The sequence below is a fragment of the Botrimarina colliarenosi genome (assembly GCF_007859955.1).
Taxonomy (GTDB): domain Bacteria; phylum Planctomycetota; class Planctomycetia; order Pirellulales; family Lacipirellulaceae; genus Botrimarina; species Botrimarina colliarenosi.
In genome coordinates this window covers 1-57,228 of sequence record NZ_SJPR01000006.1, presented here as the reverse complement: position 1 = coordinate 57,228, position 57,228 = coordinate 1, and the positions used below count along the sequence as shown (strand labels likewise).

Genomic DNA, 57,228 nt, shown 5'->3' with positions numbered 1-57,228 from the left:
GCTGACGCTGCTGAAGCAGGCGCGGGCGTTCGGCTTGGGCGTGGTGTTGGCGACGCAAAACCCGGTTGATCTCGACTACAAGGGCCTCTCGAACGCCGGCACTTGGTTTCTCGGTCGATTGCAGACCGAGCGGGACAAGATGCGCGTTATGGAAGGCCTCGAGGGCGCGTCGGCGCAAGCGGGCAGCACGTTCGACAAGCAGAAGATGGAGCAGACGCTCGCCGGCGTCGGCAACCGCGTCTTCTTGATGAACAACGTATACGAGGACCAGCCGCAAGTGTTCCGCACGCGTTGGGCGATGTCCTACCTGGCGGGGCCGCTGTCGCGCGGGCAGATCAAGACGCTGATGGACCCGGTGCGGGCGGAGTTTGTCGTTGAGAAACCGGCCAAGGCGGAACGACCGAAACTCGAGCCGGCGGTTTGGGTCGATCCCAAGGGTCCGACGGCGACCGAAATCGAGGAGGCCGATCCGCCCGAAGCAGCGGCCAAGGTCCCTATCGACTCGAAGCGCGTCGAGACAGCACGCCGTGAGCTCTCCAAGAGCGAGTCGGAGCTTGTCGCCAGCATCCTGCAGCTGCCTTTCGCTGGGATTGAAATCCTGTATCGGCTGATCGACTTGGTGATCGCGATGGTTAACAAGAAGGCGACGCAGCGCCGCACCAGCTCGGTCTTCGCCGCCGCCGGTCGCGCCCAAGGCAAGCTCGGCAGGCCGGCGAAGGCCTGGACCGATTGGCGGACGGCGTACGCCGACTTCGCCGAAGCAAGCGGGCAGACGCCGGAAGAGGCGACCGCGAGCGTTCCCATCCTGCCGATGACAGCGTGGCTGGTCGTTCTGGTCGAAGTCGGCGTCGCCCTGACGCTGATCGCCGTGGCGACTTGGTTGGTCCTCCGGTTAGTAAACGCCGGGTAGGACCGATCGAACGGCAGCCCCCAGGGTTCCTGCCCCCCGCCTTGGCAACCTAGACTGCTCGTCATGCGCCGCCTCGCCCCCCTGCTTCTGTTGTTCGCCGCGGCCACCACACTCGGGTGTGGCGGTTCGCTTTCCTTGCCGCAGCGGCTAGCCGGAGACTGGGTCGGCCGGCCCGAGTCGGCGGCCGAACGGACGACGCGCGAGTGGCCGACGGGCGACCTCGACCCGGACGACCCCGAAATCGCCGCCGCGGCCGCCGCGACGCCGCCGACCGACCTCGAGGCGTTCGCCGACGTGCGGGTCGAGTTGCGTCTGGGCGATTCGGGCGACGCCCGCCTGACCCTCGCCGGCGGCGAGCCGCTGGTTGGGAAATGGAAAGCGACCTCGGTCGAAGGCCGACGGGCGTTGCTAGAAATCGGCGTCGAGCGCACCGGCGACGAGGAACCAACGCTTGAGAGCCGCCGCTTCGACATCGAGCTGCTCCCGCGGGGCGAGGGGTTCGTGCTCCGCGAGCAGGGCGCCGACCGCCGCTTCGGGCGGCTGCTCTTCCTTCGACCTGGGGCAATCAAGACGGCTGCCGACACGCCTCCTAACAAGTCTGCGATATGACCGACCGCGAACGCTGGATCGTCTACCCGCTGCTCTTCCTCGCCCTGGGGGCGGCGCTGCGGGACAAACTGGCTAAGCAGACGCGGGCCAAGCAGATCGTCTGCGAGCAACTTTACCTCGTCGACTCAGAGGGCCGTCCCGCCGCGGTGCTGACCGGTGAGGAACTGCGGTTTGACCTCGCCGGCGCCGGCAACGGCTTTATCAAGGCGAACACGATCGACGCCCAGGGGTTGTTCCAGCTCGGACGGCCGGTGATGACCGCGACGCCAGGGCAAGGGCTGTCGGTCCAGCAGCTGCTGCAGATGCTGCCGCAGCTCCGTCTGTCGCCGGGATTGCCGCAACCGCAGCTGACGCCGCCGACCCCGCTCCAAGAACTCCGTCCCGACGACGAAGCCACCGGAGAACCCGCCCCCACGGAACCCGCCCCGCCAGAGCCAGCCCCGCCGGCCGAACCGGAGCCCGAGGCGTAGCGTAGTTGGGGGGTTGGGCCACCGATCCGGCTCGCCACGCACCTCAACGCCACCGCGACGATGATTTTCGACGCCTACTACTTCCTGTTCATTGCCCCGGCTTTCTTGCTGGCGCTGTGGGCTCAAGCCAGGACCAAATCGGCCTACGCGGCTGCGTCACAAGAACCGGCCAACCTCACCGGCGCGGCGGCGGCGCGTCATCTGCTTGATTCGGCGGGCCTCCAGAACGTCACGATCGAGCCGATCGCCGGCCAATTGACCGACCATTACGACCCGACCGCCCGGGTGCTCCGCCTCAGCGAGGGCGTCTACGGCGCCCGCAATCTGGCGGCGGTCGGCATCGCCGCCCACGAGGCGGGCCACGCCCTGCAACACGCCAAGGGGTACGCCCCGCTCGCGATCCGCAACGCGGCCGTCCCGGCGGCCAATTTTGGCAGCGGCCTCGGCGGGCTGATAATCCTCGGCGGCTTGCTCTTCCAAAGTAGCCCCCTGCTATGGGCCGGCATCGCCGCGTTCTCGGCCGTCGTCTTCTTCCAGCTGGTGAACCTGCCGGTCGAGTTCGACGCCAGCAACCGGGCGAAGGCGCAGCTCGTCAGCTACGGGATCGTCCCAGAGCAAGAGATGACGCACGTCAATCGCGTGCTGAATGCGGCCGCCTGGACCTACGTCGCCGCGACGCTGCAGTCGATCATGGTCCTGCTGTACTACGTCTGGCGGTTCGCCGGCAGCAGCAACCGCTGAGCCGTCACCCTGCAGGAGGCGTCTCCAGACCTCCACTGTGGGAGGGGTCTCACAGATCATTTGCTGGCGCCGTCGAACCCGTGCTCCGCTTGTTCCGGGCCACCGTCACGGGGTAGGATCGCGAGGGTACTCGCTTCCCTTTGGAGCCCCGCAGGATGAAGGCCTCCCCGAATCTCTGGCTTGTCGCGATCGCTTGCTTGGCGGTCGGCGTCGCCGTCGGCGTGCTCGTCACGCCGAGCCAGCCCGTGCTGTCGCTGCCGCCGATCGAGGCGCACGCGACCGCGACCGCCGCGCACGACAACTTTGTGATCGCCACCGGGTTCATGGAGGACGGCACCGAAGGGCTGTTCTTCCTCGACTTCCTGACGGGCGACCTCAAGGCGACGGTCGTCAACAACCGCGGCCCCGGCTTCAACGCCTACTACCAGTACAACATCGCCAACGACTTCAACCTCGGCGCCGTCCAGAACCCCAAGTACCTGATGGTGACCGGCCTCGCCCGCGACCAGCAGGGCCGTGGCTCTAACCGGCTCGCGCAGTGCATCCTCTATGTCGTCGAGGCGACGAGCGGCCACCTGGTCGCCTACGGCATCCCTTACAGCCGCACGAACCAGACCGCCGGCAAGCCGCAGCTCGGCACGTTCATCCCGCTCGCCAAGGCGAGCCTCCGCAACGAATTCGTCCGCGATCAGTGAAGAACCGTCGCTCGCGCCTATGACCATCCACCTCAACGGCGAGCCCCGCGACGTTCCTGACGGCTTGACGATCGCCGGTCTGCTGGAGCTGCTCGAAGTCCGGATGAAGGGGGTCGCCGTCGAGCGCAACCTCGATGTCGTGCCGCGGGTCGAGCACGCTGCGACGGCGCTTGCCGAAGGCGATCGGGTCGAGGTGGTGACGCTTGTCGGCGGCGGCTGAGTCGATTGCGGATTGGGGATTTCGGAATGCGGATGGTTGCGCTGGAGAACCCGTCCGCCGAGGGACGCTTTCGGCAACGACGGTTCAATGCGAAGATTGACCGCTTCGCAATCCGCAATCCCAATTCCGCAGTCGAAGTTCGATGTCCTCTTTTCGTGTCGGATCGCACACGCTCGCCAGCCGGCTGATTGTCGGCACCGGGAAGTACGCCACTTACGCCCAGATGGCCGAGTCGCTCGACCGGTCGGGCTGTGACTGCATCACGGTCGCCGTCCGGCGGGAGCGGCTCATCGACGCGGAGGGCAACAACCTGCTCGACTTCGTCGATACGTCGCGCTACACCATCCTGCCGAACACGGCGGGCTGCTTCAACGCCGAGGACGCGGTGCGGGTCGCCCGGCTGGGCCGCGAGATTCTGAGTGACCTCGAGAACCCCGGCGCCGACTGGGTGAAGCTCGAGTGCCTCGCCGACAAGCGGACGCTGCTCCCCGACCCGGTCGAGACGATCAAAGCAACCGAGCAACTGGTGGCCGATGGCTTCGACGTGCTCGTCTACACTAGCGACGACCCGGTGATGGCCAAGCGACTCAAGAACGCCGGCGCCGTCAGCGTCATGCCGGCCGGCAGCCCCATCGGCTCGGGTCAGGGCGTGCTCAACACCAACAGCATCAAGATCTGCCTGGAGTACCTCAAGGAAGACGATCCGACCTATCCGGTGATTATCGACGCGGGCGTTGGCTCGGCGAGCGACGTGGCGGCGGCGATGGAACTTGGCGTCGATGGCGTGCTGCTCAACACCGCGATCGCCCACGCCAAGGACCCCGTTCGCATGGCCGGCGCGATGAAGGCCGCGTGCGAAGCGGGCCGCGACAGTTACCTGGCGGGCCGGATTCCGAAGCGGCTCTATGCGACCGCATCGAGCCCCGACGAAGGGGTCATCACTTGGCAGCCGGAATCGTAACCAACCTTCTTTTAGGAGGCGTCTCCAGACTCTGTTGTGGAAGAGTTCTCCAGTTGCTGTTGTGGGAGGGGTCTCACGTTTGCTGTTGTGGGAGGGGTCTCCAGACCCCGATAACGTGCTGCAATACGATACGGCATGGTGCGCGTCATCGGCGTCTGGAGACGCCTCCCACAGATAGGTGATGGACTCTCAACTCGGTGATGGACTCTCAACCACTATCCGCCGCCGACATCCTCGGGCCCGAGGGCGCCATCGCCCGCCGGCTGAAGGACTACGAGGACCGTCCCGAGCAGCTGGCGATGGCCGAGGCGGTCGAGCGCGCTATCCGGGGCAAACGCCACCTCATCGCCGAAGCGGGCACCGGCGTCGGCAAGAGTTTTGCCTACCTCGTCCCCGCGATCCTCGCCGCCACCGACGGGCAAGGCGCACCCGAACGGGCCGAGGACGGTGAGAAAGCGAAGCCGAAGAAGACCCGCCGCGTGGTCATCTCGACCCATACGATCGCCCTCCAAGAACAGCTGATCGCCAAGGACCTGCCGCTGCTCAACGCGGTGATCCCGCGCGAGTTCTCGGCGGTGCTTGTGAAGGGACGCCGCAACTATGTGTCGCTGCGGCGGCTCGATGCGGCGATGGGCCGAGCCGGCACGCTCTTCGACCGCGATGAACAGGTCGGCGAGCTCCGCGCGCTGAAGAAGTGGTCCGAAGAGACGACCGATGGCTCGCTGGCGGACCTTGCGCGAGCGCCCGACCCGGGCGTCTGGGACGAGGTGCAGAGCGACAGCGGCAACTGCCTCGGCCGCCGCTGCCCAACCCACGCCAAGTGCCATTACTACGCCGCCCGCCGGCGGATGCAGCACGCCCAGGTGCTGGTCGTGAACCATGCCCTGCTGTTCAGCGACATCGCCCTCCGGCAGCAAGGCGCGAGCCTGCTGCCCGACTACGACATCGTGGTGCTCGACGAGGCGCATACCGTCGAGTCGGTCGCCGGCGACCACCTGGGCCTCGGCGTGTCGGCCGGCCAAGTCGAGTACCTGCTCAACCGGCTCTACAACGACCGCACCCAGAAGGGCCTGCTCGTCGGGCCGGGCCTCAACGACGCGATGCAGCAAGTCGACAACTGCCGCGGGGCGGCGGACGAGTTTTTTGGCTCGCTTTGGGAATGGGGCGCGCGCAGCGGCCCCGCTAACGGCCGCGTCACCCAGCCGGAGCTCGTCGACGCCTCGTTCGGCGCCGAGCTGCTGCTGCTCGCTCGGAAGCTGAAGCGCGCCGCCGACGGCTTTCAGAACGACGTCGAACGCCAGGACTATATTGCGGCGCACGACCGGCTCAACGGCCTCGCCGGCGCGATCGAGTCGTGGCGCACGCAAGCCGATGACAGCGCCGTTTACTGGATGGACGCCCGTACCAGCCGGCGCGGTCAGCCGCGCGTGTCGCTCGGCGCCGCGCCGCTCGACATCGGCCCGGCGCTGCGCGAGCAGCTGTTCGACACGGTCTCGACGGTCGTGCTCACCAGCGCCACGCTTGCCGTGGGCGGAAAGCAAAACGCGAGCCGGGCCGTCCCGACCCCGGCGCGCCGTGGACCCGCTTCGGCCGGGGTCGGGACGACCCGGCTTTCGGGCGATCCCCGCTTCGAGTTCTTCCAGTCGCGCATCGGGCTCACGCAGTGCGACGCGGTGCAGCTCGGGAGCCCCTTCAACTACGCCGAACAGGCCCGGCTTGTCACCTACGGCGACCTGCCCGACCCGACCGGCGATCGCAACGGCTACGAGCGCGCTTGCGTCGAACGGATCAAGCACCACGTCGCCGAAACCGACGGCCGGGCGTTCGTCCTCTTCACCAGCTACGAGCACCTCCGCCGCACGGCCAGCGCACTAACGCCGTGGCTCGCCGAGTGGAACCTGCGGCTGCTCTCCCAGGCCGACGGCATGCCGCGCAGCCAGATGGTCGAGGAGTTCAAGCAGAACCCCCGCAGCGTGCTGCTCGGGACCGACAGCTTCTGGCAAGGCGTCGACGTGCCGGGCGACGCCCTCCAGCTAGTGATCATCACCAAGCTGCCGTTCAGCGTCCCCGACCGCCCGCTGCTGGAAGCCCGCCTCGAAGCGATCCGCACCGCCGGCGGCAACCCGTTCCGCGACTACCAACTCCCCGAGGCGGTGCTGAAGTTCAAGCAAGGCTTCGGCCGGCTGATCCGCACCAAACGCGACAAGGGAACGGTCGTGGTGCTCGACCCGCGGGTCGAAACGAAGTCATACGGCCGGCTGTTCTTGGAGAGTTTGCCCGAATGCCGCCGGGGCGCAGTGACCAACTCCCCTTACTGACGTGCGGGGCTCGAAATGCTTTGAGCCCCGCACGAAGTAAGGGGAGAGCACTCAGAGCTATCCCTTTTCCTCCAACGTAAGTACGTTTGATTGCATGCTAGCCGCCCGTGTGATCCCTTGCCTCGACGTTGACCGTGGTCGCGTTGTCAAAGGCACCAACTTCGTCAACCTCCGCGATGCGGGGGACCCCGTCGACGTCGCCAAACGTTACGAGGCGGAGGGGGCCGATGAGCTGGTGTTTCTCGACATCACCGCCAGCCACGAGAGCCGCGACATCACGGCCGACATGGTCCGGCATGTCGCGGAAGAGTGCTTTATGCCGTTCACCGTCGGGGGCGGCATCCGCACCCTAGACGACGTCCGGCGGCTGATTCAGGCGGGGGCCGAGAAGGTGAGCATCAACTCGGCCGCGGTTCGAACACCCGAGCTTATCACCGAGGTGTCACGCGCATTCGGCTCGTGTGCGACGGTCGTCAACATTGACCCAAAACGCGTGAAGCAGCCGGACGGTTCGGAGAAGTGGGAGGTGTTCGTCTCCGGCGGCCGCAAGCCGACGGGGCTCGACGCGGTCCCCTGGGCCCAGGAGATGGAGCGTCGCGGCGCCGGCGAGATCGTCCTCACCTGCATGGACGCCGACGGCACCAAGGACGGCTACGACCTCGAGATCACCCGCGCCGTGGCCGAGGCGGTCGGCATCCCGGTGGTCGCCAGCGGCGGCGCCGGCAAGCCGGAGCACCTCGCCGATGCGATTCTTGAAGGCAAAGCATCCGCCGCCCTCGCCGCCAGCATCTTCCACTTTGGCGAGTACTCGATCGCCGAGACGAAACGGATCATGGCCGAACGCGGCGTGCCGGTGCGGTTGTAGTCTCGCGCGGAGACGCGGAGACGCAGAGAAGACTTGGCGGCCGCCTTTGACTCAGTGGATCAACTGACTCTTCAGCCAATAAGGCAGCCGGACCGTGACAAGCGCCGGAGATCCTACGCGTGCTTCAAGCATCAGATAGAACCCGTAGTGAACTTCCCTGACGGGATGAAAGTCGCTCCACGGGATGAAAAGCGGCGGATGGCCGAATCGGAAGGGGGGCAGAACCGATATCGCAAGCCCATCGTCACATGCTTTGAGAATTAGACCCCCGTTGTAATCGACCCATCCGAACTTGCCCGACTGAAAGAGGCGCCCTGATTCGGTTCGGGCATTTTGATCCCTGTAGTGCGACGCCAGCGTCGACCAGCCCCCAGTCATCGAGAGTGCGCAGCAAACTGTAATCCAGAATACGGGGACGAGTAGTGCTAAGCCGGCAGTGATCAGCAGCGGTCCCATATTTAGATCGACGTCTGGCAGGAGCAAATTATCCCCTCTGCGTCTCCGCGTCTCTGCGCGAAACTTCTAAGCGTCCCCTTGCTCCGCCATGGCGGCGTCGAAGGCGACATTGCTGGGGGCGAAGTCGATCTTCTTGACGAATTTGGCCGCGTCGCGGGCGCCGTGGTCGCGGTCCATGCCGCTGTCTTCCCACTCGACCGACAGCGGGCCTTGGTAGCCGACGACGTTCAGCGCGCGGATGATCTCTTCAAAGTTCACGCCGCCGTGGCCGGGTGAGCGGAAGTCCCAGCCGCGGCGGGGGTCGCCGAAGTTCAGATGGCTGGCGAGGATGCCGGTCTTGCCGTTGAGCGTGACGATCGCGTCCTTCACGTGGACGTGGTACATCCGGTCGGGGAACGCACGGATGAACTCGACCGGGTCGACGCCCTGCCAGATGAGGTGGCTGGGGTCGAAGTTGAAGCCGAACGCTTCGCGACGGTTCACCGCCGCGAGCGCCCGCTCGGCCGTGTAGAGGTCGAAGGCGATCTCGGTTGGGTGGACTTCGAGGGCGAACTTCACGCCACACTCGTCGAACACATCCAGAATCGGGTTCCACTGCTCGGCGAAGAAGGCGAAGCCCTCTTCGATCATCGAATCGGGGACCGGCGGGAACGAGTACAGGAACGGCCAGATCGACGAGCCGGTGAAACCGTTCACTACCTTCACGCCAAAGCGCTGCGCCGCGCGGGCCGTCTGCTTCATCTCCTCGATGCAGCGCTGGTTGACGCTGACCGGGTCGCCATCGCCCCACAGCCGCGGCGGCAAGATCGACTGGTGACGGTGGTCGATCTGGTCGCACACCGCCTGGCCGGCGAGGTGGTTGCTGATCGCGTGACACTCGAGGCCGTAGCGCTGGAGCAGGGCCCGCTTTTGGTCGACGTAGCCCGGGTCGGCCATCGCCTTATCGACCTCGAAGTGGTCGCCCCAGCAGGCGAGCTCGAGGCCCTGGTAGCCAAAATCGGCCGCCTTCTGGCAGAGCGTTTCGAGGGGTAGATCGGCCCACTGACCGGTGAAAAGCGTGACGAGACGGGACATGGGGGGGGCTCCTGCGGAGCCGGCTTTCGGCGGTCGGCGGCCAGCGGTCAGCCTCGAAAAGCTGATCGCTGGCCGCTGACCGCAGTCCGCCCGCACTCCGTGCTAGAGTTGCGGTATGAGTTTCCGAAAAGTGCTAATCCTTGCTGCGGCGTGCCACCCCTACGGGCTGGCTGGCGTCGCCGCCGGTCCGCCGGTTGAGCTCGTCAGCCAAGCGGCCCCGCACGGTACCGCGCCCCAACAGTGGCTTCAACGGTTAGCCGAAGCGGGCGCCGGGACGACACGGCTGGTCACCAGCGGTTCGGCCGAGCCGCGGCTCGAGGAACTCGGCGACCTGCGGGGCGGAAAATCACTCGTCAAAGTCTATGGCGTGCTGACGCGTGGCGGCGTGCTGATGCTGCCCGGCGCCGAGGGGGCTGAGCGGTTCGGACTCGGTGATCGCACGAAATTGGCCGCTTATTTCGAACGGCTCGAGTCGCAAGGCGCCGAGGCGGTCACCGTGCCGCGTGGCAAGTACGGCCTCACCGAAGCCGAGTTTACCGACCTCTTCACCCGTCTGCAGACGCCCCTGCCCAAGCTGCCGGAAGGGGCGACGCTCCGCGACGCGGTCGACGTCGCCAAGCGTGCCGCTCGCATCTCGATCAAGACCGACCGGTCGATCGACGCCGTCCTGGCGACCAAGGCCGAGGCGGCCACCTCGGTCGAAGGGCTGGCGACGGGCGCCGCGTTGGCGGCTTTACTGCGGCAAGAAGGGTTGGCGATCGTCGGTGAGCGCGCCGGGCTTCGTGTGGTTACGGCGCATGACGTGAAAGAAGCTTGGCCCGTCGGTTACGATCCCGAAGGGACCCCCACACAAACCGCGCCCGGGCTGATGAAGTTCCTCACCATCGAGGTCGAGGGCTACACGCTCGCCGAGGCCCTCGAGGCGATCGGCCCGCGCGTCTCGTGGCAGGATCGGCCGCTGCCGATTGTCTGGGATCACTTCGCAATGCGTCGCGACGGGATCGATCCGGCGACCGCCGAGGTGAAGTTCCCGCGCCGGCGCACGTTCTACAAGAACCTGCTCGACAAGCTCGCGTCGCAGGGGCGGTTGAAGCTCGACCTGCGTGTCGACGAGGCGGGAACGCCGTTCCTCTGGCTAACGAGGTAGCAAGCGTGTCCCCCTCCCTTTTAGGGAGGGGTTAGGGGAGGGTCGGCGGCTTCCGGTGCGCCCAGCACACTTAGCTCAATCCGCTTCGGGGCTCAATCCGCTTCGGGGCTCAATCCGCTTCGGGGCTCAATCCGCTTCGGGCTCGTCGAGCCTCCAGCACTATCCGTACACGTTCGTTTCGCCGACCGACGCGTCTCACCCTCCCCTAGCCCCTCCCTGGAAGGGAGGGGGACGACGCTGACGACGCTTCGAGAATAGCACGGACTACGCCGGACCTCGTCGCCCGCCACCGAACATGCCACGCATGTCGCGGCCGGACATCTCTTCCTGGCCTCGCGCCTTGAGTTCCTCGTTGACCATGCGGCGGAACTCGCTGAACTGGGCCCGCGTGCCCGGCGGGATGTTGTCGAGCATTTGCTTCCGCATCGAATCGCGTTGCCCCTCGGTCATCGGACCGCGCCCACCGGGACCGCCTCCCGGGGGACCGCCGGGGCCACCGCGTTGGCCGTCATCGGGGTTGTTGCGATTGGCGATGATATCGGCGGCCCGCTGCTTCGCCTCGCGACGGAGCTCTTCGGGGGTCTGATTGAACAACTCGTTCATCCGCTCCGACATGCGGCGCTGCATGTCGGGACGGCCGCGCTCGAAAAGCTGGCGGCGTTGATCCTCGCTCAGTGCATCGACCTGCGTGCGGAACGCCTGACGATCGGCGTCGGTGGCGTCGGGCGAGAAGACTTTGTCCCGCTGGGCTTCGAGCGCCGCCACCGCTGGATCGACGCCATCGCCACGCAGCGCCCATGCCGCTGTGGCGATTAACAAGAGGGCCACCACGCTAATCGCAATTCTCTTGTTCTTGTTCATGTTTGAACGACAGGAGGGAATGAAAGGGATCGCTCAATCCTCGGCGAGGATGATCGCGTCGACGTGCCCGTCGAGGTAAAGGAAGTTGCGGGAGCCGTCCTGGCCCTTTGGGCCGTGGACCGGTTCGTAGTCGTAGACGATCCAGACACGGGTCGAACTGCGCTGCTCGCCGCTGCGGCGGTCGGCCAGCACCTGGGGCCGTGTCTTGTCGCCAAGCCGGTCGCCGGGGTACTCGTAGCTAGTTCCTTCGGTTTCGAAGTAGCCGATGGTGTCCCCCTGTCCGAACAGAGCCGACCAACCCGCGTCGTTCGCGTCGGCGTCGGTCTGTAGGGCCCCCTCCCGGTAGAGGTCGTTCGGACACTTCCACAGCTCGGCCGAGTTCTCGGTGTAGCCGCCGATTACGTCCGGCAGACCCGGCCGCTTCATCGGGTTGACCGTCCCCGGCAGCCGGGGGGCGTCGGGGAACTTGGGGTTGCTCCCTTTGGTCTGCAAGTAGTTCTCAAACGCCAAGCCAACCTGGCGGAGGTTGTTGCGGCACTCGGTACGCCGGGCCGCGTTGCGGGCTGCTTGCACCGCCGGCAGCAGCAGCGCAATCAAGACCCCCACAATAGCGATGACAACCAGCAGTTCGACGAGCGTGAAAGCGTGGCGGCGCATGGCAGGCGAAGGAGAAAACGGGAAAGTCGATAAAACCGACGGGGCGCAACGGTCCCGCTAACTAGCCAAACCCGGCCGGACCGGGACGGCGCCGGAAAAAAATCGCCGTCGCCCCGTTTGTTAGATTGGGCTAAAAGGGGCGGCTCGGCGAAGGCGTTTTTGGACGGCCTGCCATTCACCAGGACGTGTCTCCGCTCTTCCCCCTCGAATCTGCAACCCGCGGTTTCCGAAATGCCTAAACCCGAGCCCCATGTCTGGGGCGATGTCGTTGTCCCGCCCGGGGCCTCTGGTGAGGTCGCCCTCGCCGTCTCCGAGAGTTACTCCGGTCTCACGCTGCCGATCCCGGTGTTCGTCCGCCGTGGGCTGGAGGACGGGCCGGCCGTCTTTGTCACCGCCGCGCTGCACGGCGATGAGCTCAACGGCACCGGCGCCATCCGCCAGTTGATCGGCGACCCCACGCTGCAGCTGAAGCGGGGCACGCTGCTGCTGGCGCCGATCATCAACCTGCTGGGGTTCGACCGCCACAGCCGCTACTTGCCCGACCGCCGGGACCTCAACCGCTGCTTCCCCGGCTCGGCCAAGGGGAGCCACGCCAGCCGGCTCGCACGGATCTTGTTCGACGAGATCGTCGGCCGTTGCGACTGCCTGATCGACCTGCACACCGCCGCGGTGCGCCGGACCAACTTCCCCAACGTGCGTGCCGACCTGACCGACCCCGCGGTGGCGGAACTGGCCCGCGCGTTCGGCGCCGAGATCATCGTCGATGGCCGCGGGCCCGAGGGATCGCTGCGCCGCGAGGCGTGTCTTGCCGGCAAGCCGACGATCATCCTCGAAGGGGGCGAGGTCTGGAAAGTCGAGCCGACCGTCGTCGAGTACGCCGTCCGAGGTGTCAAGAACGTGCTTTCGCACCTCGGGATGATCGACCAGCCGCCGACGCCGCCGGCCTATCAGGTCGAGGTCCGACGCACCGAGTGGGTCCGCGCCGACCACGGCGGCTTCCTCCAGATGCACGTCGGCCCCGGCGACACCGTCCGGGCGGGCGACCCCGTGGCGACTAACACGAGCCTCGTCGGGTCGGTGATTGAAACGCTCTACGCGTCGGCCGATGCGGTTGTGCTCGGCGTGGTGACGATCCCGTCGATCGCACCGGGGGACCCGATCTGCCACCTCGGCCTGCTCGAAGCGAGCCAGCCCGGCCCGGGCGCCCGCGGGATCGATCGCATGCGGGACCGTCTCCACCATAGCCATCCCCACGCGCGGGCCCACGGTGACCTCGCGACGAACCTCATCGTCACCGATGAGCCGCCCGTCGATCTCGAAGACGACCTCGAAACCGACGAAGGCCTGGGCCACGAGGAAGAGGCCTGATGCGGGCGTATGAGTCGGATCACTATCTGAGTTAGTGCTGACCCCGCCCTATCCCCCCACCACCTTCAGCGGAAATGGTCAGGGGAGGGGGACCACGACGCTCAATCGCGGACCCTCGGCGCCGCTGAATCGCCTCGTTTCTCTGCGTCTCCGCGACTCTGCGCGAGACTTTCCCGGGCCCGCGGAAAGAAATCCGTAACACCCCCCACCAGCCGCCGCTTGGCCTTGTAGAGACGAGACCAACCGGCTGCGGCGAGACACGGCAGACTCGACCCCGGCCTTCCCCCATCACCTGCCGCTGGAGACTTTCCGATGTCGCTCAAGACCCTCACGCTCGCTTTCGCTTCGGTCCTCGTGCTGTCCGGTTCGGCCTTCGCCGGCGACCTGATGGACGACCTCTCAGCCGGGATGGACGTCGCTTCGATCAATGACGCCGGCGCCGAGCTCGAAGAGCTCGACCTGGGTGGCCTCGACGTCGATCAGATGGCCCAAGACGCTGGCGAAGAGACCGACGCCATCGAGACCTGCTTCCGCCGCTTCGGCGGGCACCACAGCCGTGGCTGGAACCACTGGGGCGGCTACCGCTCTTACAACTACGGCCACTGCTACAACAACTACAGCTACGCCTGCTACCGCCCGCTGTACTGCTACCGCCCCGTGGTGAGCTGCTACACCCACTGCCTGCCGGTCGTCACCAGCTACTGGGGTTGCTACTGATACTGGGGTTGCTACTGAGCCGCGGCTTACCGCTCTACGAAAACGCCAAGCCCGGCGACGCACCGCAAGTGTGTCGCCGGGCTTTTTTCGTTTCGAGGCCAAGCGACGGCGACGCTTAGCGACGGCGACGCGACACACCGGCAAAGAGCAGCGTCATCAAGCAAGCCGCGGCTGCTGCGGGCTCGGGAACGACAACTACCTTTGCCAGGACGGTTTCCTGCCCCAAGTAGAGGGACGAGAGGCCCAACGTGTAGCCGTACTCAACGATCGCGCCAACAACGGGCAGCGGCGCGCCGATCGAAATCGACATCAGAACGAGTTCGCCCGGTTGGGGCGCAGGCCGTTCGGGCACAGCGAACAGCGAGGCGTCCAAACCGGGTTGGAGCCATTGGTCAAAGTCGAGCTGAAAGCCTCCGAAGCCAGAGATCGTTTGGACCTCTGCTGCAACGTGAGCACCGCCGACGGCAAGCTCGAAGCCGGCGGGGCCGTAGTCGGTCGCCGTAAAGGACGTTCCCGCCGTGAGTCCGATGAAGGATTGCCTCGAGTAAGACGTCAGGTGAGGCAGCCCGGGGCTAGCGACTCGCGATTCACCGAACAGCAACGTGACCCTGCTAGGCGAGTGATAGCTCCGGATGCCAAATTCGTCGGCCGGCCCGAGCATCGGCGGGGCGAGCAGCGACGCGGCGCCCGTGCTGGGGTCGTACGTCAGCTGGGGGCCATCGACGTAGACAGCTTCGCTGTAGGTCGAGTGGACGGGATCGACGAAGAGCGTCCCTTCGGGGACGGGCCCGAGGTCCCAGAAGTAGGGCAGACGCGGGTATTGCGGCGCCAGGGTGAGGGTCGTCTCCTGGGCCTGAAGGCCCGAGATTGCGGTAGCGATTGCACTCTGAAGACCGGCGCTAGCGTCACTTGCGACGCAAGCAGAGGCCAGCGCGACACCGAGCAGGCGGCAAAACATTGACGAGACTCACCAAGACAGGACACGCCCCCCGGCGAACTCTGCTTACCCGTCTCGATCGGCTGGGCGCCACCACTCGGTACAGCAAAAGGCGTCCCAAAGCACCGATTGGCTTCAGAATCTACGGCGCCCTGTCCGAGGGCTCGAACGCCCGCGGGTGGTCGGTCCAGAACATCGCCGACGGATCGACGCCCGCCTCGGCGAGCGTCGGCTGCGACTCGTCAGCGGTGGCAACTGGCGCTTCGCTCACCGCCGGCGGATAGAGCACGCCGAACATCAGCCACGCCATCGCCAGGGTCAGCACTAGATTGAGCGATTGCCCACAGGCGTAGAGCACCAACGGTTTGCCGCTGCGCAGCGGCCCGGCGAGTTGGCGGAAGTTGGTCTCGAGCCCGATCGACGCGAACGCCAGCGCGAAGCACCAGCCGCGGAGCGTCTTGGTGGCGCCGGAGATCGTCGCGCCGACGATCGCCTCGCCTTGCGGGTGCAGTTCGCTGAGGAGTGAGAAGACAATCGAAGCGCCGAGGAACCCCAGGATGAACTTCGGCATCCGCAACCAGATCTCGGCCAGCGCGCCGGCGAGCCCCCGACGCGAGTCGGGGGAGTTCTCCGTGGCGCCCTCCCCCGACTCGCGTTGGGGGCTCGCCTTGGGGTCGATCGCGGTGACCCAGTAGGTCGCCACCGCGAAGGCGACCACGCCGATCAGCACGTTCTGGATCATCTTGATCGTGGTGGCGGTTACGAGCGCGGTGTCGTCGCCATCGCCTGAGAGCAACGCGCCGGCGGCGCCCACCGCGCCGGTCGAGTCGATCGTCCCGCCGATCCACGCGCCGCCGACCGCGGGGGGGAGCCCCATCGCGCGGATCGCCGGGGGCATCACCAACATCATCACGACCGTAAACGCCATCGATAAGCCGATCGCCAGCGACAACTCTTCCTTCTTCGCCCGACAGGCGGCCGCCGTGGCGATCGCCGCCGACACGCCGCAAACCGACATGTCGGCCGACACCACCATGTTGAGCGAAGGGGACTCCATGCGCAGCACGCGTTGGCCGAACCAAAACGTCGAGATGAGCACGACCGGTGTCACGATCCAGGCGACCGCGATCCCCGGCGCGCCAAGAGCAAGCAGTTTGCCAAGCAGCACCTCGGCGCCCAGCAGTACGAGACCAACCTTCATGTAGAGCTCGGTTCGCACGGCCGGCCGCAGCCAGGCGGCGACGCCAATCGTGTTCGAAATCGTGAGGCCGAGCACGATGGCCCAGAGCGGGTAGGCGAGTCCCCAGTACTTGAACAGTTCCCGCTCTTGGCACAGGTACGCGACCAAAGCCAACGCGAAGACCGCTGCGAAAGCGTTGGCGAATCGGGCCGACGACGTTCCGTCGATAAAACGAACGGCGGCGCCGAACGTTGCGAGCAACGTCACCGCCGCGCCAAGGACGCCGAGCGAACGGCCGTCGAACGCCGCGACGGGCGACACGGTCCATTCGGTTGGCGTCGCGAGCCAAGGCTTGAGCGGGTTGGACTCGCCACCCACCGCCACGACGGCCAGGACCGACCCGGTCAGCAAGACAGCGCCGACCAGCACGGCTAGCCAGTCTTCGGTGATACGCGGCATTAAGGGGTCGGGCCTCTATCGAGCGGCGGGCAGAAGCGGTGGGACGTCTACGGAACGAAGCGCCTACAAAAGTAAGCCCCGTCGGTTCCTAGGACCACCCGCGGTGGGGGCTTTGGCCCGAGGTTTGCATCCCTCTGGAACCAATCCAAACCCCAGGAGACGCCATGTCCAAAGAACCCCGCGAACGATTCCAAGACCTGCTCGAGAGCTTCACAACCGGCATGCTCGTCACCCAAGGGCCAGACGGACTCATGACCGGCCGGCCGATGAACATCGCCTCGATCGAGTCCGACGCCGACGTCTGGTTCTGCACCTCGATCAAGTCCGAAAAGGTCGACGATCTCGCCGCCCACCCGCAGGTGCTCGTCACTTTCCAGGATTCGGGACGTCATCTGACGCTCAATGGTGCGGCGGAGCTGGTCAAAAATAAACCCAAGATCGCCGAGCTGTGGAACGAGAGCTGGAAGGTCTGGTTCCCGGACGGCCAAGACGATCCCAACTTGGCCCTCCTGCACGTCAAAGCGTCACACGGCCAGTACTGGGATAATAGCTGGCTCCAAGGCCTGAGCTACGCCATCCGCGCCGGGCAGGCCTATTGGAAGGGTGAGCAACCTGAGATCCCCGAGGACGTGAACGCCAAGGTCACGCTCGGATAAGGGCCGAACCAAAGCTATTTCTCCGTCCGCCACCCCCTAAGCGCAACACTATGTCACCAATCGGTCTTATTCTGCTCATCGTCCTGCTGATGCTCGTCCTCGGCGTCGCCCCGGCATGGCCCCACGCCCGCAACTGGGGCTACGGACCGAGTGGCGGCCTCGGCTTGGTTCTGGTGATTGTCCTTGTTCTCGTCTTGATGGGCCGAATCTAGCGGACCTCTTTGCGGAAGATAGGCGATAGCGATCGTTCACGAGCGCGCAGAGGAGCGGGTTTGAGTGCGCTTTCGAGCGATTGAGTTGGTTTAGGATGTAGCGGCGCGGGCGATTCCCGCGCCGCTACCTCGAACCGCCTCGCCTTCGGACCCTCGCTGTGCTCGATCGAAATCTGTGTACCGCCTTGGGGCTAGGCGTCCTGGCGATGGTGACCCCGTCCGTGGCCGCCGGGGAGCCTGCCGACGAACTCGACCGTTGGATCCGGCAAGGCGATTACGCTCCGGCCGAGGCGTACCTACGGGGGCAAGTCGCCGACCCACAGGCGCCCATCGTCGATGGACCGGCCGCCCAGCTCGAGTTCCTCCGGCGGACGCGGCGTGAGTACTCGCTGACGGAAGCCGAACTGCTCGATCAGCTCCGCGAAAGCCTCCCCGACGTCACGCAGGCAGACATCCAAGCTTGGACCGCGGCGGACGATCTACAGCACCGCGTCATCGACGGCGAGGTGCGTTACTTCCGCCGTGCGGCGAACAACCTGCCTCGACTGAACGCCGACGCGAAACGCCGTCGCGACGCCGCCGCGGCCGAACGCGCCGAAACCACGCCGAAGAAGTTCGATCTGCTCGCGCTCATCCGAGAGGTCTACGCGGCAAGCGAGCGCACCGGCGCGGTCGAGGTTTGTCCGGTGCGACACCACGTGACCTACGCGCTCACCGTGATGGAGTCGTGTGATCGCGTCGTCCCCGGCGCCAAGGTCCGCGCTTGGCTCCCCTTCCCGCAAGAATATCGACAGCAGTCGCAGGTGCGGCTCCTCAGCAGCACGCCCGAAGTGAAGAAGGTTTCGCCGAACGGCTCGCCACACCGCACCGTCTACTTCGAAGAGACGATCGGTGACGACGCGAAGCCGCCGAAGTTCACCGTCGAGTTCGAGTTCGTCACGGCGGCCTACTGCCCCGACCTCGATCCCGCCGACGTGAAGCCCTACGACACCGACAGCGATTTTTACCGCGAGTTCACCGCCGAACGGCTGCCGCACATCGCCCTCACGTCCGACGTCCGCGAGCTCGCCGCCGAGATCGTTGGCGACGAGACCAACCCGCTGCGCAAGGCGCTGCGGCTCTTCACCTGGGTGTCGAAGAACATCACCTGGATCGGCGAGATGGAGTATGGCGCGGTGCCGAGCCTGTCGCTCAAGGGGCTCACGATGCGTTGCGGCGATTGCGGCGTGCAGAACATCTCGTTCGTCACGCTGTGCCGCACGGTCGGCGTGCCGGCGCGGTGGCAGTCGGGCTTCGGCACCAAGCCCGGCGAAGAAAACATGCACGACTGGGCCGAGTTCTATGTCGAGCCCTGGGGCAGGCTCCCCGTCGATGCGTCCTACGGCCTACAAAAGTCGGACGACCCCAAGGTCCGCGACTTCTTCTGCGGCCGCATGGACCCGTACCGCCTGATCGTGAACCTCGACTACGGACGGCCGCTCATCCCGCCGAAGACCAGCCTCCGCAGCGAACCCACCGACTTCCAGCGCGGCGAGATCGAGATCGACGGGCGGAACCTCTACTTCGACGACTGGTCGTACGACTTCGATGTGGAGTCAACACCGGAAAAATGACGTACGAGCGGACCAGCGTTTAATCAGGACCACAACATCACCGCTGTCTCGCCGCTGGCCCAATTGAGGTAGAGACGGATCCGCAGGATGTATCGCCGTCCCTTGATCAGTCGAACGCTGATCTTGGCGTTGGTCGACTCGCCGCTGTCGTCGTCTCCGGCGAGGAACACATCCTCGCCGTCGATCTCCTCAAAAAGCACCATCACGCTGTCGGAACGACCGAAGGTTTGGATAGTGAAGTCGTCGGTCTTCTCGGGCTCGATGTAGAAGTCCCGCTGCTCTCCCGGCGTGAGTGGCAGTCGCTCCAATTCGAAAGGCTGGAGCTTCTTGTAACGGCGTTTGTCGAGCGGCGGGTAGAACTTCCGGACTTCCTCTTTGTCGGTTTCAGTGAGCCCGTCAGTGGGGTTGAGCCCGTTCCGAAACTGAGCGGGTTCGACGATCAAGCCCGCGCCGAAGCTGTAGTGCATGATCGAATTCGGGTCCCAGTTGGACCCCTCGACTTCGGCTTGGTCCAGCTTGCGGAGCACGTTGTGGAACGTCTGTTCGCGGCTCCATCGGTTGGGCGGCATGCCGAACTCGCGGTACACGGCTTCTTCGTCCCAAACGATCCCCGAGAACGGATTTTGATGCTCGTGGGGGAAGCCCAGCGTGTGGCCGATCTCGTGGATTGGCGTGTCGACACCGCCGCCACGCGGGTCTTGGCGTAGATCCCAACCGAAGTTCATCGTGCGTTCGTGCTGGCCGGGGATGTCGATCACGTCCCGCCCGACGTACGACCACGCCCCGTCGCCGCGCCGAAACCCGATGCGGACCTCGGCCTCGTCGATGTTGTCGACCTCCTCGAAGCGGATGCCGATCCCAACGTCTTCCCAAGCGGCGAAACCCTCCCGCACGAGGTCCAGATTACTCGGGTCACCCTGATCGTGACCGTCCTCAAAGAAGTAGTAATGTAGCTTGGTGCCGTTCACCCACTTCTTGCCCATGTAGCGTAGGAGCCCTTCCCGGTAGGACGAGACCTCCGAGGAAAAGATCCGCTCGGGAACCTTCGGCAGCGAGCAACTTCCGAGCCCCATGTCTCCTGTGGACGCGGCCCTGGACGGCTTGGTGTCGCCGTAAGCCCCGGGTCCACTCCTTACGGATTGCTCGAGCTTCTCAATCCGGCGGCTCAGTTGTTCGAACTGCTTGCTAACATCGATCGTCTTGTCGGCCATGATTTCGCGTGGATGAAGACAAGTGGAGCGTCTCCGGTGGAGTGCGCCACACGGCGAGAGAATCAAACACGGCAGCAATCGAAGCGTGCTCAGCCTATCGGAACGTGTGGATTCCGATCAAGTATTTTCTTGTATCTTCACATACACACGACCTACAGAACTGCCTAGGAGTTGCGTACTTTAGTCGCCTTGCATGTGAGTTAAATATACTAGCTGACGTTACAATACCGAGAAAGCAAAAAAGGCGGGCCGACAATCTGCCGGCCCGCCCTTCGCGTTTCTTAGCGTTTCTCCGCGTCGCCGCGGTTACTTGTTGATCCGAGCCACGAACTTCGGCCCGCCGTACAGGGCGCTGCCGCCGAGTTGCTCTTCGATCCGCAGCAGCTGGTTGTACTTCGCCATCCGGTCGCTGCGGCTCGCCGAGCCGGTCTTGATCTGGCCGGTCGCCATCGCCACGGCGAGGTCGGCGATCGTGCTGTCCTCGGTCTCGCCCGAGCGGTGCGACGAGATCGACGTGTAGCCGTTGTCGTGGGCCAGGTTGATCGCGTCGATCGTCTCGGTCAGCGTGCCGATCTGGTTGACCTTGATGAGGATGCTGTTTCCGATCCCCTCGTCGATGCCGCGCTGCAGCCGCTCGACGTTGGTGACGAACAGGTCGTCGCCGACCAGCTGGCACTTGTCGCCGATCTTGTCGGAAAGGAGCTTCCAGCCCTCCCAGTCGTCTTCGCTGCAGCCGTCTTCGATCGAGCAGATCGGGTGCTTGTCGACCCACGAGCTGAGCAAGTCGACCATGCCGGCCGGGTCGAGCTCCTTGCCGTCGATCGTGTAGACGCCCTTCTTCGTGTCGAAGAACTCGGTGGCGGCGCAGTCCATGGCGAACCAGACCTGTTCACCCGGCTTATAACCGGCCTTCTCGATGGCGGTGAGGATAATGTCGAACGCCTCGGCGTTGGCGCCCAGGTTCGGAGCGAAGCCCCCCTCGTCACCAACACTGGTCGACAAGCCCTTGTCGCTGAGAACCTTCTTCAGGTGATGAAAAATCTCGGCGCCACAGCGGAGCGCTTCGCTGAAGTTGTCGAAGCCGAGCGGCATCACCATGAACTCTTGGATGTCGACCGAGTTGTCGGCGTGCTCACCGCCGTTGAGGATGTTCATCATCGGCGCGGGCAGCAGCCGGGCGTTCGAGCCGCCCAGGTAGCGGAACAGCGGCAGGTCGCAGTAGTTGGCCGCGGCGCGGGCCGTGGCGAGCGACACGCTGAGGATGGCGTTGGCGCCGAGCTTCGACTTGTTGGCGGTGCCGTCGATCTCGAGCATCCGGTGATCGAGGCCGACCTGGTCGAGACCGTCCAGGCCGATCAGCTCGTCGGCGAGGACCTCGTTGACGTTATCGACCGCCTTGAGGACGCCCTTGCCGAGGTAGACCGACTTGTCGCCGTCACGGAGCTCGTTGGCTTCGTGGGCGCCGGTGCTGGCGCCCGAGGGGACGGCCGCGGTGCCCTGCGAGCCGTCGGAGAGCGTCACGTCGCACTCGACGGTCGGATTCCCGCGGCTGTCGAGGATCTGGCGGGCGTGGATGTCGACGATTGTGCTCATAAGAGGCTGCGGGCGGGGGCTAGAGGCGGGGAGAAAACGGACCTAACAGGCTGGCTCGTTGTGCGAGCCCGCCTGGGGAACGCCCATTCTAGGGGGGCGGCCCCGCCTGTCGAGCGGCCCGCCCGCGCCGATTGGAGGGATAAATCGGGGGCTTCGTGGACGAACTCACCCCTGTCGGCCCCGCCGGCACAAATTACCCACGACGCCGAGGCCCGCGTTTGCGAAAATGGGGCTTTGACGCCCGCCGTGGCGTCTGGCGCCAACTGGAACGACCCGCTTGCACCGCACCGACCGCCAATTCGTCCGCCCCCTACGGCTAGCCGCCGTCGCCCTGGCGATTGCCGGATCGACGTCCGCATACGGTTTCGTCCCGGCGGGCGGCACCGACGACGCCTCGCGTTGGCAGCTCACCGCCGCCGGCACCACCGGCCAGTCGGGCGACCCGGTCCGGCTGACCTGGAGTTTCGTCCCCGATGGCACGCTGGTCCGGCGGCCCGAGAACACCGCCAACACCGCTCCCAGCGACTTTATCGCGACGTTCGACGCCACCTTCGGCGCCGGACCCGGTGGTTCGGACCTGACGCAGCGCCCTTGGTTCACCTACTTCCAGCAGGCGTTCGATCGGTGGAGCGCGTTGTCCGGAGTCACTTACACCTACGAGTCGCATGACAGCACGTTGACCCACGGCGCGGGAGTCGGACTCACGAATATCCGCGGCGACGTACGGATCGGCGGGATCGGGATGGACGGCATCGGCGGCACGCTCGCCTACAACTATTTCGCCACCGACGGCGGCGACATGGCGATCGACACCGACGACCTTGCCGGCCTGCTCGCCGATTCGAGCAACAACTACCGCGGGCTCCGCAACGTGATCATGCACGAAGCGGGGCACGGCCTCGGCCTCGACCACTCGTCCAGCGGTGACGCCAACTTCTTGCTAGAAGCGTCGATCGACACCTCGTTCGACGGCCCCCAGCACGACGACCTCCGCGGCATCCACTGGCTCTATGGCGACGTTTTCGAGAAGGCTCCAGCCGGCCGCAACGAGACGGCCGCTCTCGCCACGCCGCTCGGGGCATTGCAAGCCGGCTCGATGTTGGCGATCGGCACGTCGGGTAGCGGCTCGGCGATCGGCCCCAACGAGACCGACTTCGTCAGCATCAGCAACGAGAGCGACCTCGATTTCTTCTCCTTCACGGTGAACACGCCGGTGAGTCTCGACCTGTCGCTGACCCCCCGCGGGGCCAGTTACAACCAGGGCGGGACGCCCTTCAACACGTTGACGACCAGCGACCTGTCACTCGCCCTGTTCGCCAGCGACGGCGTGACGCTGCTCGCCGACTCGGCCAGCAATCCGGCGGGCGTCGTCGAGTCGATCACCGACTTCGCGTTGACCCAGCCGGGGACTTACTACGCCCGCGTCCGGGGGCCGGTGACGACCGCCGAGCAGGTCGTGCAGTTCTACCGGCTCGACCTGGCGGCGACCGACTTGATACCGGCGCTGTTGGGCGATTTCAACGCCGACGGCGTCGTCGACGCCGGCGACTACACGTTGTGGCGCGACGAGAGTGGTTCGAGTGTCTCGCCGTACAGCGGCGCCGACCACACGGGCGACGGCCAGGTGACAGCCGCCGACTACTCCCTCTGGCAGGCCCACTACGGCGAGACGCTCGGCGGGGGCGCGGCATCGGTCCCCGAGCCCGCGGCCGCTTGGTTGCTTGCCACCTTGGCGATCGGCTGCGGTCGATTGCGTCGCTAGCGGCGCCCGCTACGGCAGCGCTCTTGGCCTGGGCGCCGCGTTGCCGCTAGCCTCCCGGCGGAAAACCGAAAACTCCCGGGCCGCCGCCATGGACCACGACAACTCGACGCGCCACATCCTTCAGGGACGCGAGCTGATCGACTATCTCGTCGAGAAGGCCTCAGGCGCAACGAACGCCGAGCTGTTGGTTCGCGAAGAACGCCGCAACCGGCGGATGGCGGCTCTGTTGTCGGTGCTGACGTTCTTCGGGATCGGCGCCATCGTCGGGGCGATCAAGATGTTCGTCCAGAACGAGATTGAGGTCTCCGAGGTCCGCGTCCGCGAGGAGGTCACCGAGGCCCTGACCCTGGAGTTCGTCCAACGCCACGACGAGTTCCAACAGTCGGTCGCCGCGTCGATCGCCGAGCGAGTCGATAACGAGGTCGGCGCCGTCCGGGCCGAGCTGCAGAACTACAAACTCTACCAAGAGCTGATCGCCCACTCCGAGGGGGTCGCCACCAACGCGGCCGACGGCAAGATCGCCGAGAAGTCGCTCGGCCATGCGATGGACGCCATCGCCGCGCTCGCCGATGTTCCGACGATCCGCGGGCAGCCACGTTTTTTAGAAGCGGTCAACGTCGTTGTCGATGTCTTGGTCCGCACCGACCGCGAGTCAGCGATCGAGAAGTTTGAGACGCTGCTGGGCGACGTCATGGCGACCCACAAAGACACCGCCCTCGACCTGGTCGATCACTACGGCGAGCTGATCATCTCGTCCCCCTACCCGATCGAACGGCTCACGACCGAGGCCGCCGCCCTGGCCCGTTACGCCGCCGCGGCGCGCGAGCACAGCTACCCCGAGCGCGCCCTCATGTGGGAGCTCTTCGTCGCCTACAAGTCGAACGGCTACAGCCCGAACCGCACGACTGAGAGTCTGGTGGAGATGACGCACGACCTGAGCGACACGGACCTCAACGAGCTGTGCTACCAGCTGTTCTTGCACAGCCACCCCCTGCACTGGATGAACACGCCCGACCACGAAGGGCGTGAAATGGCGCGGCTGGTCAACGGCCTCATGAACGATCACCCGACGCTCCGCAAAATCCTCGAAGCCCGGGCCGAAGACCCGCAACTCGCGACGCGGCTAGCGGGCTTGGTGCAACGCCGCCGCGAACGGTCGGGCGAAACGACGCCCAGCGAGACGCCCCCGGCGGAGCCGGCCGAGAGCCCCACCGAGGTGGCCGAGGCGCCACCGGGGCCTAACAACACGCTGCGCCGCTAATCGTTTACCAGCCCAACCGACGGCGCAACACCGGCTCGATCTCGTCGGCGATCAAGACGTGCTCATTCGCAACCGGGTGGGGGTCCACCGGCCGGCCACGCCGCCACTGGAGAGAGACCCGCTCGATTCGATCGTCGTCGAGACCCGCGACGACCCGATCTAAGTAGCGCCGCATGGCGTCCCCCTTCTCGCCGGGTCCATACATCGGTGAGTCGAGCACAAAAGCCCGAGCCTGCGGGGCGTCGGCGCGAACCCGGCGGAGCAGGTTCTGGTAAGCAGTGACAAACTCCTCCTCGTCGGGGATGCCGAGGTTGAAGTCGTTGGTCCCCAGGCAAACGCCGACCGCGTCGGGGACATAGCGCGCGGCGTCCCACGCCGACGTGGCGTCGTCGGGCAGCGCCCGGCCATAGAGCTGGGGGGCGTTGATTTCTTCGGGCCAGCGCTTGCCCTCCCAAGTCCGGACGATCCCCCGCCCGCCGTAGCTGACAAGATGCGCCTGGGCGCCGAGCCGACGCGCTAAGAGCCAACCAAACGCGTGTCGTCCGCTGGAGTTCTGCGCCCCCTGCGGCGGGTCTTCGGGCCGCACGTCGGCGCCCGCACCACAGGTGATTGAATCTCCAATGAACAACAACCGTCGGTCGGATCGTGGCGGCGGATCGAGGAAACGGCCGTCTCCGGCGTCGAACGAATCGACGACCAACTCCCCCTGCCAACTCTCGGTCCGTTTGACGACTTCGATGTTGTGCTCCCCCGCCTCGCCATCGAACAGCACCAACTCGTTCTCACCCTTCGAGAGGCGTTGCCGCTCGTACTCACCGCCGTCAATCGCCACGTCGAGGTAGACGTCGTCACTCGACGCCCGGCAGTGCAGGACGAGCTTCGGTCCGTCAATGCGTAGACGAAGCGTCACGCCGGGATACGCGATACGGAGAGCGCCCTCGGTCCCCTGCGCCGTGCGGCCCTCCACCGCAACGTGGTTGCGATAATTGGCCGAAGGCACAACCTCCGCTCGCGTCGCCGTGGAGGCGCTAAGCAAGGCCGTCAATAGCAGCAAGCGAGTCGGTGGGCTCATGGCGAAAGCGTCCGTCGTCGGTTGAGTGGGTGGTTCTGCCGGCAAGATTCGGCCCCCCGGCCGCGAGGCGTCGCCGCCGACCGGCTCACCCACCTTCGCGCGGCGCCAATCATGATGGGTGAACCCGCCGGTTGAGAGCGTGGCGATCGCCACGCCTGATCGCCGGCGGAACCTCCCATCCTACAGGCTGACCATCGACCTCTTCAGCCCGATGCCGCCGCTCCGGCGCCGGGTCAACGGCTGGTGAAGCGCACCTATTTGCGACGCCAGTACGGCAAACAAGCCGCGGCGAGCCAGGCGCCAGGCCTGTGAGGCGCTAGCCGCGGATAGCGCCACGATTGTTCATGAAGGTATAGCGTTTGCATCGACACGGGGTTGGCCGAGTCCGTCACTCGGGCTTCACCTCAGGCAACGCGACGACTCCAAAATGAACGCGACAACAAAGACTATCCTCGCGGCGGCTGGTCTCGGAGCCGCCACGGTGATCGCCGCGCGAGCACTCGTGCGACGCAGCCGTCGCATCGACATGGCGGGTCGGACCGCAATCGTCACCGGCGGTTCACGGGGGCTGGGCCTCGTACTGGCGCGTGAACTCGTTGACGAGGGCGTCCGCGTCGCGCTGCTTGCCCGTACCGAAGCCGATCTCCAGAGCGCGAAGGCCGATCTCGAAAGCCGTGGCGGCGTCGCCGAGTATTTCGTCTGCGACGTCAGTAATCGTCAGCGAGTGAATGACGCCGTCCGTCAGGCGGAGACGAAGCTTGGTCCCATCGACCTCTTGTTCAACGTCGCGGGGATCATCGAAGTCGGCCCGCTCGACGCGATGACGGAGGAGGACTTTCGCAAGTCGATGGACATCAACTGCTGGGGCATCCTGCACACGACGCTCGCCGTGCTGCCGGGCATGCGTGAGCGGCGGTTTGGGCGGATCGTCAACATCGCTTCGATCGGCGGCAAGCGCGCCGTGCCGCACATGCTCCCGTACGCCGCTAGCAAGTTCGCCGCCGTCGGGCTGTCGAATGGCTTGCGGGCCGAGCTCGCGAAGGACGGCATCCTGGTCTCGACGGTCTGCCCCAGCCTGATGCGCACCGGCAGCCCTCGCAACGCGACCTTCAAGGGGCAGCACCGCAAGGAGTACGCCTGGTTCAGCATCGGCGACTCGCTGCCGATCGCGTCGATGGACGCCCGCACGGCCGCCCGCCAAACCATCGACGCCTGCCGCTACGGCGACGGCGAGGTCCTCCTCCGCACCCCACTGAACATCGGGGTCCCCCTGCAAAGTCTCTTCCCCGGCCTGACGCGCGACGCCCTCGCGCTCGCCAACCGCCTGCTCCCCGAGATGGGCGGCATCGGCAAAGACTCGGCCTACGGCTACGAGAGCTTTAGCGAGTGGTCGCCGTCAGTGCTGACGACGCTCACCGAAAAAGCCGCGGAACGTAACAACGAGATGCGGCCCCGGCCCGCCGACGCGACTTAGCACCGATACCACTTAGCCCCCGGTCATTGACCGGGGGCTAAGTACGTGACGCGCCGCCAATCGCCGCTCACGGTCCCGGGAACACATCGCCATTGAACTCCCGATGAATCTCTTCGGGAAGCGGGTCGTTGAAATCGTCGGGGACGACGAATTGCCCTTGGCACAGACCCTGCCGGGTGTAGCTTCGGGAGTAATGCGGCGACGCGATATCGCACTCTATGCGCTGCGATTCCCAATTCTTTTAAAGCACGCGTTCATTCCGCAAGAGATTGCAAAGACCACTCCACCAATCAACACAGCTTGAAGTGCGATGAACTGCAGAAACGGCCCGACGAGTGAATTCCCATGAAGGGGTGGCCGTAAATGCGATCTAGCATGCCGGCCTGCGCGCTAACTACTGGGTCGAGCGCAATATCGATGCCCCTCCCCATCGCTTCTGGTATGAACGCGAGTAGCATTCCACCGAGCGCAAAGTCAAGCAACGGCACGTTAACCAGTAGCCATAGGACCACGCTCGCCATCGCTAGTTGGGTCGCGGTACGAGTCACCATTCGGCGTAGCCCTCTGCTGCAAACCTAGACGGTGCGATTCCATCGCACCCTACTCAGCTGAAACCTTTCACGCCCGCTGCGTCGCCGCCTCCTTCACCCGCTCCAACCACTCGTCGGTCGGGGCGCCGTACGGGCGGAACTTCTCGGCTTGGCCGGTCTCGTCGTTGTAGAACAGGGCCCGGTGCATCTGGAGGTCGCTCGCCGCCGGGCTGTCGATCAGGTGCGACGAGTCGGCCGCCGACATCTGCAGCACGACCCGCAGCGCGAACTCGCGCAGCATCTGGCGATCGAGCAGCCGCTGGGTGCTGTTGTACGAATCGCACCACACCAGCGTGTGCATCCCGATCGCCGGGCCGTTCTTGACGAGGTCGGCGAGCACCGCATCAGGCTTCTTGGGTTCGTCCGACGCGCCGAAGCTGAAGTCGTCCTCTCGCTTGCGGAGCTCGCGGAAGCGGCCCGCGTTGTGCAGCACCACGTAGAGCGGCGGGGCGGTCGTCGCCGGGGCGTCGCTCAGTTGCGTCTCACGAGCGGCGAGTTCTTCGGCCAGCTCGTTCATCACGGCGATCAAGCCGGCTTGATCGATCACCCGCACGTCGTTCGGCAGGGCGTCGGCGACTCGATCCCACACCCCCTCGGCCTCTTCGCCGGGACGCGTCCCGTCGAGCACGATGAACCGCGCGGCGGGGTCGGCCGCGGCGAGCGACACCACGGCCGTTGTGAACATCCCCAACGCCGCCGGCTCGTGGGGGCCGACGCACAGCAGGTTCGATCCCGGATGGCGACCGAAGGCGACCGACGTCGGCGGCTTGATGGCGACCGCGGCGCCGATCCAGGCCTGCGGCGGGCGCCCGACCTTCACCGGCGGCGCCGCGCCGGCGAGCAACTCACCGAGCGGTAGATTCTTCAGCGGGTCGGCCGGAGCGTTCCCCTCGAAGACGATCGTCTCGGGCCGGGGCAGTTCGAGCCGGTGTCGATGCTCGTCGATCTGGTCGAGCTTGCCCGAGCGCTCGCGGTCGGGGAGCCAGACGACTTGGAAAGGCTCGTTGGCGGAGATCAACCCGTTCTGGGCGTTGTAGATTGCTTCCCCAGGGCGACTGAGGAAGCGGGCCGCCGTGTTCCGTTCGTCGCTGAGGATCAGGTGGGCGTCCGCCTCGCTGCACTCCAAGGCGACGCGGATCGCGATCTGGCCGAGCGTGCTGCGGGCGATCGAGTAGGCGCCGGCGAGCGTCTGTGTGCCGAGCACCACGTGCATGCCGAACGCCCGGCCTTGCCGCACCAAGCGGTCCATCAGCAGCGAGGATTCCTGCGCAAGCCGGTCGTCCTCGACGAACAGCTCCTGGAACTCGTCGACGATCAGCAGCACCCGCGGCACCCGTTCGCCGGGACGTTTCGAACGATAATCGGCCAGGTTCTGGACGCCCGCGTCGCGGAACTTCTCGCCGCGGACACGCAGCTCATCGTCGAGCCGCTCCAGCACGCTCAGTCCGAATTCCCGTTCGCTCTCGATCGCGATGACGCGGGCGTGGGGCAGGCGGTGGGTGGCGTACGACTTGAACTCGACGCCCTTCTTGAAGTCGACGAGATAGAACTCGACCTCGTCGGGCCCGAAGTGCATCGCGGCGCTGGTGACCAGCGCGTGGAGGAACGTCGACTTACCCGAGCCGGTCTTGCCCGCCACCAATAGGTGCTGCGAGGTCCCTTTGCCGAGCCGCACTTCTTGCAAGTTCTTGGCGCCCGCCCGGCCGACAGGGATCCGCAACTCGTCGCCGCAATGCTCCTTCCACATCTCGCCCGGCGGTGGCTCGACAACGCTGAAGGGGACTTCGACACGGACCGCGTCCTTGGCCGCTTGGCCGGCGCGCTTGATAACCTCGATCTCTCGCTCGATCGGCGGCTCGGTCGCGAGCTCTATCGGCAGGTGCTCCAAAGCCGGTCGTCGCCACGCGAAGCGTTCGGCGGCGTCGTCCCAGTCGAGCCACGCGGCGTTCTCTTTGATCTCGTCGAGACGGAAGTCGGTCGGCAATCGTACCGCCGTGTCGACTCCGAGCAGCGTGTAGACGCCACAACGCGGACCGCCCGTGACGAGGCTCACCAGCCGCCGGCCGGCCAGCTCGCTGAAGTTGTTCGGGAAGCCGGCCGCGATGACGACCTGGAACGGCTCGGCCACCTCGCCCGCTTGCGCGTTGTACTCATGGATCGACTCGTACTCGCTCCGCAGGTACTTCTGGAGCACCGTCTCCATGTGGTTGGTGAGTCGGCCGAGCTGTTCCTCGATGTCGCGAGTCTGGCTCCAGATGCGGCCGGCGATCAGCTGCTCGTCGGCGTCGGCCAGGTGCATGAACGCCTGGAAGTTGTCTCCCAGGCCGACCGGGTCGAGGATCGTGAACCGCACCTTGCCCGGCGGCATCGCCGTCAGGAGGCGGAGCATCATCGCGCGGAGCAGCTCGACGCTCCGCTTACGGCCTTCGCCCGCGGCGGTGAGCAACAGCGTTGGATGCTCGGCGAAGTTCATCAAGGCCGGCGCCTCGAGCCGTGTCTCGGGCGGCCGCAGCCGGGCGTCGTCCGACAAGCCCTTCTCGATCTCGGCGAGGTCGAAATACGTCTTCCCAAAGGCGATCGCTGCGGGCGGCTCGGTCGGCGGTCGCCAGTCGGCGCTGTCCCCCTCGGCCTTCCCCTTCGCGGGCCCCTTCGCTGGCCCCTTCGCAGGATAGTCGGTCGTTGCGAAGTCGGGGAAAAGCCGTTGGCACTCGGCGCGCATGTCGCGGAGCTCGGCGCGGACGTCGTCGTAGCCGGTGAGCCAGCGCTCGAACATCGCCTGCCAATCCGACTCGGCCTCGGCTTCGATCGTCTTCACATCGGCGGCGTAATCGGCCTCGATGCGGGCGATCTGGTCGTCGCGGCGTTTGGTCAGGTCCGTGACGCTCGCGTTGTTCTCTTGGCCCAGGTCGGCGAGCGAAGCCTCCTGGCGGTCACGCATCCCCGCGAGCTTGGCGGGGAAGTACTGGCTGATCTCGGAAAGCTCGGCTTCGTTCTTGGCGACGGCCTCGTCGATCCTCTGCTGAACCCGTTCGGCGAGCGCTTTTTGGTCGGCGTCGCGGCGCTCGCGCAGCTCGATCAACTGTCGTTTGGCGCGCTGCGCGCCGAGCGTGTGCGTGGCGAGCAGTTTTTGCTCGGCGTCGGCCAGCGACGCCTTGGCGGCAGCGAAGCCCTCGGCGGTTTGCTTCTTGGCTTTGGGACTGAGCGTCACGTAGGAAGCGACGGCGGCGATCGCCCCCGCGACGACGCCGAACACGTACCCCCGCCAGTCGTCCCAGCCGAGCGTGGTCCCCGTCAACGGCAGAACGATCGCGAGCACCGCGGCGAAGGCGCCGCCGGGGATAACGCCTTTCAACAGCCGAGGCAGCGTCTGATCGTAGAGCGATTGGGCCGCCTCGCGCGCCGCATCGATCGCCGCCACCGCGTCGGCCTCGGCGCCGTCGCACGCCGTGTCGTCGGCGTCGGGCTTCACGTCGCCGGAACCGGTCAATTCGGGCTCGGCCGGCGCGCCGGCGAGCTGGTGATCGGCCGAGCCGATCCCGCGCGAGCGCGCGATCTCGATCGCCTCCGACGCGATCAAGTCGAGGTCGCCGCGGAGCTTTGTGAGCCGCTTCCGCAGACCTTTGAACTTCTCGGGCGGCTTCTTCCGCGCCGCGTCGTAGAGCGTGAGGATCTCCCAGCTCCCTTCTTTCTGTTCCCGCTCCGCTTCCTTGCGTGTTTTCGTTAGGTCGGCCTCGGCCTTGAGCCGACGCGCTTTGTACTCTTCCTGGGTGCGGCTGCGTTCGGCCTCGTAAGAGGCGACCAGCATCGCCCGCCGGCCTTCGGCGCCGGAGTCGATCCCCTCGCGTTCGGCCTGCCCCGCTTCGCTGACGTCGCGGCGCCGTTTGGCGCGGCGATTGGCGGCCTCCTTGAGGGCGCGGGTTCGGGTCTGCGAGATCCGCTGCTCCTCGGCGTGCCGCTCGGAGGCGGCGCGGCGCAGCGCCTCCATCAGCTCGATCTGGCGGTGGGTCGAGAGCTGCGACAAGGGGCGGTCCTGCGGGACGGGTCGGGTCGGTGTGGCGTCGGGTTCGGGGCCTCTTCCACTCTACCAGCAAAGGCCCGATTCAACCTTCCAGGTCGCGTTGAGCTTCCTGGAGCAACCCGCGCATCCGGCCCACCGCGTCGAGGGCCGACTTTACAATCGGCGCCATCGGTTCAATGTGTTCCTTGAAAACCGCTTCCGAGACAGAGTCGTTCCACTCGTCGGAGGCCTCGCCCCAAACGCGGTGCAGGTCCTTCAGCCCCCGGACGAGCCGGGCCGACCCGGTGTCGAGGTCACACGGCTTCATGGCGTCTCCCCTTCGGTCTCGGGCGGCGTCTCTTCGGCGGCGGGGCCATCGGCCTCGCGCGGGGCGGACGCCGCCATCGAGCCGCTCACGTACTTCTCGAGCGACAGAATCGTCCGATCCAGCAGCGCCACCGCCCGCGGCGTGTCGAGCTCCACCAGGGTCCGCAATTTGGCGATGCGGCCTTCGTACTCGTGCAACTCGTGCCGGAGCGTGCGGGCCCAACCGCGGACCCGCTCTTGCTTCTCCCGGCAGTGGACGAGGTTCGCCTCGGCCTTCTTGAGGGCGGCCCGTTCCTCGGCGCACGAGGGCTGTTCGTCGTTGATGGGGTACATCAAACAGCGGTGCAGATTCGCCTTCGCCTCGGTCACCGCGTCGTGCGCCTTGCGGACCCGCAGCTTCCAGTAGGCGGGCCGGTCATGCTCGACCCAATCGATAACGCGGCGGATCTCCGCGGCGAGCTCTTCGATCCCGTCGGTCGACTTCTGGCCGAACTTCACCAGCTCGTCACGGACGAGTTGGATCGCGTCGAACGACCGGACCTGGGCGGGCATGGGAGGGGGAGGGACGAGGGTTTAGGGACGGGGGACGAGGGCGAACAGGAAGCTGAGCTACAAGGAGAAGATGCCGCAATCTCCCTCGTCCCCCGTTCCTCAAACGCCTCGTCCCTCAAGCGTCAGCGCTGCTGCAGATACTCTTCGATCCGCTCCGCCTTGCGGATCAGGAACGGGGCGTGCTCGTTCGTCACTTCGATATAGCGTTTGATCGCCTTGGCTTGTTGCTCGAAGTCCTCGACGAACTTCTTGTGCTCTTGGTCGCGCCAGCTCGTCCCCAGAGCGTGCAGCTGCGCCCCGAGCGACGTCATTCGCTCTTCCAGCTCGCCATTGAAGCGGCGGAGATTGTTGGCGAAGCGACGCAGCTCGATGGGGTCGACGATCGCTTGGGACATGGCGCGGCGGGGGCTAGCGGCTTGGGAGCGTTATTGGTGAGTTGCTCCCGGCGCTGGCGCTTGGGGCTCCCTCCAGCAGTGTGGGAACACCGCCAGAGAAATTAGCCCCTTAGCGCCAGCGCCGGGAGTACCCCCAATTATAGCACCCACCTAATCCGGCGATCTCATCAGGCCGGGGTCGGCGTGCCGGTCGAGGCAGCCATCATCGTTTCGCCCCGCTCGATGGGGGCTATTGCCACCGGACCTGCAGCGGCGATTTTTTTTACGACTTCGTCGCGGACCGTGACCAGCAGGTCGATCGACTGGCGGATCTGCTCCTCGGTGTGCGACGAGGTGATAAAGAACCGCAGCCGGGCGGCCGCCTCTTCCACCGCCGGGTGGAGGATCGGCTGGACGTTGACGCCCCGCTCGAACATGCCCATCGACAGGGCGAGCGCCAACCGCGAGTCGCCGGTGATGATCGGCACAATCGCCGTCCCATGCGCCGGGCCGGTGTTGAAACCCGCCTTCTTGGCGAGCGTCAGGAAGAGCTCGGAATTGGAGTGGAGCTTGGCGACCCGTTCGGGCTCGGCGTCCAAGAGCCGCAGCGCCGCGAGAGCCGCCCCCGTGTTCGCCGGCGAGACGCCGCCGGAGAAGACGAATGTCGGCGCCGTGTACTTGAGATACTCGATGATCTCACGCCGAGCGGCGATGTAGCCACCACAGCTGCCGAGGCCCTTGCTGATGGTTCCCATCCAGAGGTCGACACGGGTTGGGTCGACGCTCCAGAACTCGCTCATCCCGCGGCCGGTGGGGCCCATGGTGCCGATCGAGTGCGCCTCGTCGATCATCAAGTACGCCTTGTGCTTCTCCTTCAGATCGACGAAGGGGCGGATGTCGGCGTAGTCGCCATCCATGCTGTAGACGCCTTCGATGACGATCAGCACCCGGCGGTACTCGTGACGGTACTGCTCCAGTAGCTTGCCGCACGCGTCCGCGTCGTTGTGCGGGAAGGCCCGCCGCAACGCGCCGGAAAGCTTGCAGCCCTGGATGATGCTGTTGTGCGCCAGCGCGTCGTGCAAGATCAGGTCGCCCGGCCCGAAGAGGTGGCCGATGACCGACTCGTTGGTGCAGTGACCGCTCGCCATGATGATGGCGTCGTCGACACCAATGAAGTCGGCGATCGCCTTCTCCAGCTCGCGGTGGATCGTCTTCTCGCCCGACACGACCCGGCTGGCCGAGGTGCTCGCGCCGAACTGTTCGAGAGCTTGCTGACCGGCGTCGATGACGGACGGCTCGCCCGACATGCCGAGATAGTTGTAGCTGCAGAAGTTGACGTACTGCTTGCCACCGATCGTGGTGGTGTCGGCGGTGATCCCCTCGTGCTGCGAGAAGTACGGGTTCTTAAGCCCCGAAGCGGTCGCCAATTCCATCGTCTGCTTCAGACGCCGGTACTCGGGCGACTCGGCGAACAGGTAGTCGGCCGCCGGCACCTCATTGGGCGAAGTCGCCCGGGTCGCCGGGGTCGTGGGGGGAGCGCTGACGGGTTGGCCGTTGGGTAGGTCCGCGCGTAGCGGGGCCTGCGGGGTCGGCACGCCATTGGACTCCCCCGGCAGACCCCCGGAGAGCTCGTTCAAGAGGCAGACCTGCACCTGCGCGACCACGTCGCGGCAGGTCTCCATCGAAAGGATCGCCTCTTCGGTGAATCGGCCACCAAACTCTTGTTCGAGTGCGGCGACGATCTCCATCCGCTCGAGCGAATCGAGCCCCATGCCGGCGATGTCGGTGTCGAGCGAAAGGTTGACCGCCCGCTCCTGGGCGACGCTCCGGACGACGTCCATCACCCGCGGGGCGATGTCGCCTGCCGGGGCTAGACCGGCGCCTTCCGGCTTCGGCGGCGTGTTGGCCTTGGGTTTGCGCTCGGATGTCAAACGCTGAATCGGATCGCGGCGGCGGCGGTCACGGAGCACTTCGACCGAGCCGTCGGGCTTGCCGAGGGCGACCACGTCGAGCTCGCCCGCCTCGTAGGCGAGACGACAGGCGTGCCGTTGGATCTTGCCGCTAGAAGTCTTGGGGATCGAGTTCGGCTTGATCAGCACCACCTCGCGCGGGCTGACCTCGTGGACTTTGCCGAGCTGGCTGCGGATCGCGGCGCAGACCTCGTCGAAGTCGGCGTCGCGGTTGCGGCCGGCTTCCTGCACGATCACCAGTTGTTCGGCGCCGTCGGAGCCGACGGCGAACGCCGCTCCTGCGCCGACCGGCAAATCGTCGTGCGACTGCCCGACGGTGACCTCGAGGTCTTGCGGATAATGATTGACGCCCCGAAGGATAATGAGGTCTTTCAGACGGCCATTGACGAACAGTTCGGCCTTGCCATCGTCGCCGACATGCAGGCAACCCAAGTCGCCGGTACGCATGAACGGGCCACGCCCGTCGGCAAGGTGGGCGCGGAACGTCTCGCTGGTCGCGTCCTCACGGCCCCAGTAGCCCTGCGCGACACTAGGTCCGCGGACCCAGATCTCACCGACGTGGCCGGGGAGTTGTTCGGCCAGGGTTTCGGGATCGGCGATCACCATCTCTTGATCGCGGTCACAGTGCCCCGAGCTGACCAACCGCACCGACCCCTCGGCGCCGTCAGCGACCGCCTGGGCGACGCCGGCGTTCAACTTGGCGGTGTCGAATGAACGGATCGGCGGCGGGAGCCATTTGTCCCCCCCCGTCACCATCAGCGTCGCCTCGGCGAGGCCATAGCAGGGGTAAATCGCCTCGGGGCGGAAGCCGCACGGCGCGAACGCCTTGGTGAATCGCGCGATCGTCTCGGCCCGGACCGGCTCGGCGCCGTTGAAGGCGATCTGCCATTGGCTGAGGTCGAGCGACTTCTTTTCGGCGTCGGTGATCCGCTCGACACAGAGGTCGTAAGCGAAGTTCGGCCCGCCGCTCATGGTGGCGCCGGTGTCGGACAGCGCCCGCAACCAGCGCAACGGCTTTTGCAGGAAGTGGGTCGGCGTCATGACGTGCGTCGGCCGGCCGAAGTAAATCGGCTGAAGGATGCCGCCGATGAGCCCCATGTCGTGGTACAGGGGGAGCCACGTCAGACCGACGCCGTCGGGCGAAGCCTGGTAAGAGCGCGAGATCAGCTTCGTGTTGTGGAGCAGGTTGCCGTGGCTGACCATCACGCCCTTGGGCATGCCGGTGCTGCCCGACGTGTACTGCAGGAACGCCAGCGTCGCGGGCTCGACCGCCGGGTCGCGCCAGTTGGCGGCGTCGTCCTCGCCGAGCTCACGGGTGCACTTCCACTCCAGCTCCGCCAGGTCGGGCATCTCGGAGAGCAGCGGCTCGATCCGCGACCGCACGTCGTCGGTCGTCAGGCAGATCCGCGGGTGGCAGTCGCCAATAATCGAGCGGATCCGCTCGAGGTTGCGGTTGCGGCGGGGCGGGTAGGCCGGCACGGCGACGACGCCCGCGTAGAGGCACCCGAAGAACGCCGCAATGAACTGCTGCCCCGACGGGTACAGCAGCAGCGCCCGCTGGCCCGACAGGCCGCGACGCTGGAGGTACCCGGCGATCGCCCGGGCGCGGGCGTCGAGCTGGGCGTAGGTCAAATGCTCGCGCTGCTGTTCCCCATCAACCAGGAAGGTGAAAGCGCGTTGCAGCGGCATCGTTGTGGCGCGCTGGCGTAGCAAGCCCACCAGGTCAACGATGTCGGGCGTCAGCCCGTAATTAGCGGCAGGGTCGTAGTTGGTCACGGCGTTCTCTTCGTGCGGACAGGCCTTGCCCCCCACGCGTCGCGTGGGATCGGCAGTCGCTCGGGAGGCGCATTAAACTGGATGGCTTGGGCAATATCCAGCGGTTGCATGCGGATGGCCGCAGACGGCGAGCTGACTGCGGGGGGCTCTTCAGCCTGGAATCGTCCGTTCCTACGCGGCATCCCGGAGCTTGTTTCGCTGCTAGCAGCGAGAATCTCGCGGCCCCGCCCCTGCGGCCGGCTTAATCCGCACGCGCTCCGTAGCCGGGCGCAAAAAGGGGGCAACCGGCGAAGAAAGGATCCAACCGGGCGCAAAAAAAAGAGGGGCGGGCCGTTTTTTGGCCCGCCCCCCGTTTGGAAGCGTCATCCATGAGTTCGCCGTGGCTCGGCGACGTAGCCGCTTAGTGCCGCAGCTCGACGCCGAAAGTCAAACCATTGGTAAACAGGTCGCCCTTGCGGTCATAGATGCCGAAGTCGGGGGCGTTCCACGCGGTCGCCGTGCTACCGCGGTGGATGTTGCCAACGTACTTGGCGGTATATCCAGCCTGCAGAGAGATCGATTCGGCGATCCGGTACTGCAGCTGAGCACGCAACTCGGCGACCGGCGAGAACTCGTCGAAGCGATCTCCATCGACGCTGGTGGTCGTCCGGGCCACTGCCGAGCGGTTGAGGGCGCCCGGGATCGCCTCTTCGCCGAAGATCCCATACTGGTCGGCATCGACGATGTTGTAGCCCATCATACCGCGGCCCTCGAGGACGAAGTTCCAGGGACCGTCGCGGCGGGTCCACTTCAAGCCGACTTGGGGGCCGACGATCTGATTTTGCAGATCGGTCTCGACCGTCGTCCGGCCGAGGATGCTTCCCAAGCCGCGGAAGTAGAACTCGTCCCTGACGCTGAGGAACCGCACGCCGTAGGTCAGTCGGAGGTCGTCCCAACGGCCCTGCTGCATCTTGTGACGGGTCGAGAGCTCATGCATCCGCATCAGCTCGACGCCGTCGATCTCGGTCCGGTTGCGGACCGTCACCTGATCGAAGAAGACGTTGAAGGTGTGCAGGTCGCCAAAGTTGTTGATGATGCCGATGATCTCACCCGGCTCGATGACGCCGTCACCGTCGATGTCAGCGAGGACTCGGAAGACGCCCGCCTGCCCGTTGCCGTCAAGATCGTCCGGCTGGCGGACCTGTTCGTTGACGTTGACGTTTTGGTTGTTGCCGCCCGCGCCGTCCTCCACTTCGAGGACGATCCCCGCCAATGCCGCATTGAAGGCGACCAGGGCGTTGTTAACGGCCGCGATCTGGCCGTCGAGCTGGTTCGGTGGGACCATCCCGGCGTTCGCCGCTGCGAGCACATTCTGAGCGGCTTGCAAGGCGGCAATCGAATTGAGGGCGTTCCCGAAGAAGATGCCGAGTGTTACTTGGTCCTCTTCATCGAGACCTCCGATGATCGTACCCGCGGAGTTGACCTCGTTGAGCATGATGGCCAACAAAGAGTCGAGTGCTGTCTCGTTCGGGTCCACGGTTGGCGGATCGCTCGCCTCATCGTCGTAGTCTTGGATAGCGATGATGGCGTCATCGATCTCGACACGCGTGGCGCCGGGGTTGTTCCCAATGTCAACCACACTCAGATCGCTTTCTACGGTACCGTAGTTGCCGACGTACATGATCGGGCCCGTCGTCGTGCCGACGCCGGCGGAGTTGTCGAAGTAGTCGCGGTACCCGTCGAGGAAGTCGGGGGTCGGCAGGTTGAAGTTCACCGCCACGCTACCGAAGCCCAGGGCGAAGAGGTCGACCGCGCCAAGCTCGCCGTCACCGTCGCCGATGCCGTCGCCGTTGTCATCCTGCAGATCGCTGAGGAAGTAGGGGTCGGGACCATAAACGTCGGTGCCCGACTGGCTCGTGTAGGGCCCCGCCTCGCCGGCGCCCCAGGTGCCGCCGGCCGTCGACTCGGGGCCATCGAGGATCTCGACCATCCAGCCCCGCTCGCCGTCGCTGTACCCGAAGGCGTACCGCTCACCCCAGGCGAAGCCGGCGTCGGGCAGCGCGTCGCGGATGCCGTTGCGTACTTGGTAGGGAGTCGGCTCGCCACCAACACGCACCTGTAAGTTGGCGTCAATGTTAGCTTGGAGATTATTGAAATCACTAATCGCGGTTTCGAGCTGAGCGACCGTCGCAAACGGCGCGGTATTGAATGTCATCGTGACGTCATCCGACAGCGAATCCGTTCCTTTCGTGTTGGCGATCACGAACTGGATGCCGCTGTATTCGAGGTTTTCTTGCAGGTTGTCGATGAAGTCGAGCGCTTCGACTTGCTGGAGGGCCAAGAGCGCCAAGGGGTTGCTCGGCGCCCGGTAGATCCGCTCGCTATCGACCGTCAGGCCCTCGTGGCCAATCTCGACCTTGGGGTTGATCGTCGCCCAGTAGAGCTTGTCCATCGACGCGAAATACCCCGCGTCGCGGCGGGGCATCTGGCCATCGATGTCGAGCTCAACGGGCTCGAACCAGCGGAGGTCGTTGTGTTCAACGATTCCCGCGGCTCCGTAGGCTTGCGCCCAGCAAGAGGCGGTCGGCGTCAAAACGCCACCGAGGGCGGTGGCTGCCAGTAGGCAAATTCGCGAGGCGGACATCGGCTTCCTCAGCACGGGCTATTTCGCTCGGATTAAGTCGCGAAAAGGGCAGGCGCACGTCGCTTACGCGGCGGCTCCCGGTTCTTTCTGTGCTATTCGTATCGGTGAGGCCGGTCGCAACAGTTGAGGAGCAGTGGCAAACCTTGCCGGTTTTTTCGGTCCTACCGACAGCCAAGCCCCCCGCTCTCTGGGGCGAGCGATCAAAGACCGACCGCGTTTTTTCCGCCACTACCGCGTAGAGTGGTAGAAACAGAGGGAGCTCCCGCTCCGCTAGCACGAACCAGAGGTTTGCTGTGCGAATCGAACGCCGAGGCCTTCAAATAATCGCCGTAACGACGCCGCTGGCGGTGCTGGCGCTGGCGGCGTCCGCATCGGCCCAGCGGCCGAGCCCCGCGGCCGCCCTCCCTGCCAAGCCGCTCGAGGCGGGCCTGGCCGACGAGGAGTGGGTCCGTTCCCAACGGGACGACTCCGGCCAGGTCACCAACCTGCAGACCGCCATCGGCCGCTACGAAGGGACCCCGCCGGGGGCGTCGGCGCCAGTGCGGGTCGATCTGGTGGGGGCGATCCACGTCGGCGATCACGACTACTACCAGGAGCTCAACCGGCGTTTCAGCGGCTACGACGCCGTGCTCTATGAGCTGGTCGCCCCGCAAGGGACGGTGGTCCCCCGGGGGGGCCGGGTCGGCAGCGACAACCCGCTGGGGGCGATGCAGAACGGCATGAAGGGGCTCTTGGCCCTCGAACACCAGCTCGAAATCGTCGACTACACACGGCCGAACTTCGTCCACGCCGACATGTCGCCCGAGCAGTTATTCGCGACGATGGAAGCCCGCGACGAGGGGATCCTCAAACTCTATTTCCGGATGGTCGGTCAGGGGATCGCCGAACAGACCAAGGCGGCCCAGAAAGGCGAGTCGGCCGAGTTCGACCTGATGCGTGCGATGTTCTCCAACGACCGCCCTCGGCGGATGAAGATGGCTATGGCGGGCCAGCTGACGCAGCTCGAAGGCCTGCTCACCAGTTTCGGCGGCGAGAAAGGGACCACGCTTATCCACGAGCGGAACCGCACCGCGATGGACGTCCTGGCCAAGGAGATCGCAGCCGGTAAGCGGACAATCGCCGTTTTCTACGGCGCTGGGCACTTGGTCGATATGGAAAAAAGGCTCCGCGAGCGGTTCCACCTGCGGCAAACGGGCAAAGAGTGGCTCACCGCCTGGGACCTGACCGAATAAGAATCGGCGAGCCGCCCAGCCACTGGCCTGGGGAGGTCTCGCCCTCCGCGATTTTGTCTGTTAGATTGCGGGGCTTGCTATCCGTGTCTCGCAGGCTCTCCGTGCCTACCGGGCAACCAATTTAAGCAGTCAAGGAACCTCCGATGGCCAAACCAGGTCGCCGAGTCAAGAAAGCCAACCACGGCGCCCGCCCGGCGTGCAGCCGTCCCCGCAAGTCGCGCCGTCATAAGGTAAAGACCTAATCGGCCCGGCCGCTGGTCTTGCTCGTACGCACCGTGTCCCCTCGGATCGGAGGCCCGCCTTGTCGGCCAAGGACCCGATACTCGACCCGCTGACGCTCGATTTCGAGCGTCCTCTTGCGCGCCTCGAGGATATTCGCAAGCTGATCCCCCAGCGGGACGCGATCGAACAGCTCACCGCCGTCGTCTACGAGAACCTCGAGACCAACACGGTCGCGGGCTATCGAGACGTCACCGACGGCGAGTTCTGGGTCAGCGGCCACATGCCGGGCCTGCCGCTGATGCCGGGCGTCATCATGTGCGAAGCGGCCGCCCAGTTGGCGTCGTTCTTCGTCCAGCGGAACGACCTGTTGGGCTGCGAGATGGTCGGCTTCGGCGGCCTCGACGAGGTCCGCTTCCGCGGCACGGTGGTCCCGGGTGACCGGCTCGTCATCATCAACCAGATGATCCAGGTCCGTCGCGGCCGGATGATCCGCGCCCGCTTCCAGTGCTTTGTCGGGAGCGGGATCGTCTGCGAAGGGCAGCTGATTGGCGTGCCGATCCCGGTCGAGGCGCTCCGCGCCTCGGGGCTGGGTGGCTCGACAAGGCTGGGTGGCTCGACCACTTGATGCGTCCCGCCGCCGGAACGGGACGCCACGCCGCTCGCGAGCGGTTAGCATGAGGGGCGTGCCCCGCCCGAGTGAGCCCCCTGCCCGCTCCTAGCCGCCCAAGCGCCGATGCTGTTCCCCCTCTACGACCGCAATCCGCACGCGCGGACGCCGATCGTCACGCTGGTCTTGATCCTCGCCAACGTGATCTGCTTCTGGGTCTCGACCCAGCAAGGCCCCGGCGGCTTCGCCAAGACGGTATACGAACGGGGCTTCGTCCCGCAACGGCTGACGCGGCTCAACGACCCGCAGCCGGTGATCGCCCAACAGAAGCTGAACGACAAGCAGGTGATGGTCGTGCAGCTCTCGACCAAAGCGGAAGAGGTCTATCCGACGCTGATTTCGATGATGTTCTTGCACGGCGGCTGGCTCCACCTGATCTCCAACATGTGGATGCTGTGGGTCTTCGGCGATAACGTCGAGGACCGGCTCGGGCGGTTCGTTTACCCGTTCTTCTACATCGTTGGGGGCTTGCTGGCGGTGCTCGCCCACTGGGCGATCGCCCCGATGAGCACCCAACCGGTGATCGGCGCGTCGGGCGCTGTCGCCGCGGTGCTGGGGGCATACGCCGTCACGTTCCCCGGCGCGAAGGTGCGGACCCTCATTTTTGTCGGCTTCCCGTTCCTGTTCGACCTGCCGGCGCTCTTGGTGCTGGGCGCTTGGTTCTTGCTCCAGACCATCGCCGGCGTGCAAGGCCTCGGCGCCCCAGCCGACATCGAGGCTTCGGTCGCCTTCTGGGCCCACATCGGCGGCTTCGTCGCCGGCGTGGTGCTGATGCCCCTGCTGACCGTCGGCGCCCACCCGCCCGACAAAGACTGGCGGACCGAATCCCGCGAGATGTTTGAATTCTGAAGAGCGTTCAGCCGTCAGCTTTCAGCGATCAGCTGAAGAAACTGCTGACTGCTGACTGCTGACCGCTGACCGCTGACCGCTGACCGCTTGATCTCTATGGGCCGCCGCGCCGTACGCAACATCCATCAAGGGCTCGACCTCACCGGCAAGCTGCTGGAGTTCGACGAACTCCCCAATCCGTGGGAGAACGCCGCCAGCTTGTTTGACGTTGACCGGCCGCTCGAGATTGAGATCGGCAGCGGCAAGGGGTTGTTCCTGCGCCAAGCGACGAGTTGGCGTCCCGAGCACAACTTCGTCGGGATCGAGATCGCCTATAAGTACGCCCGCTACGCCGCCGCCAACCTGATTCGCGACGGCCGCACCAACGGCGTTGTGGTCGCGGGCGACGGGCTGCGGGTCTTCCGCGAGCTGATCCCCGACGCGTCGCTCGAAGCGGTGCACGTCTATTTCCCCGACCCGTGGTGGAAGGCGCGCCACCGGAGACGACGTGTCCTCAACGAAGCGTTCCTTACCGACGTCGGGCGCACGCTGCGGCCCGGGGGGGTGTTGCACTTCTGGACCGACGTCCAGGAGTATTATCTGACGACGCTCGAATTGATCGACGAGCTCCGCGCCCAGCCGACGCCGCTGCCGCTCGACGGACCGCACCCGGTGCCAGAGCCCGCCCCCAGCGAACACGACCTCGACTACCTGACGCACTTCGAGCGCCGCACCCGGCAGAATGGGGAGCCGGTGTACCGGTCGGAATTCAAGAAGATCTGAGCCATGATCTCCGCCGCCGAGAGCGCCACCCACGCCGATGATGTCGCCACCTTGGCGGCGGCGTTCTTCGCCCCCCCCGCGGAGCTAGGCGACCTGCGACCGGTCGGCGCCGATGACCTGCCGGCGGACTATCTGACGCTGCTGGCCCATTCGGGGCACATGACGGTCACGCTCGAGGCGTGGCACGAGTCGCTGGTCGATGTGGCTGTCGCTGGGGAAGTCCGCGAGCCGGACCGCTACGCCCGCCACAGCCTGCTCGCACGCCGGAGCGACGGGCGGGTCGTCCAGTCGGGCATCATGCGGATCGACCTGACGGGCCTCCCTGAGAGGGTCCGACAAGCCGTCGAACTGGGCGAAACGCCGCTCGGGCGTATCCTCATACGGAGCAACCTGTTACGGGAGGTGGAACTGCTGGCCCTCTGGCGGATCGCCGCCGGGCCGATGCTGGCAAAAGAACTCGCTATCGCCCCCGGAACGGTGATCTACGGCCGCTCCGCACGGATACTAGTAGAGGGCCGCCCCGCCGTCGAACTCCTAGAAATCGTCCGCCCCTAAAGACTTACTAACCACGAAGGAACAAGGGAACGAAGGAATTGGAAGCGAAGTATCGACTCTTCCCTAGTTCCTTCGTTCCTTTGTGGTTCAAGCAATGAGCCCAAAGAAAGACTCGTACGACTGCGTCGTCCTTGGCGCGGGCCCCGCCGGTTGCGCGGCCGCGGCTCTGGTGGCGAAGGAAGGCTTCTCAACCCTGCTCGTCGAACGCGAACAGCTGCCGCGCGAGCATGTCGGCGAGTCGCTGATGCCCGAGAGCTACTGGACGTTCGAGAAGCTCGGTGTGCTGCCGAAGCTCGAGGCGAGCCGCTACGCCAAGAAGGTCGGCGTGCAGTTCGTCGACGCCAGCGGCCGCGAGTCGAAGCCGTTCTTCTTCCGCAGCCACTTCGATCACCCCTCGAGCGAAACCTGGCACGTCGAGCGGGCCGACTTCGATCAGATGCTGTTCGACAACGCCACTGAGAAAGGCGCCGAGTGCGTGCAGCGAACGCGCGTGCTCGAGGTGCTCTTCGACGGCGACCGCGCGACCGGCGTGCGGCTGAAGGCGGCAGACGGCGAGCGGACGGTCTCGAGCCGGGTTGTTGTCGACGCGACAGGCCAGTCGTCTTTGATCGCCAACCGGCTAGGCCTCAAGCAGATGAACCCCGACCTCAAGAAGGCGGGCATCTGGCGCCACTACCGCGGCGGCGAACGTGACGAGTCGGGCGGCGGCGTCAAAACCATCATCTCGCACACCCGCGACCAGAAGTGCTGGTTCTGGTACATCCCGCAATTCAACGACATCGTCAGCGTCGGTTGCGTCGGCGACAGCGACTACCTGCTGAAGGGTCGCGGCACCCCGGCCGAGGTCTTCGACCAGGAGCTCAGCAACTGCCCCGGCGTGACCGAGTATCTCACCGGCGCCGAGGCGATGGACGACCTGGCCGTCGCCAAAGAGTTTTCGTACACGACCAAGCAAGCGGCCGGCCCGGGCTGGACGCTGGTCGGCGACGCCTGGGGCTTCATCGACCCGGTCTACTCGTCGGGCGTTTACTTCGCGATGAAGTCGGCCGACATGGCGAGCGAGTGCGTCGTCGACGCCCTCCGCGCGGACGACTGTTCGGCCGAGCGGCTCGGCGCCTGGGCGCCGACGTTTGCCGAAGGGACCAAGTGGGTCCGCAAACTGGTGAACGCCTTCTACTCGGGCTCGTTCCGCGTCGGCAAGTTCGTCCAAGAGCACCCGCAACACGCCGGCCCGCTGACGGACCTGCTGGTGGGCAAGATGTTCAGCCCCGAAATGCCGGCCCTCTTCGCCGACCTCGACCCCTGGCTAGAGCGTGCGAAGGCGATGGACGCAATGGATGACGACGAGCCGGTCGCGGCGATGGCGTAATCCACGGCCCACGGACAAGCGATTCACCACGACGGACACGACGAGCACGACGGCCCGCCCGACGTGGCCTCGCCATTCATCGATTGCTCCGTAAAGAGCCGGTCCCAGTTGTTGACCGTCGTGTCCTTCGTGCCCGTCGTGGTTCAAATCCCCTCGCCGAAAAGCGGGACGCGGATCATCGTGGATTAAGCGGAACATCGCGGATGACTTGCAATGGGCAAGAATCCGCCTACATCACGTGGTCGCTCTTCATCTGTAGTTAGGCAGCGATGCCCACTATGATTGTTGGGTGCCCGCCGCCTCGTTGATCGCCGTCGATCCCAGCCAAGCCGGGGCGCCACGCGTCAACATCTTTGTGCACGGCTACCGCTCGATGGTGTCGCCCGCCGACGTCGAGGCGGCGCGACTCCGTGTCCAGCAGACCGGCGTTGCGGGCGAGAGCTACCTGCTCCGCTGGATGGCGGGCCGCTGGAGCGACTCGGCGACCGTCGCCGGACTGCGGGCCGCCTACAAGGCGACCCGCTTCCGCTACGCGCTTACGCCGTGGGCGCTGCTGGTCGACGCCGGCGTCATCGGCCTGCACGAGGCCGCCCAGTTCAAGGTCATGGAACGGAAGGCCGAGGTCGTTGGCCGGCGCCTCCCGGCCTTGGTGGCCGAGATCGCCGAAGGGCGTCCGGTCAATTTCATCGGGCACTCGCTCGGGGCGCGGGTCATCCACCACGCGCTGGCGCACGCCCACTCGGCCGACTTGACGATCGACGACGTGGTGCTCCTCGCCGGCGCCGCGGACCTCAACGCCGAGGACTGGGAGCGGTGCGTCCGTCAGCTACGCGGCAAACTCTACAACGCTTATTCGCCGAGGGATCGCATTCTGCGAATGACGCCCGACGTGCGGCGCCGCGTCGGCAGCCGGCCCATGGCGCCGGTCGTGATTGACGGCGAAGAGAAGCTGGTGAACATCACCTGCCCGGAGGTGGCCCACGTCGCGCACTGGACGCGGCTCCCCGAGTTGTTGCAGCGTGTCTGGCCGCACTGCGGCGACGTCGTCGAATCGAGTAAGACGGAGCGCAATCTGTAATTGCGATTCGACAAGAAATCCCCCTCCACTTGATGGGGAGAGTCGGGGAGGAGGATTAAGTAGCGACTCCCTCGCAAGTCCCTCTCAAGGGGCGCAATGGGAATGCCCGCACGATCGAGCAAGACCAGCGCTGCTTTGGATTGCGATCGGCTTCGGCGCAAAATAAAAGCCGCTCCCGACCCGAGGGTCGGAAGCGGCAGTCGTTCGTGTCTTAGCTATCCGGGCTCAGAGAACGCGGACGTGCTCAGCGCGGGGTCCCTTCGGGCCTTGGCCGGCCTCGTAGGAAACCTTCTGACCCTCGCGGAGGTCGTCGTAGGCGACACCCTCAACGCTCGAGTGGTGGAAGAACATGTCGTTGCCGGTGCCGGTGTCGATGAAACCGAAACCCTTGTCAGTCAACCGCTTGATCGTGCCTTCAGCCATTACTACTTATCTCGTGATCTTAAAAAAGGTGGGCGGCGCTTCCCGGGCCAACTGAGCCCGACTGCCATCCCGTGCAAGGCCTGAGAGTAGCGACTTCAAGGCCAAATCCCTCCAAGTAAATGGCAGAAAAGCAAGAATCGTCCGTTTTCGGGGGGTTCAGGGGGGAGGATGGCGCGATTCTCGGGCTCAATTGTTGCCAGAGCCCGCCCCGCTTCCCCCGGCGCCCGCCCCGCCGCTAGCACCCGCCCCGGCGCCTCCGCCGCCAATGCCGGACCCGGCGCCCGCTCCCCCGGAGCCGATTCCCGTCCCGACGCCGGCGCCGCCTGTCCCGACGCCACCCGTCGCGGCGCCTGCGTTGGGCTGGCCGGCCGGCAGGTTACGGTTGCCGCCAAACGCCGTTCCAGCCGCGGCCCCGCCGTTGGGCAGATTGCGGTTGGCGCCGGGACCCGATGCGGCCGCCGCCGACATGAACTGCTGCCGTTGCAACTGCAGGAGCTGTTGTTGTTGAGCCCCATTGAGATTGCCCGACTGAGCCGCCCGCTGCAGCGATTGCAGTTGTGTCGGTGAGAGCTGCCCGCCCGAACCGACGGCGCTGTTCTGACTGGTGTTGTTCGTGGCGGCTGTGAAGGACGACAGTTGCTCCAACGCGCCGAGCCGGCGCGTCTGTGCCGGGTTGAGTTGGCCGCCGTTCTGCTGGATCTGGCGCAGCCGCTGCATTTCGGCGCCGAGACGACTTGCGAAGGGCGGGTTAGGCTGCTGACCAGTGGTCGCTGCATCGCCGATTCCTGAGCCGGGCGCCGCGACCCCTTCGCCGGGAGCGTTGCCGATGCCGCTACCAGGAAGCTGCTGACCGCGCTCGTTGGGAGATCCCTCGGTGGGCGACGTCGGCGTGCCCCCTTCGCCGGGACGGTACCACCGCGATCCGTTCGTCGTTGCGTTACCCGCGGGTTGGCCGTATCCGCCGCCGTACCCGAGGCCGCCGAGCCAACCGGAACCGAGAAATACTGTACCGAGTTCGTTCATACGCCGTTGGTCGTCGGCGTTCAGCTCTCCCTGCTCCGATTGACGGAGGAGTTCGAGATACGCCTCAACCTGTTCGGTGCTCGCGCCAGATGCCTGGCCGTCGGCGGGCGTCATCACTTCAGGTTCTGGCGACAGCTTCTCGTCAATCGCGTCCTCCGACCGTTCCTGGAGCTTCCGCAGGCTCTTCGGTGATCGACCGGCGCCGGGCAACTCGGTGGTTCGCTCGCGGTCGCCACGCTTGTAGACGACGCGGATCGTATCGCCCTTGTAAGTCGATTCGGCGATCTTCCGCGTCTCTTCAAGGAAGGCTTCGTAGGGAACTTCTCGGACGTCGTTGATCGCCACGAGATAATCGCCTTCCCGGAGGCCCGCCTTCCAGGGTCGCGACGATGGTTCAACCGCCGCGATATAGGGCTGCTCGCCGTCACGTTTCTCGAGGGTTAATCCGTAGATCGGCGCCTGAACGTCACTGGCGATCGCCGCAGAGTCGGCGTTATTAACCACGGGGGCAACTGCCGCCTGCGTGTCGGGCGACCGCTCTGGCTCCTGCGCGATCAACTGCGCAACGCCTATTAGGAGAGTAAGGAGGGCGGCTGCAATCAAACTGGCGGGGAAAACGTCGTTGGTAGTGCCGGATGACATGAGGGGGTTCCTTTCTCTGGGGAATTAGGAGCGAACCCCTTAGGAGCAACCCCTGTGCCGCTCCAGCTCTCCTCGCCCGCACGAGCGATACGACCGGAGCCGCCCGCTTGCCGGTCGAGACTCAATCAGCCTTCGCGGGTCAGGCTTCGCGGGCGGCGGCCGATTCAACCGCCTGCCGCAGAGAGCTCGACACCCGGCTGCAGGCCTCGGCGTACTCCGTGGTCCGCCGGAACGACTCGTCGCGGGGGTGTGGCGCCGCGATGGCGGCTTCGTCGAGCACCCGCCCCGGCCGGGCCGACATCACGACGACCCGCTGCGATAGAAAGACCGACTCGTAGACGCTGTGCGTGACGAAGATCCCGGTCCAGCGTTGCTCACCCCACAGCCGAAGAAGATCGTCGTTCAGCCGCGAACGGGTGATCTCATCGAGCGCGGCGAACGGTTCGTCCATGAGCAACACCTTCGGGCGGGTCACCAAGGCCCGGGCAATCGCGACCCGCATCTTCATCCCGCCCGAGAGCTGCCGGGGATAGGCGTCGCGGAAATCGCTCAGACCGACCAACGCGAGGGCTTCGTCAACGCGGTCTTGGGCGGCGACGCGGCTTTCGCCCCGCAAGCGGAGCGGCAGATAAACGTTCCCCCAGACGCGGGTCCACGGGAGCAGGGTCGGCTCTTGAAAGACGACGGAGACCTCGCGAGCGTGGCTCTTGCGGAGGTCATCGGCCCAACAAATCTGACCCGCGGTCGGCTGGGCCAATCCGGCGATCAGCCGCAAAGCGGTGCTCTTGCCGCAACCGGACGGCCCGACGAGGGAGAGAAACTCGCCACGGGCAACCGCAAGGTCGAGCCCCGCCAGGGCGGTCGCCCCCCGGGGGAAGGTCTTCTCGACCCCTACGAGTTCGACGAGGGGCTTGATGACAGGCTCAGCGGCGGGCATGCGGCGGGCTTACGGCGTGGCGGGACAATCCCCTCTCGTCTGGCACCATAGCCGCCCGATCGCCCTGCGGTTAGGCCCACGGGCTGTGGCTCGACCCGCCGGCCGGCGCCCGGCAGAATGGGTAAGAGCCCTCGGTATCTGGGCCACGACCACAGACCGCAATGCGACGGGCCGTGGCGGACAGGCAGTTCACAATCTCTTCACATTGCCTTCACAAAGAGCGTCTAAGCTATCGCCCACCAGAAGAGGAGCTTGCGCCCCCCTCCCCCCTTCGCTGCCCCCTCAAGAGAGCTAGAAAGACCGATGACTCAAGGCGGACCTCTCGCGACCCAACGCTTTGCCTTCGTTGCCGTCTGCGTCCTCGGCGCCGCGGTCGGCTGCGGACCCCGCGCCCAGAGCATCAAGATCGACGGGTCCAGCACGGTCTATCCAATCAGCGAAGCGGTCGCCGAATCGTTCCGGGGAGTACGGCCCGACATCCGCGTCACGGTCGGCCTCTCCGGCACCGGCGGCGGGATGAAGAAGTTCACGGCCGGCGAGATCGACATCTGCGACGCCTCACGCGGCATCAAGGACTCGGAGGTCGAGGCGCTGACCGAAGCGGAGGTCCCGTTCACCGAGTTCTCGGTCGCGTTCGACGGCATCGCCGTCGTGGTCCACCCAGAGAACGACTGGGTCGATAGCCTGACGGTCGAGCAACTCGCCTCGATCTGGCGCCCGCTCGACGACGCCCCGGTCAAGAAGTGGAACGAACTGAATCCGGCTTGGCCCGACGAGGAGATCAAGCTCTACGGCCCGGGGACCGACTCCGGCACCTTCGAGTACTTCACCGAAGCGATCGTCGGCGAGGCGAAATCTTGCCGCAGCGACTTCGCGGCCAGCGAGGACGACAACGTCCTGGTGACCAGCGTCTCAGAAGACAAGTACTCGCTGGGGTATTTCGGCTTCGCCTACTACGCCGAGAACACCGGCAAGCTCAAGCTGTTGGGCGTCGCCCAGGGCGAGGCCGAGCCGGTGCAGCCGTCGGTCGAAGCAATCCGTGACAACAGCTACGCGCCGCTCTCACGCCCGCTCTTCATCTATGTTCGCAACGACCTCCTGAACCGCCCCGCCGGCGCCGAGTTTGTTGAGTTCTACCTGGATAAGGCGGGTGAGATGGCCGCCGAGGTGGGCTACGTCGCGGTCTCCGACGACGTCGCCGCCGAGAACCTGAAGAAGTACCAAAAGGCTTTGGCCAAGTGACCCCTCGTCCTTTTGGACGGCGTTATGACTTCGGCAACTGATTCCACCGTCGCCCCCGCGCTCGGCTCGTCGAGCGAGGGTCGCATTGCGCGGCGCGGTTGGGAGGCGATCATCCACGTCTTCCTGGCCGCTTGCGCCGGGATCTCGGTGCTCACCACCATCGGCATCGTTGTCGTGCTGCTGGTTGAATCGCTGCAGTTCTTCCGTGAGGTCCCGCTCACCGATTTCCTGTTCGGCACGCAGTGGACGCCGCTGATCAAGCCCCAGCACTTCGGAATCCTACCGCTGCTGTGCGGCACCCTGCTGGTGACGGGAGGGGCGATCCTGATCGCCGCTCCGCTCGGGCTCGGCGCCGCGATCTATCTCAGCGAGTACGCCCCGCGGGCGGTCCGGGAGGTCGTCAAACCGCTGCTCGAGGTGCTGGCCGGCATCCCGTCGGTCGTCTACGGCGTCCTGGCCGTCACGACGGTCTCGCCGATCGTCCGCAGCCTCTTTCAATCGGACAGCATCTTCAACGCCCTGTCGGCGAGTATTGTCGTCGGGTTCATGATCCTGCCAACGATCATCTCGCTCAGCGAGGACGTGTTGCGGAGCGTCCCGCGTGACCTCCGCTCGGCGGCCTTCGCCCTGGGCGCGACCAAGTACGACGTCACCGCCAAGGTCGTCGTCCCCGCCGCCTTGTCGGGCATCATGGCGTCGTTCCTGCTGGCGATCTCCCGCGCCGTGGGCGAGACGATGGCGGTCACGCTCGCTGCCGGCGCCACGCCGCGGATGACGCTCAACCCGCTCGACAGTGTCCAGACGATGACCGCCTACATCGTACAGGTCAGTAAGGGAGACACCCCGGCTGGCTCGATCGAGTACCGCACGATCTTCGCGGTTGGGCTGGCGCTGTTCTGCAGCACCATGGCGCTGAATCTCATCGCCCAATGGATCCTCAGCCGCATGCGGGAGCAGTACGAATGAGCCGCAACGCCGACATCCATTCGCTCGAAATCAAACGCAGCTACCTCGGCTCAAGTCTGTTCGGCTGGCTCTGCGCGGCGGCGACCTACATCTGCATCGCGGTGCTGGTGGGGCTGCTGGTGACCGTTCTGGTGAACGGGGTGCCTTGGCTCAGCTGGACGCTGCTGACGTCGTTCCCGTCGCGAGACCCCGCCAAGGCGGGCGTCTTGCCGGCTCTTGCCGGGAGTCTCTGGCTGATCGGCATCACCGCCCTGGTGTCGATCCCCACGGGCGTCGGCGCGGCGGTCTATCTGGAGGAGTACGCCAATTCCAGCTGGTGGCGGAAACTCGTGCAGCTCAACATCTCGAACCTCGCCGGCGTCCCGTCGATCGTCTACGGCATCCTCGGCCTCGGGCTGTTCGTCCGCGCGATGTCGCTCGAACGGAGCGTCATCGCCGGCGCGCTGACGCTGACGCTCGTGGTGCTGCCGATCGTGATCCTTTCGACACAAGAGGCGCTCCGCGCCGTCCCCAGCACGATCCGCCAAGCGTCGTACGCGTTGGGGGCGACCCGCTGGCAAACGGTCTGGCTGCAGGTGCTCCCCGCCGCGCTGCCCGGCGTGATGACCGGAGTGATCCTCGCCATCGCCCGCGCCCTTGGCGAAGCGGCGCCGCTCGTGGCGGTCGGCGCCGTGGCGTTTGTGGCGTTTGTGCCGCAATCGCTCGGCGACGAGTTCTCGGCGCTGCCGCTGCAGATCTTTAACTGGGCCGAACGCCCCCAGGAAGAATTCCACGGCCTCGCCTCCGCGGCGATCGTCGTCCTGCTAGCCGTGCTGATCTTGCTCAACACCGGCGCCGTCCTCGTACGGGCCAAATACGGACGGAGGATCAAGTGGTGAGTCCTCTCAAGACGCGGTCCGGCACGGCCAGCGCGACCGACGCCACCCAGCATAACACCGAAGCGATGAGTAACACGGTGACCGACCTACGCCCAAAACCAACGCTCAAGGCGCCGGCGATCGATCCGACGCGGCCGGGCCGCTCGGCCGACGAGCTCGCCGACGCCCCCGCAAAGATCAACGTCGCCGACGTCGACTTCTACTACGGCGCCAAGCAGGCGCTCTTCGGCATCGACCTGGTCGTGCCCGAGCGGTGCGTCACGGCGTTCATCGGCCCCTCGGGTTGCGGCAAGAGCACGCTGTTGCGGTGCATGAACCGCATGAACGACATGATCGACGAGTCCAGCGTAAAGGGTTCGATCACGCTCGACGGCCAAGACATCTACGGCCCACGGGTCGACGTGGTCGAGCTCCGCAAGCGGGTCGGCATGGTGTTCCAGAAGTCGAACCCGTTCCCGAAGTCAATCTTCGACAACATCGCTTACGGCCCGCGCGTCGCCGGCGAGCGGAACAAGGCGCGGCTCTACGAGATCACCGAACGCTGCCTGCGTCACTCGGCCCTTTGGGAAGAGGTGAAGGACCGGCTCGACGACTCGGCGCTCGCCCTCTCGGGCGGGCAACAGCAACGGCTCTGCATCGCCCGCGCCTTGGCGACCGAGCCGCAGGTGCTGCTGATGGACGAGCCCGCCAGCGCGCTCGACCCGGCGAGCACCTCGCGCATCGAAGACCTGATCTTCGAGCTCAAGGATCAGTACACGATTGTCATCGTCACGCACAACATGCAGCAGGCGGCCCGCGTCAGCGACCAGACCGCCTTCTTCTTCGAGGGCAAGCTGATCGAAGCGGGCACGACGACCGACGTGTTCACCAACCCCACCAAGAAGCAGACCGAAGACTACATCACGGGTCGGTTCGGATGAGTGGTCGTTGCGCTGCGGGCAGTGGGCAGGTCTCACCGTCCATTGCTTAACACAACCGACGCTCCCCTTTTCCTACCCACTGCCGACCGCCGCCTGCCGACTTCACCATGTCCATCCACCTCGAACGCGACCTCGACGCCCTCGAACAGGACCTGCTCGCACAGTCCGCGCTGGTCGAAGAGATGATCCGGATGGCCTGCAAAGGGCTCTGCGAACGCCGGATCGGTTTGTCGGACGAACTGCTCGCCCGCGAGCCCGAGATCAACCGCCGCGAGGTGTTGATCGAGGAAGAGTGCCTCAAGATCCTCGCGCTCCACCAGCCGGTGGCGGTCGACCTCCGCCGGGTCGCGACGGTCCTGAAGACCAATGGCGATCTCGAACGGATCGCCGACCTGGCGGTCAACATCGGCGAGCGGAACGACGCCATCGCGGCGTTCCCTGAGCTGCCGCTGCCCGAATTCCTTGAGCGGATGGCCGACGCGGCGATCGCGATGGTGCGTGACGCGCTCGACGCCTTCGTCGAACTCGATGTCGCCGCCGCCCGACGCATCCGCCTGCAAGACGACGAGGTCGACAACCTCAACCGCCGGGTGATCGACCGCGTCTACGAGATCATCCGCGAGTCGCCCCACTTGGTGGAGCCCGCCCTGCACCTGTTCAGCGCGTCGCGCCACATCGAACGGATGGGCGACCACGCCACGAACATCGCCGAGGACGTCATCTACCTCGTCGAGGGCGAGATCGCCCGCCACCGCCGCGACCCCCACCCCGGTTCGGCCGCTTCGAACTTCACCGGCCAGTAGCCGACTTTTTCGCCGTCACGAATCGCCCCCCGGCGCCACCGCTCCCTTCCGAGAGACGACCGAACGATGGCCAAGGCAAAGATCCTTGTCGTCGAGGACGACCGTTCGCTTGCCGACGTGCTCGAGTACAACCTCCGCCAAGAGGGGTACGAGACCTACGTCGCCTACGACGGCCAAGACGGCCTCAACCAGTCGAAGCTCCGCGCGCCCGATCTGGTGGTGCTCGACGTGATGCTCCCCGTGATCGACGGCCTCGAGATCTGCCGCCGCATCCGCGCCGACCCGGTCACCAAAAAGCAGCTCGTGCTGATGCTCACCGCCAAGGGGGAAGAGACCGACCAAGTGGCGGGCTTCTCGGTCGGCGTCGACGACTATGTCGCCAAGCCGTTCAGCGTCCGGGTGCTGCTGGAACGCGTCAAGGCGTTGCTGCGGCGACTCGCCAGCCCGACCCAGCCGGGCGACATCCTCGTCAGCCAAGGGATCTTGGTCGACCGCGAGCGGCACCGCGTCACGGCCAACGAAGAAGTGCTCGACCTCACCCCCAGCGAGTTCGGCCTCCTCGAGGCGCTGATCCGCCAGCCGGGCCGCGTCTTCAGCCGCAGCGAGTTGATCGACGCGGCGCTCGGCGGCGACTCGTTGGTGCTCGAGCGGACGATCGACGTCCACGTCCGGGCGCTGCGGAAGAAACTCGCCGGCCACGCCGACCTGGTGGAGACGGTGCGCGGCATCGGTTACCGCTTCCGCGACCCGGCGGGCGTGCACAATTAGAAGTAGCAGCCGGTATTTGCCGCGATTGTTTCCGTGATGACGGCCCGCCCTGCCGAGTGCGTCGAACGATGAAGCCGACGCCGCTGTCGAACATCCGAAACGGACTGAGTTGAGCTGCACCCGACCCGGGTTGCGTTGGAGACGAATCTGCGTCGGGTGATCCACCGACGGCGGCTGTTCATCCGCGGCGCCACTTTGATTGCAAAAGCATCGTGAGAGCGAGGGTTGCGACAAGGCTCGCGGAAGGCTCCGGGACGGCGATGGAGGGCGTGGCCGCTGTCGCACCGAAGTTGTTTGCCCAGAGGTTGTAGCCGGCTGGGCTGCTGTCCGACGTATTACCGTCGCGCCACACGGTGTAGTCGGCCGCGTCAACCTTCCCGTCGCCGTTGTAGTCGCCGGTGATGTCGTCGGCGGGCAAGAACTGGAGGAAGGCGGAATTGGTGCGGGTGCCAACAGCGCGGTTGGCGAGGCTGTTGGTCAGGATAAGGTCGTATATGCCGGCGGACAGAGCGATGGGGCGGGGGATGGCGGAGGTGTAGTTGATGGCGTCCAAGCCGCTGGTGGCGATGAGGTAGTCGTTGCTGCCGCCGGGGACGGGTAGGAGGCTGAGGGAGCGTCCGCCAGAGAAGGGGCCATCGTTACCGGTTGCAGAGCCGCTGACGAAGAGGTTGGCGGGGGCGTCCAGGGTAAAGCGGAGTTCGAGTTTGGAGGAGGCGATTCCGCCGGACTGATCGCCAACGTCGAACATGGTGACAGAGAGGTCGACCTGGATGCGGTTGGGGGCGACGGTGACGTCTTGCGAGGCCCGTACTTCAAATTGGCCAAAGCCCTGGGTTTCGGAGCGGGAATACGGGGTGGCGCCCAAGGCGGGGCTGGAGGTGTTATTACGGAAGATATTGCTGGTGAAGGGTTGCTGAGAGTTCAGACGGATTTCGTGTTCGGCGGCGTAAGTGGTGATCGCGGCGGAAGCTTCGCCGGGCGCTCCGAGGGGACTAGCGGCAGCCAACGCAAAACAAAGCCACGGACAAACACGAATGCCGCGCAATACGCTATCGACTCGCATGACGTCTCCTAAACAAAAAGGCGACGCAACGAGGCGCCGCGCAACCCCATCAGATTAAGCCGTAAGTGTAAGTACTCGGCCGCATGCGGGCCATCTTTTATTGAACATGGGGTCCGGCCCACAAAGCCGTTCCTTGGAATGGCGTGCGATGAAGGGCCGGGCGCCGTGTCCATGTTCGAAACACTGTCGGGGTGTGTCGCCTAGGAGGATAAGCCGGCCCGCTAGACCTCCTGCTGCTTTGGAACCCCGCGAGGGCGTCGAACGATTCAGCCCATCAGGCTTTTTGCGTCTCGTCGTAGGGACGGAGCGCGGCAATAGTGAGGGATTGGGTACCGCTCACCAGCGCGTTGCGTCACACTGGCCCCACCGACCCGCTACCGCCGAATGGCGGGGCCCACGCAATGGTCCTTCGCCCACTGCCCGAGGGGGTCGCTAGCAACAACCCAAGTTCACGGATGCTCAAGCCCGTTTCCGACCGGTTCCGTTCTTCGGCGATGGTCGCCTTAGCTACGGTTACGCTCATCGCGTGCGCTACGGTCCTCGCCACGGACGTCACCGGCTGGCTGGTCGTCGAGAAGCACAACCCGATCACCGAGACCATCAGCAAGTTGGCGATCGGCAAGCAGTCCTGGATCCAAGACTACGGCCTCAACACCTTTGCCGCTGGCTTGGCGGCCTGCGCGGTAGGTTACTTCTTGTGGGACCTCGGCGGCTGGCGCCGGCGGACGGCGGCGGCGTTCTTGCTGCTCGGCGCCGTTGATGTGCTGGTCATTTCTGAGTTCGACCAGTACGCCGGCTTCGACGACCTCGGCGGGACGATCCACATGAGCTGCGTCTACATCCTGTACGCCTTGTTCGCAACGATCCCGATCCTGCTCGGCCTCGAACTGTCGCAAGTCGACCCATGGTACCGCAACGCCAGCGTGGCCTTCGCCTGCTGCTGGATCGTCGGTGGACCTCTCTACCTGTTCGCCACCCCGGGGTCGATCGACGTGGCCTGCTCCCCAAAAGCGGATCCAGGTGTTATGAGAGTCTCAACCGCCCCGGAGGGGCCTCAAGGAGACTCGCGATGTCAGAGAAGCGAAGGAAGCGTCACAGCGCGGAAGAAGTGGTGCGTAAGC

The 57,228-nt window shown here is 65.7% G+C and carries 50 protein-coding genes and 1 pseudogene (1 of these 51 only partly in view); 33 read left to right on the top strand and 18 right to left on the bottom strand.

Features of this window, described 5'->3' with window-relative positions; all coding sequences use genetic code 11:
• The 9 genes from Pla108_RS17830 to hisF all read left to right on the top strand — a co-directional run.
• On the top strand, positions 1–910 hold the final stretch of the coding sequence (locus Pla108_RS17830; protein ID WP_146446335.1) for an ATP-binding protein. It extends 1,052 nt beyond the left edge of the window; only the last 910 of its 1,962 coding nucleotides appear in the window; the start codon falls outside the window, past its left edge; the stop codon is at positions 908–910.
• A 63-nt stretch (positions 911–973) separates the two neighbouring features.
• A complete protein-coding gene (locus tag Pla108_RS17825) occupies positions 974–1,519 on the top strand; it encodes a hypothetical protein (RefSeq protein WP_146446334.1) in 546 nt (181 codons plus the stop codon).
• Positions 1,516–1,989 (top strand): hypothetical protein, encoded by a 474-nt coding sequence (locus Pla108_RS17820; RefSeq protein WP_146446333.1) that lies wholly within the window; start codon positions 1,516–1,518, stop codon positions 1,987–1,989. The genes Pla108_RS17825 and Pla108_RS17820 overlap by 4 nt, the downstream gene beginning before the upstream one ends.
• Before the next feature lie 60 nt (positions 1,990–2,049).
• The gene (locus tag Pla108_RS17815; protein WP_146446332.1) at positions 2,050–2,730 is read left to right on the top strand and encodes a zinc metallopeptidase; all 681 of its coding nucleotides are present in this window, start codon (positions 2,050–2,052) and stop codon (positions 2,728–2,730) included.
• Between the two features lie 155 nt (positions 2,731–2,885).
• A complete protein-coding gene (locus tag Pla108_RS17810) occupies positions 2,886–3,425 on the top strand; it encodes a hypothetical protein (protein WP_146446331.1) in 540 nt (179 codons plus the stop codon).
• Between the two features lie 19 nt (positions 3,426–3,444).
• Positions 3,445–3,645 carry a sulfur carrier protein ThiS gene (thiS, locus tag Pla108_RS17805; protein WP_146446330.1) on the top strand — a complete coding sequence of 67 codons (201 nt, stop codon included), beginning with the start codon at positions 3,445–3,447 and terminating at the stop codon, positions 3,643–3,645.
• A gap of 142 nt (positions 3,646–3,787) precedes the next feature.
• Positions 3,788–4,606 (top strand): thiazole synthase, encoded by an 819-nt coding sequence (locus tag Pla108_RS17800; protein ID WP_146446329.1) that lies wholly within the window; start codon positions 3,788–3,790, stop codon positions 4,604–4,606.
• 200 nt (positions 4,607–4,806) lie between these two features.
• On the top strand, positions 4,807–6,924 hold the full coding sequence (locus Pla108_RS17795) for an ATP-dependent DNA helicase (RefSeq protein ID WP_146446409.1): 2,118 nt from the start codon (positions 4,807–4,809) through the stop codon (positions 6,922–6,924).
• 94 nt (positions 6,925–7,018) lie between these two features.
• A complete protein-coding gene (gene hisF / locus Pla108_RS17790) occupies positions 7,019–7,789 on the top strand; it encodes an imidazole glycerol phosphate synthase subunit HisF (protein WP_146446328.1) in 771 nt (256 codons plus the stop codon).
• Positions 7,790–8,311: 522 nt separating this feature from the next.
• Here hisF and Pla108_RS17785 read toward each other — a convergent pair.
• Entirely contained in the window at positions 8,312–9,319 is a 1,008-nt protein-coding gene (locus Pla108_RS17785; protein WP_146446327.1) for a sugar phosphate isomerase/epimerase family protein, read from the bottom strand.
• A gap of 115 nt (positions 9,320–9,434) precedes the next feature.
• Between Pla108_RS17785 and Pla108_RS17780 the strand changes: the two genes are divergently transcribed.
• Positions 9,435–10,466 carry a hypothetical protein gene (locus Pla108_RS17780; RefSeq protein ID WP_146446326.1) on the top strand — a complete coding sequence of 344 codons (1,032 nt, stop codon included), beginning with the start codon at positions 9,435–9,437 and terminating at the stop codon, positions 10,464–10,466.
• A 264-nt stretch (positions 10,467–10,730) separates the two neighbouring features.
• Here the strand turns inward: Pla108_RS17780 and Pla108_RS17775 are convergent, their stop codons facing one another.
• Positions 10,731–11,327: a hypothetical protein gene (locus Pla108_RS17775; protein ID WP_146446325.1), complete on the bottom strand. Its 597-nt coding sequence runs from the start codon at positions 11,325–11,327 to the stop codon at positions 10,731–10,733.
• 468 nt (positions 11,328–11,795) lie between these two features.
• Positions 11,796–11,984, bottom strand: a pseudogene (locus Pla108_RS17770) (type II secretion system protein); the annotation flags it as partial.
• Positions 11,985–12,215: 231 nt separating this feature from the next.
• Here Pla108_RS17770 and Pla108_RS17765 point away from each other — a divergent pair.
• Positions 12,216–13,352: a succinylglutamate desuccinylase/aspartoacylase family protein gene (locus tag Pla108_RS17765; RefSeq protein ID WP_146446324.1), complete on the top strand. Its 1,137-nt coding sequence runs from the start codon at positions 12,216–12,218 to the stop codon at positions 13,350–13,352.
• A 312-nt stretch (positions 13,353–13,664) separates the two neighbouring features.
• Positions 13,665–14,069, top strand: a complete 405-nt coding sequence (locus tag Pla108_RS17760; RefSeq protein WP_146446323.1) for a hypothetical protein — start codon at positions 13,665–13,667, stop codon at positions 14,067–14,069.
• Between the two features lie 115 nt (positions 14,070–14,184).
• Here the strand turns inward: Pla108_RS17760 and Pla108_RS17755 are convergent, their stop codons facing one another.
• A complete protein-coding gene (locus tag Pla108_RS17755) occupies positions 14,185–15,027 on the bottom strand; it encodes a hypothetical protein (protein ID WP_146446322.1) in 843 nt (280 codons plus the stop codon).
• A 121-nt stretch (positions 15,028–15,148) separates the two neighbouring features.
• Positions 15,149–16,645, bottom strand: a complete 1,497-nt coding sequence (locus tag Pla108_RS17750) for a YeiH family protein (RefSeq protein ID WP_146446321.1) — start codon at positions 16,643–16,645, stop codon at positions 15,149–15,151.
• Positions 16,646–16,809: 164 nt separating this feature from the next.
• Between Pla108_RS17750 and Pla108_RS17745 the strand changes: the two genes are divergently transcribed.
• From Pla108_RS17745 to Pla108_RS17735, 3 genes are all read left to right on the top strand, one after another.
• Complete coding sequence (locus tag Pla108_RS17745) at positions 16,810–17,301, top strand: pyridoxamine 5'-phosphate oxidase family protein (protein ID WP_146446320.1); 492 nt, start codon at positions 16,810–16,812, stop codon at positions 17,299–17,301.
• 50 nt (positions 17,302–17,351) lie between these two features.
• Positions 17,352–17,513 (top strand): DUF3309 family protein, encoded by a 162-nt coding sequence (locus tag Pla108_RS17740; RefSeq protein WP_146446319.1) that lies wholly within the window; start codon positions 17,352–17,354, stop codon positions 17,511–17,513.
• Positions 17,514–17,719: 206 nt separating this feature from the next.
• On the top strand, positions 17,720–19,126 hold the full coding sequence (locus Pla108_RS17735) for a transglutaminase-like domain-containing protein (protein WP_197526675.1): 1,407 nt from the start codon (positions 17,720–17,722) through the stop codon (positions 19,124–19,126).
• Between the two features lie 23 nt (positions 19,127–19,149).
• Here the strand turns inward: Pla108_RS17735 and Pla108_RS17730 are convergent, their stop codons facing one another.
• On the bottom strand, positions 19,150–20,337 hold the full coding sequence (locus Pla108_RS17730) for a M12 family metallopeptidase (RefSeq protein ID WP_146446317.1): 1,188 nt from the start codon (positions 20,335–20,337) through the stop codon (positions 19,150–19,152).
• Between the two features lie 306 nt (positions 20,338–20,643).
• On the bottom strand, positions 20,644–21,930 hold the full coding sequence (gene eno / locus Pla108_RS17725; protein ID WP_146446316.1) for a phosphopyruvate hydratase: 1,287 nt from the start codon (positions 21,928–21,930) through the stop codon (positions 20,644–20,646).
• Between the two features lie 277 nt (positions 21,931–22,207).
• Here eno and Pla108_RS17720 point away from each other — a divergent pair, with 277 nt between their 5' ends.
• Together Pla108_RS17720 and Pla108_RS17715 are read left to right on the top strand one after the other, a co-directional pair.
• A complete protein-coding gene (locus Pla108_RS17720; RefSeq protein WP_146446315.1) occupies positions 22,208–23,692 on the top strand; it encodes a matrixin family metalloprotease in 1,485 nt (494 codons plus the stop codon).
• Positions 23,652–24,953, top strand: coding sequence for a hypothetical protein (locus Pla108_RS17715; RefSeq protein WP_197526674.1), 1,302 nt, complete (start codon positions 23,652–23,654; stop codon positions 24,951–24,953). The genes Pla108_RS17720 and Pla108_RS17715 overlap by 41 nt, the downstream gene beginning before the upstream one ends.
• Before the next feature lie 4 nt (positions 24,954–24,957).
• On the opposite strand, the gene Pla108_RS17710 is transcribed toward Pla108_RS17715, so the two are convergent.
• Entirely contained in the window at positions 24,958–26,025 is a 1,068-nt protein-coding gene (locus tag Pla108_RS17710; RefSeq protein ID WP_146446313.1) for a GDSL-type esterase/lipase family protein, read from the bottom strand.
• A gap of 427 nt (positions 26,026–26,452) precedes the next feature.
• Between Pla108_RS17710 and Pla108_RS17705 the strand changes: the two genes are divergently transcribed.
• Complete coding sequence (locus Pla108_RS17705; RefSeq protein WP_146446312.1) at positions 26,453–27,499, top strand: SDR family NAD(P)-dependent oxidoreductase; 1,047 nt, start codon at positions 26,453–26,455, stop codon at positions 27,497–27,499.
• Positions 27,500–28,117: 618 nt separating this feature from the next.
• Here Pla108_RS17705 and Pla108_RS17700 read toward each other — a convergent pair.
• From Pla108_RS17700 to Pla108_RS17675, 6 genes are all read right to left on the bottom strand, one after another.
• Positions 28,118–32,110 carry an FtsK/SpoIIIE domain-containing protein gene (locus tag Pla108_RS17700; protein ID WP_146446311.1) on the bottom strand — a complete coding sequence of 1,331 codons (3,993 nt, stop codon included), beginning with the start codon at positions 32,108–32,110 and terminating at the stop codon, positions 28,118–28,120.
• A 79-nt stretch (positions 32,111–32,189) separates the two neighbouring features.
• Positions 32,190–32,414, bottom strand: coding sequence for a hypothetical protein (locus tag Pla108_RS17695; protein WP_146446310.1), 225 nt, complete (start codon positions 32,412–32,414; stop codon positions 32,190–32,192).
• Positions 32,411–32,965: a hypothetical protein gene (locus Pla108_RS17690; protein ID WP_146446309.1), complete on the bottom strand. Its 555-nt coding sequence runs from the start codon at positions 32,963–32,965 to the stop codon at positions 32,411–32,413. The genes Pla108_RS17695 and Pla108_RS17690 overlap by 4 nt, the downstream gene beginning before the upstream one ends.
• 122 nt (positions 32,966–33,087) lie before the next feature.
• Positions 33,088–33,360, bottom strand: a complete 273-nt coding sequence (locus Pla108_RS17685; RefSeq protein ID WP_146446308.1) for a WXG100 family type VII secretion target — start codon at positions 33,358–33,360, stop codon at positions 33,088–33,090.
• A 167-nt stretch (positions 33,361–33,527) separates the two neighbouring features.
• Positions 33,528–37,085, bottom strand: a complete 3,558-nt coding sequence (locus tag Pla108_RS17680; protein ID WP_146446307.1) for an aminotransferase class I/II-fold pyridoxal phosphate-dependent enzyme — start codon at positions 37,083–37,085, stop codon at positions 33,528–33,530.
• A gap of 400 nt (positions 37,086–37,485) precedes the next feature.
• Positions 37,486–39,708 carry a BBP7 family outer membrane beta-barrel protein gene (locus tag Pla108_RS17675; protein WP_146446306.1) on the bottom strand — a complete coding sequence of 741 codons (2,223 nt, stop codon included), beginning with the start codon at positions 39,706–39,708 and terminating at the stop codon, positions 37,486–37,488.
• Between the two features lie 293 nt (positions 39,709–40,001).
• On the opposite strand from Pla108_RS17675, the gene Pla108_RS17670 reads away from it, so the two are divergent.
• From Pla108_RS17670 to Pla108_RS17640, 8 genes are all read left to right on the top strand, one after another.
• Positions 40,002–40,940 (top strand): hypothetical protein, encoded by a 939-nt coding sequence (locus Pla108_RS17670; protein WP_146446305.1) that lies wholly within the window; start codon positions 40,002–40,004, stop codon positions 40,938–40,940.
• 143 nt (positions 40,941–41,083) lie between these two features.
• Positions 41,084–41,182 carry a 50S ribosomal protein bL37 gene (locus Pla108_RS21675; protein WP_390615985.1) on the top strand — a complete coding sequence of 33 codons (99 nt, stop codon included), beginning with the start codon at positions 41,084–41,086 and terminating at the stop codon, positions 41,180–41,182.
• Between the two features lie 59 nt (positions 41,183–41,241).
• Positions 41,242–41,787 (top strand): 3-hydroxyacyl-ACP dehydratase FabZ family protein, encoded by a 546-nt coding sequence (locus Pla108_RS17665; RefSeq protein ID WP_146446304.1) that lies wholly within the window; start codon positions 41,242–41,244, stop codon positions 41,785–41,787.
• A 108-nt stretch (positions 41,788–41,895) separates the two neighbouring features.
• Entirely contained in the window at positions 41,896–42,678 is a 783-nt protein-coding gene (locus tag Pla108_RS17660; protein WP_146446303.1) for a rhomboid family intramembrane serine protease, read from the top strand.
• A 96-nt stretch (positions 42,679–42,774) separates the two neighbouring features.
• Positions 42,775–43,440 carry a tRNA (guanosine(46)-N7)-methyltransferase TrmB gene (gene trmB, locus Pla108_RS17655; protein WP_146446302.1) on the top strand — a complete coding sequence of 222 codons (666 nt, stop codon included), beginning with the start codon at positions 42,775–42,777 and terminating at the stop codon, positions 43,438–43,440.
• Between the two features lie 3 nt (positions 43,441–43,443).
• Positions 43,444–43,995 (top strand): hypothetical protein, encoded by a 552-nt coding sequence (locus Pla108_RS17650; RefSeq protein ID WP_146446301.1) that lies wholly within the window; start codon positions 43,444–43,446, stop codon positions 43,993–43,995.
• 94 nt (positions 43,996–44,089) lie between these two features.
• A complete protein-coding gene (locus Pla108_RS17645) occupies positions 44,090–45,364 on the top strand; it encodes an NAD(P)/FAD-dependent oxidoreductase (protein WP_146446300.1) in 1,275 nt (424 codons plus the stop codon).
• Positions 45,365–45,653: 289 nt separating this feature from the next.
• Entirely contained in the window at positions 45,654–46,442 is a 789-nt protein-coding gene (locus Pla108_RS17640) for a DUF726 domain-containing protein (RefSeq protein ID WP_146446299.1), read from the top strand.
• 225 nt (positions 46,443–46,667) lie between these two features.
• Here Pla108_RS17640 and Pla108_RS17635 read toward each other — a convergent pair whose 3' ends face one another.
• From Pla108_RS17635 to Pla108_RS17625, 3 genes are all read right to left on the bottom strand, one after another.
• Positions 46,668–46,865, bottom strand: a complete 198-nt coding sequence (locus tag Pla108_RS17635; RefSeq protein ID WP_146446298.1) for a cold-shock protein — start codon at positions 46,863–46,865, stop codon at positions 46,668–46,670.
• Positions 46,866–47,051: 186 nt separating this feature from the next.
• Positions 47,052–48,530, bottom strand: coding sequence for a hypothetical protein (locus Pla108_RS17630; protein ID WP_146446297.1), 1,479 nt, complete (start codon positions 48,528–48,530; stop codon positions 47,052–47,054).
• Positions 48,531–48,669: 139 nt separating this feature from the next.
• Entirely contained in the window at positions 48,670–49,467 is a 798-nt protein-coding gene (locus tag Pla108_RS17625; RefSeq protein ID WP_146446296.1) for an ABC transporter ATP-binding protein, read from the bottom strand.
• Positions 49,468–49,770: 303 nt separating this feature from the next.
• Between Pla108_RS17625 and Pla108_RS17620 the strand changes: the two genes are divergently transcribed.
• The 6 genes from Pla108_RS17620 to Pla108_RS17595 all read left to right on the top strand — a co-directional run bounded on the left by Pla108_RS17620 (position 49,771) and on the right by Pla108_RS17595 (position 55,044).
• Positions 49,771–50,709 (top strand): PstS family phosphate ABC transporter substrate-binding protein, encoded by a 939-nt coding sequence (locus Pla108_RS17620; protein ID WP_146446295.1) that lies wholly within the window; start codon positions 49,771–49,773, stop codon positions 50,707–50,709.
• Positions 50,710–50,733: 24 nt separating this feature from the next.
• Positions 50,734–51,675, top strand: coding sequence for a phosphate ABC transporter permease subunit PstC (gene pstC, locus Pla108_RS17615; protein WP_146446294.1), 942 nt, complete (start codon positions 50,734–50,736; stop codon positions 51,673–51,675).
• Positions 51,672–52,553 carry a phosphate ABC transporter permease PstA gene (gene pstA / locus Pla108_RS17610; RefSeq protein ID WP_146446293.1) on the top strand — a complete coding sequence of 294 codons (882 nt, stop codon included), beginning with the start codon at positions 51,672–51,674 and terminating at the stop codon, positions 52,551–52,553. Before pstC ends, pstA begins: the two co-directional genes overlap by 4 nt.
• Positions 52,550–53,473 carry a phosphate ABC transporter ATP-binding protein PstB gene (gene pstB, locus Pla108_RS17605; protein WP_231934547.1) on the top strand — a complete coding sequence of 308 codons (924 nt, stop codon included), beginning with the start codon at positions 52,550–52,552 and terminating at the stop codon, positions 53,471–53,473. Before pstA ends, pstB begins: the two co-directional genes overlap by 4 nt.
• Positions 53,474–53,580: 107 nt before the next feature.
• Entirely contained in the window at positions 53,581–54,276 is a 696-nt protein-coding gene (gene phoU, locus Pla108_RS17600; RefSeq protein WP_146446292.1) for a phosphate signaling complex protein PhoU, read from the top strand.
• A gap of 66 nt (positions 54,277–54,342) precedes the next feature.
• Complete coding sequence (locus tag Pla108_RS17595; protein WP_146446291.1) at positions 54,343–55,044, top strand: response regulator; 702 nt, start codon at positions 54,343–54,345, stop codon at positions 55,042–55,044.
• A 178-nt stretch (positions 55,045–55,222) separates the two neighbouring features.
• Here the strand turns inward: Pla108_RS17595 and Pla108_RS17590 are convergent, their stop codons facing one another.
• Complete coding sequence (locus Pla108_RS17590) at positions 55,223–56,050, bottom strand: hypothetical protein (RefSeq protein WP_146446290.1); 828 nt, start codon at positions 56,048–56,050, stop codon at positions 55,223–55,225.
• A 512-nt stretch (positions 56,051–56,562) separates the two neighbouring features.
• Between Pla108_RS17590 and Pla108_RS17585 the strand changes: the two genes are divergently transcribed.
• A partial coding sequence (locus Pla108_RS17585; protein ID WP_231934546.1) for a DUF998 domain-containing protein occupies positions 56,563–57,228 on the top strand: 666 nt, incomplete at its 3' end.

What these genes read in the sequence shown, in the direction of transcription:
- Pla108_RS17825 (WP_146446334.1), top strand. Translation starts at nt 974, where the DNA reads ATGCGCCGCCTCGCCCCCCTGCTTCTGTTGTTCGCCGCGGCCACCACA.
- Pla108_RS17820 (WP_146446333.1), top strand. Translation starts at nt 1,516, where the DNA reads ATGACCGACCGCGAACGCTGGATCGTCTACCCGCTGCTCTTCCTCGCC.
- Pla108_RS17815 (WP_146446332.1), top strand. Translation starts at nt 2,050, where the DNA reads ATGATTTTCGACGCCTACTACTTCCTGTTCATTGCCCCGGCTTTCTTG.
- Pla108_RS17810 (WP_146446331.1), top strand. Translation starts at nt 2,886, where the DNA reads ATGAAGGCCTCCCCGAATCTCTGGCTTGTCGCGATCGCTTGCTTGGCG.
- thiS (WP_146446330.1), top strand. Translation starts at nt 3,445, where the DNA reads ATGACCATCCACCTCAACGGCGAGCCCCGCGACGTTCCTGACGGCTTG.
- Pla108_RS17800 (WP_146446329.1), top strand. Translation starts at nt 3,788, where the DNA reads ATGTCCTCTTTTCGTGTCGGATCGCACACGCTCGCCAGCCGGCTGATT.
- Pla108_RS17795 (WP_146446409.1), top strand. Translation starts at nt 4,807, where the DNA reads ATGGACTCTCAACCACTATCCGCCGCCGACATCCTCGGGCCCGAGGGC.
- hisF (WP_146446328.1), top strand. Translation starts at nt 7,019, where the DNA reads ATGCTAGCCGCCCGTGTGATCCCTTGCCTCGACGTTGACCGTGGTCGC.
- Pla108_RS17785 (WP_146446327.1), bottom strand. Translation starts at nt 9,319, where the DNA reads ATGTCCCGTCTCGTCACGCTTTTCACCGGTCAGTGGGCCGATCTACCC.
- Pla108_RS17780 (WP_146446326.1), top strand. Translation starts at nt 9,435, where the DNA reads ATGAGTTTCCGAAAAGTGCTAATCCTTGCTGCGGCGTGCCACCCCTAC.
- Pla108_RS17775 (WP_146446325.1), bottom strand. Translation starts at nt 11,327, where the DNA reads ATGAACAAGAACAAGAGAATTGCGATTAGCGTGGTGGCCCTCTTGTTA.
- Pla108_RS17765 (WP_146446324.1), top strand. Translation starts at nt 12,216, where the DNA reads ATGCCTAAACCCGAGCCCCATGTCTGGGGCGATGTCGTTGTCCCGCCC.
- Pla108_RS17760 (WP_146446323.1), top strand. Translation starts at nt 13,665, where the DNA reads ATGTCGCTCAAGACCCTCACGCTCGCTTTCGCTTCGGTCCTCGTGCTG.
- Pla108_RS17755 (WP_146446322.1), bottom strand. Translation starts at nt 15,027, where the DNA reads ATGTTTTGCCGCCTGCTCGGTGTCGCGCTGGCCTCTGCTTGCGTCGCA.
- Pla108_RS17750 (WP_146446321.1), bottom strand. Translation starts at nt 16,645, where the DNA reads ATGCCGCGTATCACCGAAGACTGGCTAGCCGTGCTGGTCGGCGCTGTC.
- Pla108_RS17745 (WP_146446320.1), top strand. Translation starts at nt 16,810, where the DNA reads ATGTCCAAAGAACCCCGCGAACGATTCCAAGACCTGCTCGAGAGCTTC.
- Pla108_RS17740 (WP_146446319.1), top strand. Translation starts at nt 17,352, where the DNA reads ATGTCACCAATCGGTCTTATTCTGCTCATCGTCCTGCTGATGCTCGTC.
- Pla108_RS17735 (WP_197526675.1), top strand. Translation starts at nt 17,720, where the DNA reads ATGGTGACCCCGTCCGTGGCCGCCGGGGAGCCTGCCGACGAACTCGAC.
- Pla108_RS17730 (WP_146446317.1), bottom strand. Translation starts at nt 20,337, where the DNA reads ATGGCCGACAAGACGATCGATGTTAGCAAGCAGTTCGAACAACTGAGC.
- eno (WP_146446316.1), bottom strand. Translation starts at nt 21,930, where the DNA reads ATGAGCACAATCGTCGACATCCACGCCCGCCAGATCCTCGACAGCCGC.
- Pla108_RS17710 (WP_146446313.1), bottom strand. Translation starts at nt 26,025, where the DNA reads ATGAGCCCACCGACTCGCTTGCTGCTATTGACGGCCTTGCTTAGCGCC.
- Pla108_RS17705 (WP_146446312.1), top strand. Translation starts at nt 26,453, where the DNA reads ATGAACGCGACAACAAAGACTATCCTCGCGGCGGCTGGTCTCGGAGCC.
- Pla108_RS17695 (WP_146446310.1), bottom strand. Translation starts at nt 32,414, where the DNA reads ATGAAGCCGTGTGACCTCGACACCGGGTCGGCCCGGCTCGTCCGGGGG.
- Pla108_RS17690 (WP_146446309.1), bottom strand. Translation starts at nt 32,965, where the DNA reads ATGCCCGCCCAGGTCCGGTCGTTCGACGCGATCCAACTCGTCCGTGAC.
- Pla108_RS17685 (WP_146446308.1), bottom strand. Translation starts at nt 33,360, where the DNA reads ATGTCCCAAGCGATCGTCGACCCCATCGAGCTGCGTCGCTTCGCCAAC.
- Pla108_RS17675 (WP_146446306.1), bottom strand. Translation starts at nt 39,708, where the DNA reads ATGTCCGCCTCGCGAATTTGCCTACTGGCAGCCACCGCCCTCGGTGGC.
- Pla108_RS21675 (WP_390615985.1), top strand. Translation starts at nt 41,084, where the DNA reads ATGGCCAAACCAGGTCGCCGAGTCAAGAAAGCCAACCACGGCGCCCGC.
- Pla108_RS17660 (WP_146446303.1), top strand. Translation starts at nt 41,896, where the DNA reads ATGCTGTTCCCCCTCTACGACCGCAATCCGCACGCGCGGACGCCGATC.
- trmB (WP_146446302.1), top strand. Translation starts at nt 42,775, where the DNA reads ATGGGCCGCCGCGCCGTACGCAACATCCATCAAGGGCTCGACCTCACC.
- Pla108_RS17650 (WP_146446301.1), top strand. Translation starts at nt 43,444, where the DNA reads ATGATCTCCGCCGCCGAGAGCGCCACCCACGCCGATGATGTCGCCACC.
- Pla108_RS17645 (WP_146446300.1), top strand. Translation starts at nt 44,090, where the DNA reads ATGAGCCCAAAGAAAGACTCGTACGACTGCGTCGTCCTTGGCGCGGGC.
- Pla108_RS17635 (WP_146446298.1), bottom strand. Translation starts at nt 46,865, where the DNA reads ATGGCTGAAGGCACGATCAAGCGGTTGACTGACAAGGGTTTCGGTTTC.
- Pla108_RS17630 (WP_146446297.1), bottom strand. Translation starts at nt 48,530, where the DNA reads ATGTCATCCGGCACTACCAACGACGTTTTCCCCGCCAGTTTGATTGCA.
- Pla108_RS17625 (WP_146446296.1), bottom strand. Translation starts at nt 49,467, where the DNA reads ATGCCCGCCGCTGAGCCTGTCATCAAGCCCCTCGTCGAACTCGTAGGG.
- Pla108_RS17620 (WP_146446295.1), top strand. Translation starts at nt 49,771, where the DNA reads ATGACTCAAGGCGGACCTCTCGCGACCCAACGCTTTGCCTTCGTTGCC.
- pstC (WP_146446294.1), top strand. Translation starts at nt 50,734, where the DNA reads ATGACTTCGGCAACTGATTCCACCGTCGCCCCCGCGCTCGGCTCGTCG.
- pstA (WP_146446293.1), top strand. Translation starts at nt 51,672, where the DNA reads ATGAGCCGCAACGCCGACATCCATTCGCTCGAAATCAAACGCAGCTAC.
- phoU (WP_146446292.1), top strand. Translation starts at nt 53,581, where the DNA reads ATGTCCATCCACCTCGAACGCGACCTCGACGCCCTCGAACAGGACCTG.
- Pla108_RS17595 (WP_146446291.1), top strand. Translation starts at nt 54,343, where the DNA reads ATGGCCAAGGCAAAGATCCTTGTCGTCGAGGACGACCGTTCGCTTGCC.